The organism is Bacillus sp. GS3m_15504 (assembly GCF_055825275.1).
On sequence record NZ_JBVVNL010000002.1, the window covers coordinates 173,015 to 230,685 of the forward strand.

Below are 57,671 nucleotides of genomic sequence, written 5' to 3' on the forward strand. Positions count from 1 at the left end.
AGGGACCGAGAAAAAAAAGATTTCTCGCTACTCGAACAAATTCAGGATATGGTGATAAAACTGCTGTTTCAGAGCTTGCTTCTAAAGAGGTTGCGGTTGTTATGCTTGGAGCAGGGTGGGACAGTTGTACAGTCATTCATTCTGTTGAAGAAAGACAAAATGTGCCGTATCGTATTTACACGAATTGGAATTATCCAGTGGACTTTGGTAATGGGCTAGAAAATCACAATTTTCAAGCTTTTGTAAGAGACCGTAACTATAATACGGAGTTAAATTTTAAAAGAATACGTGAAGTGCTTATAAAAGAAAAAAAGCTTCGTCAATCTAGGCTGAATCATATAACTTTGGAGGCAGCTAATGGTCAGGTGATTAGTGAATTAGCTAGTCAGATGATAAAGGAAGACCCTTATTATTTTGTATCATTTAACTAACACTTCCACCTTCTAAAGTGTCAGACTAACTAAAGTTAAGTATAGATTTTCTCGTATCAAAAAATCTGTAATGATAGGTTAATTTAAAATTTTGTGAGGGTAATATTTTTAAAATTTCAATTTTACAGAATTAATATAAATAAGGGGAGTCGTTATATGAAACAGGCAGTTTTATTATGTGCTGGTAGAGGGAGTAGAATGGGGTCTCTTACTGATGAAAGACCTAAACCACTTATATCTATAAATGGTACTTCAATCATAGAGAATACCGTGCAACAATTAATTAGCGCAAACTATACATCAATTGTGATAGTTGTAGGGTATAAAGCGGATATGATTAAACAAACATTAAGACGTTTTGAAGAAGAAATTCAAATTATATATATATTTAATGAGCAGTGGGAGTCTACAAATAATATTTATTCTTTATGGTTAACTAAAGAGCATTTAAAAGGGGAGTTTACATTATTAGAAGCAGATATATATTTTAATAGCTCGGTTTTACAAGCACTTTCAGAGCTTCCTGCTGAAAATAATTATGTATTAGTTTCACCATTAAACTCGTTAATGGAGGGTACTTTTGTAGAAGTTAATGAAAGCGGTATTATATGTAAGTTTAATAGTACAAAGTCTCCTAAGTTTTATCATTCAGAAAATCAATTAAAGACACTTAATATTTACAGATTTAATTCGGATTTTGCTAATCTGTTAACGAATATGTTGGAAGAAGAAATTGAAATAGGTAATACACAAATTTATTATGAAGAAATCTTTAAAAAATTAGTAACTCATGAAAATGTTACATACCATTCAGTAGTAGTTCCAGCTGATACATGGTATGAAATGGATAATAGATATGATTTAAGTATAGGTGAGTTTCAATTTTCTGAAAAAAGGCATGATCTTCTAAAGAAACAACATGGTGGTTATTGGAGATATCCAATAACGGATTATGCGCTGATTTATAATTTTCATTTTCCTCCTCAAGAATTAAAAAGAAGAATGCAACAAAGGTTTGATGATCTTTTATTAAACTATCCATCATGTTCAAGTTATATAGAAAACCATTTAGCGGAATTTTTGCAATTTCCATCAGAAAGATTGGTTTTAGCGAATGGTGTTTCTGAAATAATAAAAATTCTTCCACAAATTATTAGTGGGCCTATAGTTTTAATAGAACCATCATTTAATGAATATGCGAACTGTTTTGAATCTAGAGCTAAGAAGTTTTTAGTTAGAGAGGAAGAGGACTTTGAAATTAACTTCCAACGTTTAATAGAGTTTGTTCATGAACAAAAAGCTGAAGCAATTGTAATTGTTTCACCTGACAATCCAACAGGGAAATTGCATAGCAAAAGAGACTTATTAAAGTTATATAAAGAAACGGAAGAGTTGCAATTAAACATTATTATTGATGAATCATTTATTGATTTTTCTAGCAAAGCAGAAGAAGAAAGCTTTCTTCATAATTTAATAAATTATCCAAGGTTGACGGTTTTAAAAAGCATGAGTAAAACTTTTGGAATAGGTGGATTGCGTTTAGGCTATGCAGCTAGCTATAATACGGATTTCTTAAATGATTTAAGTAATGCAATTCCAATATGGAATATAAATGGCTTTGCAGAAGAATTTATACTTAATTTACCTGCTTACAATGAGAGTTATAAAGAGAGTTGTTTAAAGGTTAGAGAAGATACTGATGAACTTTTTAATCAATTATCAAAGATAAATGGATTAAAAGTATTTACTACAGAGTCCAACTTCATTTTATGTAAAATTTTAGATAGTAATTTGACTGCAGATCAATTGGCAAGTTGGTTATTAGAAAAGTTCAACATTTATATTAAAGAATGTTCAGGGAAAACAATGTATCAATCAGAACTATACTTTCGAGTTAGCTCTCGTACACAACAGGAAAATAAATATTTAGTAAATGCTATCTCCACTTGTTTAAGTAAAGCGTTAAAAGAACATCAGACTAAAGAATTAGTACAAATTTAGACTATAGGAGTGTAATTATGAGCTATGTAAAAACATTTGAAAGTTCAAGTTTAACTAAAGAAGAGTATCAACATGCACTTGGATACTTATGTATTGAAAGAAATTACTATTATATTTTTACTAAACACTATAACCTTAAAACATTTCCTTTGTTTTATTTAGATCGTTTTATTGGTTGGAAATTTGCAGGGGGATCACAACCTTTGCTGAGTGTATACGATGGATTTGGAGAAATGCTGGATAAGTATGTAAGACGTGAAGAAATGTTTTCGCTAGAAAATTTTAAAAATGTTTTACTAAATTTATTTCAAGATGAAAAGAAAATGTTAGTCAATTTTTGGACTAAAAATAAAATGGGTATTCCTTTTGTAACTTCATTAATGTTAGAAGGAATGGATGAAGGTGACACGGTATTTTTTACTAAGATAAATGAAGATAATAATGCAATATGTTCTCCCATAAAATATAGTGAATTAGTTGAAAATATTGATATTGAAATTCCTAATGAAATAGAGTTAACCATTATTGATAAAGCTCCTATTATTCGAGAATTAGCTAATATGAATCCTTATAATGCATTTCAATTTATATTTAAGGAGATATATGGTTATTCAATAATTAAGGGTGAATTATATAAGAGAAATGAAAAAATTAGTTTAAAAACTGATGGAGTAAAAGAACTTATCAATTACTTCAAGGGGGCATATACAGAATTAGTACAAGATGGTGCGATTTCAAAACCAAATCAGTTTAAATTAAACAAACATATCCATAATCGTTTCCAGCCTATTCAATATTATTTAGGGTATCTTTTAAAAACAGATGAGCTATCTACGAAGATGAGTAGTGGTTTAAAAGAACAAATTCAAATAGAAATTGAAAATATGGAAAAAGCACTAAATACAGTATTAAAATTTGCTAGCCTTTTTGTAATCAAACCTACAACTGCAAATTTTGATTTATATTTAAACGCACTAAATGGATTACAAGATACAATTCCTAGTTATCAAAATATTCAACTAGATATTATTAAAGAGTTAGTTACTGAGTGAAGGTCTATAAAAGAAAATAGATAAGACTTTGGAGGAATTAAAATGAAATGGATTGATACTTTATTTAAAAATTTATTACCAGCTACTACTATTGAGGAGATTAAACTAGATTTTGATTCTGTTAAAGATACTCCTCTTACTCAACTTGGCTTAGACTCTTTATCGATTATGGGATTAGTTATGCGATTAGAAGATGAATTTGACTTTAGCATTGATTATGAAACATTTGATATCAAAAGTATTGAAACGTTGTCAAAAATACAAAGTTTATTAAAATCTGCTTCTTTAAATTGAGGTGTAAGTCTTGAAGATTAATATTGAAAGAAAAATAAGTAAAAGGTTTATAAAAGAGAGTATTATAAATCAAATAAAATATTACTTTCCAGAGGTTAAAGAAATTCAGTTTAAAGATTTATTTATTGAAGTTTTCTTTAATGATAAGGTAACAGATGATATTGAGAAAAATGTAAAACAAGAAGTCGAAAAGATAATGAAAAAGCTCAGAATGGTAGAAAGACTGGGATCACAAAAAATTATATATAATTCTTCAAATACTTCAGAGAAAATCGACGTGATTTATGAAATGAAAGCGTTGAGTAGGAAATTCGTTAAAGCTTCTGAAGAGTTGTTGGAATTTTTAAGAAAAGAAAGCTTAAAAGAAAGTAGAAACTGCATTGTAGGAAACAATTCTTCTATTCAAAAAGGAATAAATGTTTATAGAAATACAAGTGCTACCATGATGGATGGATTGAATCTTTTCTTTAAACGTTATTTTGAACTAGAGTTTCAGGCGCAAGATATTAAAATACCATCAATGATTTCATCAGAAATTGTTGACAAAGCAGGATATTTTGATACAGCATGTCAGCATCTTAGCTTTGTTGCTCCATTGAATAATAGTCCTGATAAATTTAATAACTTTTTATCTTATTGGGAATCAGCAAAAGCGAGAGATAATTATAAGGGTTTACATGGGTTTTTAAAAGAACCCAAAGATGTATTGAACCCGGCACTTTGTTTACATTGTTATCCACTATTACAAGATGTAAACATTGAAAATGATGATTTGATAGCTCTTACTGTATTTGGAAGTTGTTTCCGAGATGAATCAGGTAATTTAAATAATGGCGAGCGACTAAGAGAATTTTCAATGCGAGAGGGAGTTTTCCTTGGGAATGATATGAGGCTTAAAGAGGTTCATGTTCAGTTGGTTAATTTTTATATTTGGTTTGGTAAATTATTTGATTTTAAATTTACTATTGAACATGCTCATGACATTTTCTTTAATGAGCATGCAGATAAGCAATTATTCTCACAACTAGTTTCTGATAATAAGTTAGAGTTGGTTTGTCATGATGAGAATCATAATAAAAGTTATTCAGTTGCTTCAATAAATAAACACCAGAATCATTTTTCTTCACGTTTTAACTTATGTGATTCGCAAGAAGAAGTGCTGTCTACTATGTGTATTGGATTTGGTTTTAATAGAATAATTTATGCACTGGAAACTCAATTACAACGACCATTAACTGAATTAGTAAACGAGTTAGAAGGGCGTTTGTCTATAATGAAAAAAAACATGCAGGATGGAGTGCTGATATCGTGAAGCGGAAAATTGTTTGTATTGAGAGTCCTGACTTTATGATTCTTTCTCTAAATAAGATTGCTAAAGAGAAAGGAGATGAGGTGTTTTTATTAACAAGTGATAAGACAAGGTTAAAAGACGATCATACCTTTCACGTGGATGTTCGTGAAGATCTTGAAAAAGTTTGTGAGATTATTAAAAATCAAATAGGTACACCTGACGCAATTATTACATCTCAAGAAATGTTCCTAACTCAGACGGCATTAATTGCTAATGAATTTGGTTTATTAAAAGATTCTTTAGCAGATATTGAACAATATAGAGATAAATCTTGTATGAAAGAAATTTGGATAAAGAAGGGTGTACAAACACCTATCGGTAAATTTTATAAATCATTTAAAGAAATTGAGAAAGAGATAAATAATTTTAATTATCCAGTTATAATCAAACCGTCTTCAGGATACGCTAGCTGTGGGGTTAAAAAAATAAGTTCAAGTAGCGAAATGAAGGAACAGATTAGAAAAATATTCTTAATAAATACTACGGTAGTTGCAAAAGAAAATCTGAAAAATCCCGGTATCTTAATAGAAGATTATATTGATGGGGAAGAGTATTCTATTGATACAATTTGGTACAATGGGGAACCAATTTGCTCAGGAATATTATCAAAGGGAAATGCAAAGGGGCCATATTTTCCAGACAGGCTGTATATGTATGATTCATTATTAGCTCCTGAAATAAAAGAAAAAATAGAAAATTTATCTTATAAAGCAGTAAGGGCACTAGGTCTTAAATTTGGATCTACACATACTGAAATACGATTTAAAGGCGAGGAACCTTATGTAATTGAGACAACTAGTAGACCAGGCGCAGGTGGGGTTTTCTTTGATTTGTTTCATATGGCAAAGGGAATTAACTTCTATGAAGTCTACTATGCAGCATTAATTAGTAATGATGTTAATTACTTAAATTTTGTAAAGAATCTGGATGAACCAAATAATAAAACTGCTAATTATTTTTGGTACAATATTCCTCATAAAGGCGATGGAATTATAAAACAAATACAAGGAATCGAAGAAATAAAAGCAAGAAAAGAGATTTTATCGTTATTATGCTATAAAAAAGAGGGATCATCTTTATATAAAGATGATTTGAATATGGATTACTTTTGCTCAGTTGTAGGCGTTCTTAATAATGATTCTGAAAAAACTATTAATCAATTAATGGGAGAATATGATTCATTATTAGAAGTTGTGTATCGTTAAAATCCTTGATAAGAATTTTACTAATTGTTGATAAAGTTACTTATTTTGTGTTTGATGGAGAAATATTAACAGGAATTGCGTCAATTTTTTGGCGCAATTTTAAATTCTTATGTGAGATAGATTGTGGGGGCAATTATTATGAATGTGAAAATATCACTTTTGCATACAAATGATTTACATTCAAATTTTAATGAGTGGATTAAACTAGCAAGCATAATTAAAAAGCAACGATTAGAGTTAGAGAGTAAAGGGAATAGTGTTATTCTCATTGATGGTGGGGATCATTTTGATGTAAGTGTCCCTGAATGCGCAACTACTCAAGGCAGACTGAATATACAGATGCTAAATGAGCTGAAATTTGATGTTTTAGGAGTAGGGAATAATGAACTTGCAAGGTTTTCGCCTAAACATTTGAGTGAACTTATTACAGTAAGTTATGCACCTTGGCTTTTAGCAAACGTATTACATCAAAATGGAAACCAAATTGGAAATACAAAATCGAATCATATCATTAAAACTAAAGAAGGTATAAAAATAGGCTTTATTGGAATAACAGATCAGTTGGGTACGCTATATGAAGATTCTTTTGGATATAAAAATAAAGATACCAGTAAGATAGTAAAAAACTTAAGCAATGAATTGCGTAAAGAAGGCGTTAATATAGTAATTCTTGTATCACATTGTGGTTTTGACCAAGATATTACGCTTGCGAATGAATTAAATGAATTTGTAGATGTAATCATAGGGGCACATAGCCATACCATTTTGCATCAGCCAGAGATAATAGAAGGGGTTATTATTGTTCAAGCTGGCAGCCATGGTGATTATCTTGGTGAATTAACATTAGAATACAATCCGCTAACAAAAAAGATTGTTAGTTATGATGCCATTCTACATGAAAATGAACTATTAGTACAAAAAGATAAAAACCAAGAGAAAATATTATTCAAAGGAAAAGAAGAAACTGAAGCATTTCTATATAAAGAAGTTCTTTTCTTAGAGAAAGCATTACAGCATCAAGAATTGGTATCTTGGCTTGCTAAGGTTATGAAAGATTATTATAAAGCTGAAATAGGTTTAATGATTGGGGCAGCTGCGAAAGAAGGATTACCTGTAGGTAGAATTTCTATTAGAGATATATATAATGTATGTGCTTCTTTAATTTGTACTGCGCATCTTGAAATGAAAGGAAGCCAAATAATTGGTCTTTTACAAGAACGATTAGATCCTAAAATAACTACAAGAGTCGTTGGGGGTTATGGCTTTAGACCAAGAGGAATACAAATTGGGAAAATCGAGTTTAGCGGCGTGACATGGGAAGAACTAGATGGGCGTATCTTTAATATAAAGGTGAATGGTACTAATATTGATAAAAATAGATGGTATAAGATCGGAACGGGTGAGCATTTACATATCGTAAAAGCTTGCGGATATCCTTCTTTAGTAGGGACAAGGGTAATTGAAGTTAATGATTTTTTATATGTAAGGGATGTACTAATTACTTCCTTATTGGAAAATGTAAAAGTAGTAAATTAGCATTTCTACAACTTTGTATACGTGATTTAAACTGAATATTATTTTTATTTTAAGTTTTGAATTTGCAATTTTATATTATGTAGGTTCACCACCAAAACTCGGGGTCACTATTACATGACAAACTTACCTTCAAAAAGAAATAGTATTTTTAGCATTTTAAGATTAAAAATGTAATTTTTGATGATGGAGCATACTCTACAAATAATGTCAGCCCCAGCTTATGGTGAAGAGCCATTATGTATTAAATACTTCAAAGTATTTTGTATTATGCAAATTAAATTAGTTATTTAGCCAAGACCTTAATATTTAAAGGGGATGTGTAATTGTTATGTTTGATGAAGCGCTATCTAAATTAAATTTGATTAAAACATCACAACTTAGGTATCATGAAAAAAGAGAAGAAAATAGATTAAATAAGTTAATGGATAGATTACAACAATCAAAAATTTTAAAAAACCCTCCTATCGCACTACAATTAAACAAAGAAGTATATTTAATTATTGATGGTGCTCATAGGGTCTCAGCATTAGAAAAAATGGGATGCGAGTATATTCCTGTACAAGTTGTAGATGTTGAAGATTTACAACTTGATTTATGGAATCACGAAATACCTATTGGAAAATGGTTCGATAAAATTAAGAGTAATAAAAACCTATTATTTACAGAAAATGAATTAGAAAAAAGAATGATTTGTAAAATCAATTATTCAAATGGGGAAAAACTATATGTATATTCACACTATGAAGAAGAATTTTTTTATAACTGGGATTATATTGTAAGTTGTTATACTAATGAATTTAATGTTAATCGTCTGGCTAGTTGGAATACAGAGGTTAGTAATTTAAGTAATGTTATTTTTCAATTTGAATCACTTACGCTATCTCAAATAACTCAGATTGTGATTAATGGGGGAGTTTTACCAGCAGGGGTAACTCGTTTTAATATTAAGGGGCGTCTTTTAAATTTGGAAATTCCTCTTTCATTATTATTTGATGAGCAAATAGATTCAGGTAAGTGGAGTGAATTAACGAGTGTTTGGGCAAGAAGTCTAAGGTATTATGAAAATTCAGTTTTTGTTCATGAGTAACTTAGTGAATATGATAAGACTTGTAGACAGTATAGTCTACAAGTTTTTTTCTGAATTCTTATATCTTTTCTTTAATATCCTGAATTTTAAAGAAGAGAATATTAAATGTTAATTTAGTTATAAACTAACAATTTGAATTAACATTCTAATATTGTTAGTTTTAAGAGTATTGTTAGGAATACAGTGCTGTAATTTATTAAAGGAGGTTGAAAATAAGGTGACATCATTAATTTTTGATATGGACGGAACATTATTTCAAACAGATAAAATATTAGAGTTATCTCTTGAAGATACCTTTAATTATTTAAGGGAGCTGCATTTATGGGATGCGGAGACGCCACTTCAAATGTATCGTAATATTATGGGAGCGCCATTACCTGTTGTATGGGAAACTTTATTACCTAACCAATCAGATAGTATTCGATTTTCAGCTAATGAATATTTCCATGATAGACTTATAGAAAATATTAATGCGGGTAGGGGAGCATTGTATCCAAATGTGATTGAACTTTTTAATTATTTAAAACAAAATAATTGTAATATATTTATCGCAAGTAACGGACAAATTGAGTACCTAAAATCAATTATAGATTTTTATCATTTAGATCAATGGGTTACAGAAACATTTAGTATCCAACAGATAAAATCTCAAAATAAAAGTGATTTAGTAAAAGAAATAATGAGTAAGTATGATATAAAAATAGGTGCTGTAATTGGTGATCGCTTATCAGACGTTCAAGCTGCTAAAAGTAATGGGCTTTATGCAATAGGATGTGATTTTGACTTTGCAAAACTGGAGGAGTTGGTACAAGCTGATACTATTATTAGTAATTTTGTAGAATTGGAGGAATTTCTAAATTCTTCTAGGTTAGTATGTTTTTAATAATTCACGTACAACTGGGATTTTGAATTTCCCACCACATATCCCCTTTACACGGATATGTTTGCTCATCCTCTCGAAAGGGAGAAATAACAAAAAGGCGTTGTAAAAAGCCTTATAACTAAAAGGAGGGAGTTACTTTTAAACATTTGCATTTCAAAACATACACAATTATAGTGACATATTTTAAATATGGTTAAGTTTTATTTTTCCAATGCAAAAACCTAGATTTTTTCTTGTTTGAGCTTTCCCTACGAACACATTATATTTTTTCATTTTATATACACTCGATAAGATTAGTGCCACTCCAAATCATAAAAAGGTAGTAAAGTAAGTAGCCGGTTCCGTAAAGTACAGGGAACCGGCTGAAATGTGTCCAAATTGTGTTCAAACATACTATTTTCTTAAAATGATATGTTAACCCCTACTAGGTCTATTAGCTTTAAAAAATCTTGAGAATTTTAATCTATTGTTTAAGGAGTAAAAGTTTGTTCCATAAACATGTTCACGTAATATGGTACAATAGCTCCTGCTTGTTGAGCATCTGCTGCATGGTTTGCTACTAGAGTAATATATTTAGTAGGAAAAGCTGAAGGTAGAGGATCTACTTTATCATAGTCATATGTATCATGAATTCCAATATATACTTTCCAAGAACTTTTTCCAGGTTGTTTTTCTGCCATCCAATCATATGAAAATTTACCGACTGTTAAATAAAAATCTAATCCTGAATTTCCAATACTAGTTGCAGCACTTTTACCCATACCGCCAATTACATTTCCACCCTGACTATTTGTCTTTTTAATTTGTTGAGCCATTTCTATTGAGATCTGTGTATAGATTTTTGTTAAGGAGAACGCATTAGATAAAGAACTACCTACAGGGTACTCTCTATCACTAGGGTTATCTTGTAAAGAATGCTTTAAAAAGTTACCAGCGGTTGGACAATCTAATGTTCCCATAACAATTGCTAATGCATTGAATTCAGATCGATACCATGATTTGGAATTTAATGCAGCTCGTTGTATAGGTGCCATATTAGACTGTGTGTTATTTACAGAATTTAAAGATGATTCTTGATTCATAATATTATAGTTTTCAGCAGCACTAGCTTGAGATTTTTTTAGTTTATCACCTATTGCTTTAGCTTCATCACCATATACGACTTTACTAGAACCTGTTTCTACAGGCTCAGTAACTTTAAAAGTCTGAGATTTGCCATCCCAAGGACTCTTAATAGTTGATCCTTCTGATACTACATGGTTTGTATCATTAGGTTCGGCGGCAAATGAAGTCATAGGACTGAGTGATACCGACATAAGTAAAGCAGCAATTGAAGTTGTTCTTAAAATTTTTTTCAATTATTATACACCCCTTGTTTTATGTTTAATATATACTATAAATATACTAATAAGACATTTATAGGAAATATCAACTCCTTTATATTAACATATCAAGATATTGATTTGCAAATGTTTTCTGAAATATGATAATCTTAATGCAGTTCTTAAAAATAGTAGAGAGGATAAATACTAAAAGGAGGATAGAAAATTGTGAAAAATAATTTTTTAAAATTAATTGGTAAAATAATGATAATAGTTATATTGTGTTTCGTAGTTACTTTTTCTATCGTTCAAATTATTTTCATTTGGGGTGTTGCTACAGGATTAGGAAGAGATGATGTAGTTGGATTTTCTAATAATAAATATGTTATTGGCCGCCCACCAGTAAGTTATAACCTCTATGAAAAAAATAGCGGAGAAACTATATTAGATAATGTTATAGGGTATAAAACGGGGAAAGTTAAAAGTTATATTAAAAATGATATAGAATACGTAGTAATAGATGAGAAGAAGGGGGATTATGTGAAAAATAAATTAGGAGATGCTTCTAAAGAAGACATGGAGCAGCTGAAAAAAATACAGGAATTGGAGTAAGAGAGTATCATTTAGTTATAAGCAAATAATAGCTTTTGCAAGTTTCCTGTTTTTCAGCATATTGCTTACTTGTAGATTCTCAATACCAATTACTATATAAATATTGTCTCACTGCTTATATTTTTTCTTTTAAAGAAAATTTAGGCATAAAAAACTGTACCCCCGATTCTTAGACTGTTGAAGTGAACTCTAAAAGTTAGACACGAATGCTAGGCAACTTTCTGGGCATGAGTCCGGTATTGAACGAGGGCACTGAAAAACTTGCATTTTTTATAAATAAATTCATTTTAGAGAAAAATAAGGCGCTTCTTGTTCAATTTTGAACAGGAAACGCCCTGTTTTTTTGCCTATTTATTACTCTTCTTAATTCAGAAGATTCAAGATTTTTTTAGATTGATAGGGAATATCGGCGTTGTTCCCTGAATTTGCATGCTAAATAAACCCACAGTCGATGCTTGATCGTACCCGTATTTATGTTTTCACTCACTATTTTTTTCTTGGATTTTTATGATATATCTAAAATGAAATGAGAACAAAAAAATTAAAAGAATGGTTCTCCTATATCCGGGAATACTCCTTAAGGAAGACTGACCAAAACGTTAAGGAGTTGTACACTATATGGAAAATGCAATTGGAATTGTATATGATGGGCAATTTTATCAACTTTTACTTCATAAAAAACCAACTGTTTTTAAAGAAAATATCAGACCTATGGAAGCGCGCATACCACTACCTTTGATTTTCTCAGATGATCAAAATGGACAGATTGTAAATGTAGCTTATGTTTCTAATAAGCCTGAGGTGGTAGGGAATACCGTAGCATTATCAAGTGAAATGTTAGAGATTTTATATGGAAACAGTACAGAAGAGCCATGCTCCTTCTTACCAGGTACTGTGGGTGGGTCAACCAACGTTCGTCCTTAATATAAAGAACTATTGATTAAATTAAACTGCACGAGAAGGAGGCGAAATCTACATGAAACCATTATGATTATGCAGATGTTTTTTTAGTAACGTATAATGAATTAACCAATATTATTAGATTAAGGCTGCTTTTGTACATTTAGTCGAAATCTCAAAAATCTATATGACAACAGCCTTAATTTAATATTGTTCCATTTTTTGTTTGATTAAGTAGAGTGCGTTGCAAATACGATTCAAGAGTTTATTTTTTCTCAGTTAATATGAGATAGAATAGTTTCTAAATCAATTTTCAAAATCTTATTATCAATATATTATTAAAACGTTATAAAGGGGATGGAGAATGACAATTAGTATTAAGCAAACTGGACCTACTTGTGGAATTTATGCAATGTTAATTGGTTTATACAATCTAAACAAGATTAAGAGTGTTATTAAGAAACAGACGGATGATGTAGTTTGTAATTTATCATTTTAGCCAAGAATACTCCTTCCTCAAGGAGCGTGAAGGGTCACAGCCCAGTGAGGAGGTGGTAGAGAATTAACTGCTAATAGTTATGTAGCTGGAAGTTGGGAAAGATTTGTTATTGTGTATTTCTAAATTCTGAAGTGTTTTATATGTAAATAATAATGAATGGTTTAGTTCATATACATGCTAAATAAAGAGTTAAGTACTTAATACAAGTGTATATTAAGGTGTAAAAAGGATTGCAAGTAATTGTCAGTCCTTTTTGTATATTAAATAAGTAATTACAGAGGATGTAATCAGAAGAAAAAGAACCCTATTGGGTTCTTTTTCAAGGCATATTAACAGTAAGGAGAATCATGAAATGCTACTTCAAATCTTTATTAGGGGAAAGATTTTGAAAAAGCTTAACATACATCTATTTTTACATAAATGTAAGATATAGTGAATTGATAATCTTTATACTCACTATTACTAATATTCAATTAAGATAGTTAACACTGTATGTAGAGTGTTAACTAATGTTTAGTGTAGTATACATTTAGAAATCTAGTATTAGATTACAATTATCAAATAAGCTAATCGATTTATCATTTCAAATTCTCACTAACATTTAAACGATTTTAATTGAAATGGGGTGTGTATTAACTCTTATAAGCCAATGAAAGTAAATAAAATAAACAAAGAGCCTGTAAAAAATACAGGGCCGGATACAGGGTTAAGGGAACACATAGTTTCTTAAAAACATAATAGCATATATTTTTTGTATAGCTATATGAGGATTTTGACAAAATTAAGAACAAGACAGAAAATCTTTGAGAAGGCAAATATAGTGATGGAAACATGATTTGGAAGTGAACTATTGCATGTTAATATAGATGAATACTCTTGAGAACCGTGATCAAAATGTCTTTAAATAAGAGGTGTAGGTTAGTGAAATAGTTGAAACTTCCTGAAAAAGAAAAATGTTTTTTAAATTAAAAGAAGAAAAGACACCTTTTGAGTGTCTTTTCTTTTGGGGTACAGCTCACATATTGCTGAATTAGATATGAAACCATAATTCAACTATAAAATAAACAACTTAAGAAATTTTAACATAATCTGAACTAAAAAAATATGTAATAGTGCATCTTTAGTTTTCAATTGCTGTATTGGATATAGAACAACAATATAAATAAAAAGGGCATGCAGTCGTATCTGCCGCCCCTTTAGGAGGAATTCAAGACACCGATAGGACACGTATTGGTAAAAAGGCTCAAAAATAGTATATGTAAAAAGAAAAAGTCCTATTCCAAAAGTGGGATGAGCTGTATCTTTTTTACTTATTCAAAAATCAAATACCGTTCTTTTCAAAAGTAGTACAGCAAACATTTCGGAATGGAATCAGAAAAAGTATACCTGAAAATGGCAGACAACAATTTTGTCGCCTGCCAGTGCCAATGGACAGAATGAGTTAGTCAATTACTATAAATTTACTACCCCATTACCAGAAGAGTGAAGCCGCTAGTTCAAACGGCTTAAACCTAGTTTGCCTAAGAAAGAAAAAATTATGAGTGGAAATTTTGTTTGCTCTATATGAAAAGATAATGAGATATTCATCAGACAAGGGTAATACAGCATACCTTGAATAGGGTGTAGGAACGAATTAAGGAAAAGAATGTGATTAAGGAAGGGACTGAATCAGGAGTGGGAATTTCGGACAGGATTTGGAGAGCCGTGGTTGCCTTGGGCATTGCGAGTAATATCGTTGCTTGTATAATGGCAGTATACATTCAAAAATATGAGCTAATGATAAACTACCTTACAAATATTTTATTTTTACTAATTATAGCGATAACGTATATTAAGATGAAAATTAACAAGTGGGTGGCGTTAGGATTTACGTTAGTTGTAATGGAAAAAGGTATTAAGGCAGGTTATGACTTCTATATACATGATTACTATGGTGTCAGTTGGAGTTTAGCTATCATTGTCTATTGCATATACGAGATGAAAAATTATTATGTTGAAACAAATAAATAACCGCAAAAAATAAGGGTTAGTAAGTGGAATTCTTGTTAAAGTATACAATTTTTTTAACAATGATATTACGGTCCTATTTTTTACTTCAATAGAAAAAAAGACGCCATAAGGCGCCCCAAAATTGGGTAAACGAGGTTTTAGTTTTCCAATCTAAAGAAATTATGTATCAGCTCACAATGAGAGTATATCATAATATGTAATCAAAAAAATATGTATTATTACATATATGAATTTAACAAAAGTAAGATGGGAGTAAATCAAAATAATATAAAAAAGACACTACAAGAGTGTCTTTTTTGAGAAAATACTCTATAATCAACTTTGGGGAAGGTAATGTTAGAGTATATATTTAGCATTATCTTTATATTTGATAAACCATGAAATCAAAAGATTTTGTGGTTTGTTTTTTGAACAATAGCTATTACAGTATTGGCAGTGAGCTATTGATCATTATAAGCATTAGGAGAGAAGGGATTAAAAGTCTAACATCGAATAACGGTTCCGGAATATACTGTTGCGAAATGATCTCCCATATCCCAAACGGTACTTGCTTGTATATAACCCTTAAAGCCTTCTGAAGAATATTGAACTACCCCTACTTTCACTTCGTTTAGAAGAGGGGGATTCCTAAGTAAAGAGTTCTATCGAACTCTAATTGATTAGGCTAACCCCGCAGTCCTTGCGGTTAGAAGCCTTATTGCTTCATTCTTTATATTGATACTTGCGTTAATATCCCTATCATGGTGTGTACGACAAGAAGGACAGTCCCATTTACGTAGGTTTAGATTTTTAACGTCTTTGTTTTGATATCCACAACAAGAACATAATTGGCTAGAAGCAAATGTTTTCGATACGACAATGACTTGTTTGCCATACCATTTTGCTTTATATTCCAACATGGTTCGAAACTGTGACCAAGATACTTCACTAATTGCTTTTGCTAACTTACGATTTTTTAACATATTCGATACTTGCAAATCCTCTATACCGATAACATCGTGGCTTTTGATGATTTCAGTTGAGATTTTGTCTAAGTAATCTTTTCTAGCATTTCATATGTATTCATGAATTCTAGCTACTTTTACTCGTTGTTTATTCCAACGAGAAGATCCTTTCATTCTTCTAGAAAGGATACGCTGTGCTTTCACCAACTTATCTTCTAATGATCGGAAAAACTTCGGATTTTCATAGGGTGTTCCATCTGATAAAATAGCGAAATCTTTGAGTCCTACATCTATTCCAATGTAAGAATGTGTTTTCGGAAGTTCTTGTACTTCTGTTTCAACTAATAGTGACACAAAATATCTACCAGAAGGGTTCCGTCTAACTGTAGCATTTACAATACGTCCCGTTATTTCACGACTTTTGGCAAATCGAACAAGACCTAGTTTTGGCAATTTTATTTTGTTTCCTACAACGGCAATGTTTTCATTTGTTTGTTTGGTGATATAAGATTGTACGTTATTCTTCTTGGATTTAAAACGCGGGGCACTATTTTGTTTTTAAAAAAATCGTGTATACGCATCCGCAAGGTTGCGAACAGACGATTGAATCGCAATACTATCCACTTCTTTGAGCCAAACAAACTCTTTCTTCATGGCAGGAAGTTTGGCAGAGCATGTACCATATGTTAAACCTTTTCCAGTTTCTTTATATGCGTGATCCCATAGGGATAGGAAATGATTGAATACAAAGCGAGAACAACCTATCGTTTTATTAATTAGAATTGCTTGTGCTTGATTTGGATAGATACGAAACTTAAAGGCTTTATTAATTATCATTTGATCACCTCCATATCGGTATATATCTATTATGCGTCGAACATATATTCGGTAGATAGAGAAGTAACACTTTCTGTATGTCGAACAATTAAGATGACTTCCTGCCATCCCTTGTTCGAAGACAATTCATCTCCCATCTACTCACTTCGCGTTTCTTGAGGAAGGATTCTTCTTGGCTAAAATGATAAATTTTGATATGTAAAGCCCCTCCGAATGGAGGGGCTTTACATACACTTATATTAAGTTTGTTGCGGTGCACCACCATGATCGCCAACACTATATGTGGGAGCAGGGTAATGTCCATGAGTAGCAAACTGATCCGCTTTAGAAAATTGAGATATCCCTATTGTTAGAACCCCAATACAAGCAATACCTGATAATAATAGGCTGATTTTTTTCATTATTTTAACACTCCTTTTTCAATTGATTTTCGTCTTGCTTGGTAACAAATATGGAAATAATCACTTACCTTTTGATGGTTCTCTAATTGTCTACATTTTGTGGCAAATAATTCAGCGTATTCGACAACATATTCCCATAATTCTTCTTGCTCAAAGTATAAGATTCCTTCTTGAATGATCTTTTCTAATTCTTCCAGTGGAATATTTTCATTTAATCTTTTTAAAATAGAGAAGTGGTGTGTGTATTCTTCGTTATGAATTCCTCTGCAGATCTGTAATCCCCTATCAATGAGTTTGCTAGCTGCGGATTGTTCTCCTAATTTATAATGTTCCTTAGCCTGTAGGAAGATAGCTTTGAAGTGTGTAGGGATTTTTTCTGTTGCTTCTGAAAGGTGACGAATAGCTAACGTAGACATACTTTGATCAGAATACAGCCACCCCATAGTACTTTTTACGTATAACAAGGAATCTTCTTCCTTATTCTTCTGTAGTAATTCAATTGCACAATGTAGATATTCTTCTGCTTGTTCGTACTGCTTTAAATAGATACAGCAGCCACCCAGCAAACTATTACAAAAGGCTGTTTTTACTTCATAACCTTCATACTTCGAAAAGATTGCTCTCGATTTATTTGCGTATTCGATAGCAGCGAGCATGTTATAGGTATGATGATAAAAAGTAGCAATTCTATAGTAAAATTCAGCATGTTCAATCTCATCTGGAATGTTTACTAGTATCTTTTCTGCCAGTTTATAATGTTCCTCTGCCTCAGTAAAACTTGATATAAAAGTGGAATGAATGGATTTAAAAAAGTGATAATAGAAGCGTAGAAAATGGTCTGTAGGCATATCGTAATCACTAATAGCATCAAAACTATTTTGTTGAATACCGAGGCTATCTGTTAAGACTGTGTAACGAAATTCAAGTAGTGAGTAATATAGTAACAAATTTTGATCCTGACGTTCTTGATTTGACTCAATGCTTAACTTAGTAATTTTTTCATCAATTTTCTTTTTTAGATTAGTAGCTTTTACAACCTGTTGAGATAGCATAGATTGATACCAGTCGTTCAATAGAGAGGTTAATTGTTCATTTCCCGTTACTGAAACACTCACTATATACTCCCCCATCCTATAGAAATATCTTAATCCTATATAATTGTAACTATCATAGCAAAATAGAAGAGAAAATGGAGGTATTTTACAATGTTTTTCAATAAAATTCATAAAAAATAATCAATTTGTGTCGAATATACTTAGTATTTAATACCTAAAATTAATTTAAAAAATGATTCTAAAAGCTATTTTTGCATAGAATCAGTAGTTGGTGAATTTATCACCATTGGAGAAAGTAAACCAGAGGTTCAATATATAAGCAAGAGCTTTAGTAGAGTAGCTACAAGAAGGGGATAGTTATAAAATTGTTAAAGCACAGTATAATTATTAAATTTTTCACCTTGTTTCCTTTTCAAATAGGATAAGTAGAAGAAGATAGGAAGTTTTTCTTTGAGCTAAGCTTTTTGATAGGAAAAGATATTTTCATTAAAACAAAGCATTATTCTTTCAGAACAAAGGAATCACTAGAACAATATGTGATTCCTTTGATAAATGGTATTAAATGCCAGACTAATTTCTAATGGTCCCAGTATCTTTTATTTTGATGTGTGTCTTTACATTTATTTTAGCCTCTGCTAAAACATGCAACCAATCTCCTTTTACTTTTTTCCACTCTTTATATTGAAAAGCTCTAGCATATAGGGATAATCCAATTGGATCAATTTTATTCTGCTGTACTTCATTCAATATACTTTGTAAATTATTGTTAATTTCTTTTTGGATAGCACTTTTTAAATTATTTATATTTTTTTTATTATCATAGTGGCCCTTAATTAAATTCGCATTGGTTTTTTCTATTAAAGCTACATTAGCATATATATTGAAATTGAATACAAATTTTCCGTTTTGAAAATTAACATCTACGTTTCTTTTCGCGTTCTGTATGAAGATAGAAGTGTTTGTTTTTTTGTTAAATTTTTTAGGGGGAAGCGAAAGGTGTAGTATCATTCGGCCGTTACTTTTTGGTTTATTTATAAGATTGAAAAATTTAACATCTTTTTTAGGAATATGAGTTAAATATCTCCCTCGGCGATTTAAAAATGCAATTCCTACTGTGTCGATTTCATTTTTTGTTTTTTTGATAATTGGAACAGTTTGCGTCATGCCTTCTTCATTTTGTTCTCTCATTAATTGTTGAATTGTAGAAGAGACGGATTGGTTATTTTGAATTGAGGATTCGATTACACCATTTATATAAGATGAAAGTGATGGTTTATTAGGCTTATGAATTTTAAAAATTTCTTCTGCAGGTCCATCTACAAGTACTACTTTAGCATTAATGGTAGCGTAAGGATCACGATAAGAGGAATCAAGCTCCTGCAACCAATTTGCTTCTTGCGCTAATTTTTTCCCAATTAAAATGATTTCAGCTTTGGAAGCTGTCATAAAGCCAGTTAACTTCGTATCTATTTTACTGAATCCAGTATATACAGTAGATGCTTGTGTCCAATGTTCTATAGTGCTTTTTGGCTGTTTATGATGAAAAAGTGGTATGCTTGTTCCAACTTTTATGTCTCCATTAGGGGTCCTATCCAAGCCGATTAACAGGATTAATGAAACCTTCTCAAGAGGAATTCTCTGACTACAACCAATTAAATATACACAACAAATTACAATCCATATCCATTTTCGAATCAAAGTTGTTTCCTCCTAGTAATCCAAGTAAAAAGAATACTGTAAGCGAAAAATAAGATTGGTAATAGAATAAAGAAAACGACATTTAAGATATCCATAAGAGAATATATAAACAAATATTGATCCACATCGGGATTTAGGAAAATAAATAGGCCAACTATAAATAATATAAAAGTAAGCAGCGCCCAATTGCGGGCGTTTTTTTGAAGTGAAATGGTCACAGTTTCAAAACTGAAAAATAAATACGGATATATCGTAGTGGAAAATACAATTAAATAGTAAGCGATATATATAATTTCTAATCGTTCCATAAAAGAAAAACGAACCCCTTTTAACAGATGAAATACTGGCCAGATTACGTCTTTTATCCCCTCCGGACTAAAGTATATATAAGAAAGAATAGTCACATATAGATAAAAAAACATGGTTCCAGTATTCGCAATTAGTAGTCCTTTTATGGCTTTTTGTTTTTTTTGTAAGAACGGGTATATATAATATGCAAGTTCTAAGCCAGCATAAGGAGTAATGGTTTCTTTGGTTGCCTTTAGAATAGGGTATAATCCATCTTTAAAAATAGGTAATAGGTGTAAAGGGTTGTAGTTAGTCTTTAGTGAAAAAAGAAGAAATAGTGGCATCCAAGTAGTGAAGAAGAAAACAAGCATAGAATAACTAGTAAGAGCCCTTAACCCACTCAGGGCCAAAATAATAAATGGTAATAGTAATAATATGGTGATTTGATAAGCAGGAGTGGAAGGGAATATCCACACTTTTACAATATCAGTTGCCTTTAATAAAGTATTAAAGCCAGCAAAAAATAGATAAAAGGCATATAAAAGAAAAAGAATAGTCCCTATCCATTTACCAAAGTACGTTTTTAGGATTTTTGAGAAATTTTTGTTGGGATTTTTTTGTAACATTAATACAATAAATACGCCGATTATAGAAGTAGTTATCCAACCAAGAATGATAGAAATCCAGCCATCTGTGCCAGCCGTAGTAGCAAGTGGGCTTGGCATGATTAACATACCTGATGCAAGTTGCAGTGAATGAATGAAAATAATAAATTCGAATAAAGTTATGTTTTGGAATTTAAGATTCCCCATGCGAACCACCTTCTTTTTTCTTTTTTTGTTTCGGCTGTCCTGTACTCGAGCGGGTGGTGATCATAGAAATAGGAAATCTTACAAAAGAATCTTTTAATTCTTGAAGCCGAAATGGCGCGATTGGCAATCCGTATGGTGAACCATAGGAGGTAAGTGAAACAAAATGAGCGAATAAGAGCATTAATCCACTAACGATACCTACAATCCCATAAAAGTATGCCAATAACATCATTGGAAAACGAATAAGGCGTATAGAACTTGATAAATCATAATTAGAAACAATAAATGATGCAATGGCTGTAATAGATACGATAATAACCATAACGTTACTCACAAGACCTGCTTGAACAGCCGCCTGTCCAATTACAATCCCTCCAACAATTCCTATGGTTTGTCCAATGGGTTGCGGTAAGCGAATACCAGCTTCACGTAGCATTTCTAGTGTGATTTCCATTATAAAAGCTTCTAATAAGGGAGAGAAAGGGACTTTGACTCTAGACGTTGCAATAGAAGTGTATAAATCTATAGGAATGATTTCAAAGTGAAAAGACACTATAGCGATATAAAATGCCGGTAAAAAAATAGCTATAATAAATCCTGCAAATCGTAATAAGCGAAAAAATGAAGCAATGATTGTTCCAATGAATATTATAATCATCTGGAGTTTGAAAGAATCCAATTAAATTCATTGGAACAATCATTGCACCAGGGGATCTATCCATTAACACTGCTACTTTTCCATCGAGTATATGATTTGAAATAGCATCTGGGCGTTCGCTTAAATAAGCCTGTGGAAAAGGAGTCCAATTTTGATCTTTTGTATAATTAGAAAGTTCTCCAATACTCAATACCGCATCCGTTTTAATTCTACAGATTCTAGTTTCTATTTCTTGGACTACATCTGCGTTTGCTACATCTAGAATCGGTACCTAAGGAAACATCAATCATTACATTGAAAGCGATAGTAGAAGGATGATCTTTCTCTGAAGGCTCAATAACCCATTTTAATTCTTTAGTTCCTACAGGTAAATTATCAATTTTAAAGTTTTGACTAGAACGATTTTGTTGTCCAGATAAAGGACTAGATTCGGATGGGGTTTGCGAAATTAATATCTCTTTTTCATTCGAATGTACACCATTTAATTTAATGATACTATCAATTAAACCTGGACCAGGAAAATCAGCTGCGATAATACCAGAATGTCTAATTCCACCTTGTTGTAAGAGTTCGGTCCCAAGTGTATTCATCCCACCATAATATACTTGCCCATTTCTATCGCGGGGGAAATCACTCCACGCATTAGTGTCATTCGTTTGAATTAACTTAGGGCTACTATCAGTATTTCTATTTTCTTTTCCGCTTGCAACAAACCAAGGATATACATTATTTAAAAATGAGGCTGCACCACCTGTACCACTAAAATGGTTAAGATATATTTTTCCATTATTAAAGTTAGTATTTGCACTTTGTAGATGAGTTTTTATCGCATTCCATTTTTCATATATTTCGTCTGGTCCGCTTCCAATTTCAAATTTATCTTGTATATTCAAACTATCGTAATCAATACCGTACAATTGAGAGGATGTAAAGTTTTGTAAGACTACAATTTTACCTCGGATATCTCCTAAAGTAGGGTTGTTTCTGTCTATAGCTGGTACGGAATTAGGATCCCAAAAATATGAAGCATTAACGTTTTTATATTTTAAAAATATTTCCTCAAATGATGGAGATCCAATTTCAGGTGTAGTTTCTTCTTTTAAGCGCATTAAAATTGTTTCAGTTGGATAATTTTTTAAAAATTGAATTGCATCTTTTAATACATCTTCAAACACTGCTTTTTGATTTACAATGCCATGGTACATTGCAAAAGAATCTTTTACACGTTTAACGCGCATATCTACATATCGAATTCCAGAATTTAATTGTTGGGGTAAACTCATAGTTTGATTTCTTGTCAAATTTTCATCAAGAAAACTTGCACCATGTAAAGCCATTGTGCCATGAGTTCCTGGAATAGATATTTCACTTAATTTTGTTGAATCTGCTACTTCTGACATCCACGATGAGTTTTGATAAACTAGATTGGGTTCATAGGAATAACCTGGATGACTATCAGCTAAAATAGTTGATGGTGTACCTAAACTTGCTAGTGTAAAACAAGTGAGGATGCTAATTTTAAAGGAATTTTTTATTTTGTTCATTTTATCTCTCCTGACCTTTACATAATAGCTATAATAAGATGGTTTTTGACTATATTTATTGTTTTCTATTCCTAATGTAATGAATTTTTGTAATTGAAAAAGGGGTAATGAGCTAACTTGAGATATTATAAATTTACTGTAATGAATTGTATCTAATAGCCAAACGGATTCTTAAAGAATAGTAGCATAAAAAGGTGAAAAATAAGCTTTTTGCTGTATTGTATACAAACAAAACAGAAGCCTTAAAAAGACTTCTATTTTGTGACATATTATGAATGATAAGGTGGTTAATAAATTAAGATAATGTGAGTGAGCGGTAAAAATCTATTTATAGCTGTTTCAGGAATTTCTTATAACAAGGCTATTCAGGAAAAGTGGTCCCTACAATGCTAATAAAAATTAAAACATACTATTCATTAAAACTTAGACTAACTACGGTTGCGATAGATTGGGCTGCATGTTCCCAGCTTCCATCTATAACTTTACCAATCTGCTGCCCAAGTGTATTTAAATCATTTGGATTAACTGGAATTCCATTATACGCAGCAAGAATTGATAAAAGTGGAGCAGCAAATGGTGTCCAACCACCTCTATCAATATTAAATACAGGCTTATCTACTACTTTTCCATCTTGCACAGTAAACTCATAATAAAATTGATCATCTGGACGGAAACTTAAATGATGAGAAATTTGTCCCTTAACAAATTTTTTTCCTCCACCTAGATTTACTACTTCTATTTCTTTTACATTAAATTCATGCTCAAATACTTTTATTTTTTTGACTTCTGGACCATTTAAGGCAGCATTAACAGCTGTTTCTAAATTATTTTGTGCTAATGGTTGAATAGTCATTTGTGCCTCTTTTTGTTGGATAGGAGCCTCTTTTTCTGCAGCAAACACTGATGTAGTAGGTAGTGCGCCTGTAGCTAATGTAGCTGCAAGTGCTGTTGTCATTATGATTTTTCTTTTCATCTTCATAGTTTTTCTCCCTCTCTTAAAGTTTTGATATATAATCTTTTAAAGACTGACATTGTGCAATATTTTATTTCATAATGCACAAAAAAATGGTTTAAGAATTATGTCAGAGAATTAAAATTAATTATATATGTATTTAAGATGATATATATCTACACATATTTTTTCAATTTTTAGACAAATGTAATGGTAATGACTTCTTAAGAGTCAATTTTGTACCTTGTTTATCTATAGAAATCTTATAAATAAACTAATTTTATAGTGAATGTAATATATTTGATATCAAATTTCTTACATAATGCTATAAAATTTCACAATTTTTTATTTTAAAGAATGGAGCAATAGGGATTCTAATTGCAAGGGATACGGGAATAGCCTAATCAATTAGAGTTTGAAAGAATTCTATTCTTAGGATTCCCTCACTTCTAAATGAAGTGAAAGAGGGGGTAGTTCAAGATAATGAGAAAGAATCAAAGATATGATGTATTGAAAGAAAAGAGAAAAGAGCGTAATAATTTTCCGAAAAAGGAATGATCTATATTGGGAATTGATAGTGCAATGGTTTGTGTCTTATTTATCCTAAGATTCCTAGCAATAGAGCTAGGAGTATAGTTGAATTCGTTCATTATTTTTATTATTTTCTCACGTTTTTCTGAATTTACATAAGGATGATTATTTAGAACTCTTGAAACGGTAGCATTTGATACATTACATAATTTAGCTATTTCATTAATTTAGTACCTTTACTATTTGAGGATGAAAAAGGGAATTATATGGCATTTAAACTTCACAATGATGGTACTGTGAAAGAAATGATACATTGGAACTCTGGCAGCTCAGCGGCGAAGTTAAGTGAGCCTGAGAGATTTAAAGACGTAGATGAAAATCATCCATATGCTAAGTTTATCGATCCTTTACATCAATACGAGGTATTACAAGCAAATAAGGAGGAGAATTTCACTCCAGAAACTTTTCTTACACGAGCAGAATTTGCATATTGGTTATCTCAAATTGCTTACTTTACACCACCTTCAAAAAAGAACCAGTGTTTTCTGATGTGAAAAATCATCCGTATGCACCACATATTCAAAAGTTATCTGAATTTGGTATTTTATATGAAAAAGAAGGGGAACAATTCCCTCCAGACCGTGCAATTACTAGACAGGAAGCAGCATGGATTACCTGGCAGTATTTAAGAATGTTAGGGGCGCCATCTGCAGATGTAACTTTAAAGGGAGAAACTGATGATTGGGCAATAGAATCCGTGAAAAACATTGTAGGTCATCGCTTAGTAGGGCCTGAGGTTCTATATAATGAAGATGGATTAGCAGATTATCTATCAAAACAAAGTATGAAACGACAAGATGCAGCTGCATTGTTATTTTACGTTTTGTTATCTAGTTAATTTGTATTGAGGTAAATTTAACAAAAAGAAAAAAATCTAAAGAGCTTGCAATAATACACAGAAAAAGATTAGTCTTCGACCAATGATTTATCGTAACAAACAGGGAGGGATTAGTTATAACCATACTCCAAATCTTAAGTAGAGCTGTTATTAGAAGGATTTCTTAAGTGTTTTGTAATGTAAGGATCTCCTTTCAGGGGAGCTTTTTTTATTTTATTATTAATAATTTCATGTACCGTAATTATTAATAATAAAATAAAAATCTACAACAAGGGGATTCTATCCAAGTTAGGTAAGGCTAGGTCACAGTAATACATTAGTTACCAACAAATAGGATACATAAAAAATTGTATTTAACTTTTTTCCTAGAAAAGAAAAAAGTTAATTTATATAAATGTTTACACAACAGCTCAATTATAAAAATTACCGACCGCTCACATCGTTGAGGGACTGGAAAACAACAAAGACGTTCTTAAATGTATGTAAAAACTTTAATAACAAAGATAAAAAAGAATAGGTAATCGGATATGTCGAAAGGATTAAATTGATATTAAAAATTGAAGGTGATACCATAAAATTAAACAATGTTTAAAACGTTGTTTAATTGATAAATTTTAGAGGAGGAGATAAGTTGAGGGGAAACGAAAACATATCAACGAAAGAAAAGATTTTAAATACAACATTGGAGTTAATTAAAGACGAAGGATTCGAAAGTGTAACAATAAGAAAAATTGCAGCATTGTCAGATACAAATATCGCGCTTGTAAATTACCATTTTGGCTCAAAAAAGAAGTTGATTAGCGAAACAATTAAAGTCCTATTAATTAGCTTTCAAGGCACTTTTTCTATTTTAGATGATATTAAAGTGCCAGCGAAAGAAAGATTAAAAATATTTTTACTTGATTATGTACTAGTAATTCGGCAATACCCTGAGTTAGTTAGGAAAATTATTGCAATGGGAACTACAGTACTTACATCTCAATACGAATATGGAGATTTCTTGAAGAGGCTCGGTTTTAGTAAAGTGAAGGATATTTTGAATGAAATAACAAATGAAACGAATCAGGAAATTTTAATGATGATGACCGTGCAAATCTTCGGATCCATTTTTCTTCCAGCATTAATGATGCCAATTCTTGAATCAGGGGCAGATATAAGAATACTGCCTGTAGAAAAACAAATTGATTTCCTATTTGAACGCTATTTTTATAACAATTGAGATAGTGGGTGATAGAGATGATTAGTTTTTTTAGAAAGCACTGGTGTGATGTAGGGTTAGTTATGGCTATTATTGTCGTAGGTTGTTTAGTCGCGAATTTTGGAGAAATGGGAGAAATAAAAGTACTGTTAGCATTAAGTTTTGTAGCCATTTTAGTGCATCAATTTGAAGAGTATCGTTGGCCAGGTTATTTCGCTGGTCTGTTTAATGTAGTTATATTTAAAAGTGATATACCAGATCGTTATCCATTAAATACGCAATCCGCTATGGTAATAAATATTTTGATTGCGTATGTTTTTTATTTACTTCCGGTTTTCTTTCCAAGTATTATATGGCTTGGATTGGCACCTATTTTAATGGGATTTTTTCAATTCATATGGCATGGTATTTTTGCGAATATAAAAGCTAAAACAATATACAACCCAGGATTAGGTGCGGTAGTATTACTACATGTTCCGATTGGTTATGCATATATGAGATATGTTATTTTACACAATTTAGCTACAAATTCGGATTGGATATTAGGGCTAATCTATTTTCTAGTAGCCACCTATTTTTTAATTATAAAAGGAAATATGTTACTGAAAAGTAAAGAGACAATTCATTACTTTTCTAAAAAGCAATTAGGTCCGTACAATGATGCATTAAAGTGATTCAGAAGGGATTTTGGATGCAGAAGAAAGTACAAGTAGATTACAAAAGGTGCGTAGGCGCCTTTTTTTGAAGGAGATTTTTGTATTTTGGGGTATCGCTATATCGCAATCAACTTAAAAATTAATTGTTCACCAAAACGAAAAAAATGAGCCGAATTGTATAAATAACTGTAAAAGGGTCAAATTTTCGTTTTGGGATGTCATAAAATTCTTAAGTTGATGGGCATGTGGCGGTACTCCATATACCACCATTCTAAATCAATTATTTTACTACCTTATCCATAGTTCCTTTATATTTATTAAATTCATCATCTTTCATATCATCATTCATCTGTAAAAAGGATATTCCCTCCGTACATCCAATTAGGAAGATTTAGACCAAGCATAATAAATCCAGCTACAAGATTTTTTTCATATTTTGTAAAATAAAAAGGAGAAATTCCGCTTATGTGAAGATCATTTGTCTAGTAATGAGCATTTAATAATTATGGTAAGTACAAGCATCATAAGGAGATGTGTGCATGAATAAAGAAAATGAATTTTTGATTGGAGCAGCATTTGATTCGAACTCACTGGGTCCTACATTGCCACCTATCCCGGCATTTACATTGCCAACAGGCCCCACTGGTTCGACTGGGCCTACAGGGCCTAACAGGACCAACAGGCCCAACAGGAATTGGAAGTACTGTAGCTTATGGGGCATTGTATGATAGATCTAATACACTTCGTACAGCAAATGTAGGCCAAAAAGTAGTTTTCCAGAATCTTGGTCCATCTTTGGGAACAAATCTTGATTTATTAAATAATAGTATCCAAGTATTGAGTGGTGGAATATATGAAATTAATATGGATTTAACAGCAAGAGTCTTTAATCGTGATTTAACCCCTGTAAATACAGTTTTAAAATTTAGGTTATATATTAATGACATTACACCTGTTCAAGAAAGTGAATTTGAAGGTACGACATCTATAAGTACAGATGTCCCTGCAAACGTTTTGAATGCGTATACCATCGGGAAAACAGTATTAATTAGATTAAATGCAAATGACTCATTAAGTATTATAATTGATGTTGCACAAGGTGAAGTTTCTAGTTATGGAAATCCCTCTTTAGTGGTAACAAAAATTGCAGAGTAATATCGGGCGTTAGAGAAAAAATGTTAATAAGAAGATGAATAGTAAAAAAGAGGGCTATCAAGTTCTCTTTTTTACATTTGGTGAAATTAGGAAGCGAATGTTTATTTTAAGATGATATATATCTAATTGAATATAGAATGTTCCTTTCTTGACGGTGCTGTTTCGAAAATACTCTGGTTCATCATTCTTACGATAGATTCGAGAATTTAATTTCAAACGTGATACATAGTAAGCTCTTTTATCATGAATCTTCTGTAAGCCATGTAAGTCAAATTAGTCTAAATCTCTTATATACAAGTCTTTTGATTGAATGTTTTTTAGGGTTGTTGAGCCAAAGGTTTTATCATTTTCTCTTCCTTCTCCTACACAAACGTACAGGAACTTCCTACTCAATAAGCCAAACTCTAATTGAATTTTGACGTCTGCTGTATGATGACTACTTCCACCTGAACCTTGATAATGTGAAGATAACCTATTTGGAAGCTGAAATGTTGTAGAATCTAGAATTCGAATGCGCTTAAATATCATGGTATATTGATGAATTATTTCTTGTGTTGAATCCATTCTTTGGGTTAGAAGGTTAGCTAGAACTTTTTCAAGAAACTTTACTGTGGAAGCATTAAATCGCTGGTTAAGTCCTTCAGGACTGATAAGAACACCTATAGATACTTCAAGACAGCTACATAATTGCGTGAGTGATGTACTTGCGACTTGTTGACTAAGCCATACACATAAAGTAACTAACTCCTGTGCTTGATATTTACTCTTTTGCTAGGTGTTCTAGATTATGAGGTGACATATGTCGTTATAATTCTTTAGCAATCGGTTGAAGTTCGTCAAGAATTGAAAGATCGATAAAGAAACGCCATCCTTTCCTATAATTCTACAGTGGTCTCACCAAATGGGGTCAGACCAGAATAGCGTTTTTTTGATTATATGGATGCAAATTTACCTTAGATTGATAGCGATGTATGGTAACCCCAATTAGACCAACGATTTCTCCTTGGTTGAGTTTCTCTCCCCGACTTTTCCTATGGAAACGTAGAAAAACAAATGATTAAACAATTTATATTTTGTCTTTTTGTGGCTTTGTAAAATAGATTGATCATTTATAACAAAGTTTGATAATTAATAATAAAGATTGATGAAATTGTTAATTCAAATAAGACCTGTATTTGAATTAGGGAGCTATTTTGAATTATTCGTAATCTAAAATAATTAAATTTTATTTTACAGTAACAATAAAACAAAATATTGACCACTCGGTACAAAAAGAGTATTCTATTCATGTTATCTTTAAAATGAGAGGAGGATACGATTGAATAAACGCGGCAGACCCCGAGAGTTTGATTATTCCTCAATTGTAGATGTTGCAATGAAAACATTTTGGTTAAGAGGATATGAGGGGTGTTCTACACAAGATTTATGCAGTGATACAGGACTTGGAAAAGGAAGTTTATACAATACTTTCGGTAGTAAACATGAACTGTATAAACAAGTATTAGAACGCTACCATGAAATTGGGATTAGGGAACAAAGGAAATTGTTAGCTACTCCAATTCCAGTTAAAGAACGATTAAGTAATTTTTTTGAATGGGCATTGAAAGAAGACTTTGAGAATATTAATCAAAAAGGATGTTTATTGATTAATGCCAGTATAGAACGTGCTAAAAGTGATTTAATGGTACAAGAAATTTTCTCGAAGCATGTTGAACTTCTTAAACAAGCTATTGAAGCGGTGATGGAGGAAGGATTGCAAACAGGTGAAATTTCAAAGAAGCAATCAGCTGAGGAATTAGCTAGTCTGCTTTTAAGTAGTTATTACGGATTCCGTGTTCTTAATGTATCGATGCAAAATCGGATGTTGTCTGAACAAGTTATCAAAGGAACAATGGAGTCTATTTGTGGCGCTTAGTGCGCTCTTTTTTCGCACTATTTTTGTACCAATCATTACAATAATGAATAAGGAGTGTTTTTATGCCATCGATTATTTATTAGCTTTAGCAATCTTTTGTATGACTACATCAGAATTTATGGTTGCAGGTATGATGAATGAACTTGCTCTTGCATTCCAGGTTTCTATATCATCTATTGGGTATTTAATTTCAGCTTATGCAGGAGCAATGGTAATAGGAGGTCCCATTTTAACTGCAATCCTCTTACGAATGCGCAGCAAACAAGCATTATTGTTTTTAATGTTCGTATTTTTAATTGGTCAATCGCTCGGAGCTATTGCTTGGAACTATGATATTATGATGATTTCACGTATTATAACTGGTATTGCTTCAGCTTCAGCTTTTGGAGTTGCGATTTCCTTTTCTGCAACATTGGTTCACTCTGATTCAAGGGGAAAAGCTGCATCAATTGTACTTGCAGGTTTAATGTTCGCAACTGTATTAGGTTTACCTATAACAACCGTTATTTCGCAATATTTTGGCTGGCGTATTAGTTTTGGGGCTGTTTCGGTTCTTGTGCTAGTATCAGGGATTATGATTCAACGGTTGTTACCATCATCTTCAAATAAAGAACAATTAAATTGGAAAGACGAACTTCTGCGATTTAAGAATATTCATCTTTGGGCAGCGTACGTAACAAGTATGTTCATTATTGGTGGTACGTTTGCAGCATTTAGTTATTTCACTCCTATCTTTACAAATGTCACAGGCTTTTCAAGTGCAAGTATTCCATATTTACTTGCTCTCTATGGTAGTGCGACGGTAGTTGGGAATATAGTGATTGGCAAGTTTGCTGATAAATATACAATGAAAATACTGGTGAGCGGATTGATTATATTAATAGTAGCATTGTCTTTATTTGCTTTAGGTGCAGAGAATAAATACATTGCGGTTATTTCTACGATTTTTATTGGTTTAACTGGTGTAGCATTGAATCCGTCTATGGTTGCGAGAGTAATGAAAACAGCTAGTAATGGAACAATGATAAATACCGTTCATAGTTCTTTTATTACGCTGGGTATTGTTATTGGTTCCTCACTAGGTGGTCTTGGAATCAGTAAAGGATATGGTTTTGTATCTCCGCTATGGATTGGAGCTTGTTTAGCTATCCTTGGGGTAATTTCATTATTTCCATATTTACATAAAGGAAAGGCAGATTAAGATGTTTAAAATTTCTTTATATAGGGTCACCATACATGCCCATCAACTTAAGAATTCAGAGTTACATGTTAGTACAAAATTTCGTTCTGGGATACTATAGAATTTTAGCTTAATGGGCATTGGGAGAGTTACCTCTATACATTTAATTTGCCTTTTATGCAGGGAAATAAGTATTATTTTCGAATAGATAGTTAGTAAAGTTAAGTAAATGAGGGGAATTTAAAGATCGGTTAAAGAAATATCATAAAAATCACACAGCAATGAATTATGTAGTAAAGTTATAAAAAGAAGGAAATATGACTGTACATCAAATTTGTGAAATTACAAATGTATCTAGAGCTTCATTATATAGAAAGTTATCGGGAGGGAACAAATAATCATTCCTTATTCCATTAAATGAACGAATCAATAGAACAAGAATAAATTATTTCTTCTATTGAAATATAATCCCAAAATAAAATAATCTATTAAGTAATTCTCATTTTACAAAAAAGAGGTGTGAAGAGATGTCATTAACATCAGTTTTATTAAATGTGTTATTTGAAAAGGGGGATGCTAAAAGAGATAAAGGGTTAACTACCCCAGAAAATATCGCAAGGTTTGACAACCTTGATTACTACGGGGATAAAAGTGAAGACCATTTGCTTGACGTGTATTATCCGAAAGATACGGAAAAACCTTTGCCAGTAATTATATCGATTCATGGTGGTGGCTGGGTGTACGGGAACAAGGAAGCTTATCAATTTTATTGCATGAAGTTAGCCCAGTATGGGTTTACGGTAGTAAACTTCAACTACCGCCTTGCACCAAAATATAAATTTCCAGCGGCTCTGGAAGATGTAAATTCGGTTTTTCATTGGGTGAAGAATAATTCAACAAAGTTTCATATGGAATTAAATAATTTGTTTATTGTAGGTGATTCAGCGGGGGCACAGATTGCAAGTCAGTATGCAGCAATTTTAACTAATTTAAAGTATGCAAAACTGTTTGACTTCAAAATGCCTGATATTAAAATAAAAGCAATGGGATTAAACCACGGAATGTATGATCCACTCGATAGAATAAAAAACAAAGAAACGAAAAAATGGTATAGGAATCTTTTAAATGCTTTGATGAAGGACTATCTTGGAAAAGAAATTTATAAATATGAAAAGGAAATGGATTTTCAGTCAAACATTACACCATCTTTTCCTCCGTCCTTTGTGACTTGCAGTGTTAATGATGGATTGGTTGGGATTCAACCTGCTTTCCTTAGTAAATTAGAATCCGCAGGACTTCATTATATTTATAAGGAATATGGTCATAATGACAAAGTGAGCGGTCATGTATTCCACCTTGACTTAAGAAAAGACGAAGCAACAATACTCAACAACGAACAAATAGAATTTTTCCACCAATACATATGCAAATGAGTAGATATCTAGTAAGAAAGTAATTAAAACAAGCTGAAAATGGGGTATCCCCACATCGCTATCAACCTAATAAAACAAAATACGCCTTAAAATGAAAAAATACGCCATCCTTTCTGTATATTTCTACAAAAAGAATAGCGTTTTTTTGATTATATGGATAGAAATTTACCTTAGCTTGGTAGCGATGTTTTTTCCATACACGTCAAATTAACATTGTTCGTTTGGAATAAAGTTTAATCAAAAATACCTCATAAACCCGTATTTTATGGTAAGTAAAAAGAATCTATTTTGAAAAAAGGATTGATTAAAATAGATTCTTTTCTAACATATTTAAGTTCCGGTTTTATAAAAAAGTTTGATAATTTTCTACCTTTGATCTTCAACGATAGCGCCGTATAATGGAATAACTAAAATATGGCCTTAATCCAAAAATCAATTATTTCCTTCTACAACGAGGTATGCTTCAGGAAAAACTTCTGAAATATCATAGCTTTATATAACATTGATTCAATTCTTTACAAGACTGATAGATAAGTTCAGAAAGGCAATCTAGATCCTTTAATTCCAAACAGGAAAAAGCAATCCGAAGGTCTGTCTTGGCAAGGTAGATGGTACCCACTCCGTACTGATTGAGCAAGTGGATCCTTAATGTTTCAGCATCAGAATGTTTTATGCGAAGGCATACGAAATATTCTGAGTTGAATGGATAAGGTTCAAATTCATCCGCATATTTCCCGTCAGCTAAGATCTCTTTGACTCGTCTGGCCCTGTCTTCCATTACTTTATTTCTCTCCTTGCGCTGCATTTCAAATTCAGGATCTAACAAGGCATCCAAAATGATTGTTTGGGAAAGGTGTGGACTGCATGAGATGGTACTTCGAATGGAACCCATCGTCTTTTTCTCCAACGCTTCTAAAACCAGAGGATCCTGAATTTCAAATGTGAGAAACCCAACACGAAAACCCCAAGCATACTCTTCTTTCGTTGCCCCATCAATTTTAATTGGGAGGACATTCGGGTGTAATCCTACTAAACGAGCAAATATATATCCCTTGATTAAATCTTCGTAATATAATCCAAAATAAGCATCATCCATAACAGCAACAATATTAACCCCAAGATCCGCTGCCTGCTTGATGGCATCAAGAATTCCTTCTGCCTCATTCACCGTAGGAGTATACCCGGTAGGATTATTCGGAAAATTAAGCACAAGAATCGCTTTACCATTTTTGCAGGATAAAAGGGCCTTCAGCATACCTTCTACATTAAATTTGTTTGTTTTTGTAAATAAAGGATAGGTCACGGTCCCACAGTCGTGGCGGATGTTGAAAAGTATATGATAGTTATCCCAATACTTATCTGGAAGTATAATCGAATCGCCTTTTTCCACAAACAGGTCGGATACGATACTCAAGCCATGGGTCAGCCCATTCGTCACAATCGGGGTACCAAATCCCTTTCCTTCAAGGGAAGGATTATCCTTTAGAAGCTTTTTTCTCCAAACCTCACGCAGCTCCTGTTTTCCCGCGGGTGGCGCATACGGATACAGGTCTTTCGGATTATATGAGGAAAGGTTTTTATGAATCACATCTATATACATGGGTTGTCCACCCTCTGAAGCTATCCCGATTGTTGCATTGAATCGGTCCGCTTTCCCCGATGCCTCTCCAGCTTGGCTGACAATCCCTTTGGGCTCATTAGTACCCCAGTAGAAGCTTCTAACCGACTGCACAATTGTGCTAGCGATTTCCTGACTGAGCCATACGCAAAGGGCAATGAGTTCGTTAGCTTGATATTTACTAGACCGCTGTACAAAGCCAACTTGTCTGGCGATGTCTTGTAGGACTACTGGAGATAGAAAGCATTGTAATTCTTCAGAAAGTGAGAGATCCATAAAAAAACACCATCCGTTCCTATGATTCTACAGAAAGAATAGCGTATTTTTTCATTCTAGGGGGATTTCTTTATATTAGCTTGATAGCGATGTGGTGCTACCCCTATTACCAGAGAATGAAGATGAGCACCTCACACAAACATTGGAGGACATTGCCATGAACCAAGATCCGATTTTACAAAAAGCAATGAATAATTGGGAACGTATGAGCCAAGATTCTTCTTTCCGTCAAGCATATCAAGCAAGAGAAAAGGCCTTAATGGATGAGGCTGCAAAGTTTGCTCATGCTCGTAATGAGGGAAAAAAAGAAGGAATTCAAGAAGGGGTTCAGCAAGGAAAAATACAGATGATTAAAGGTATGCATGAACTTGGTGTACCACTTGAAACAATTGCAAAAGCCAGTAAATTAGGTATAGATGAGGTTGAACATATTTTAGAAAAAAAATAATCAGCCACAAAAAAAAGAACTTATTAATTTTAAAGATATATAACTACAATTAAGTATTATAATTAAAAGCCTCTATCGAAAATCACTAAGTAACTTTCGATAGAGGCACCTTTTATCTAGGTCGTTCTATATTCGTCAAAAAAAATTGATGAAGGGAGTGAAAAGTGATGGCACAAGATTTTCAGTTGTATGAGAAAAAGTTTAAAGCACTAGCTGATCAGAAACGTTTAGAAATTATGTATGAACTTTGTCAACGAGGACAGACTTGTGTGTGTGATTTAACAGAGGTTTTTGAAATGACGCAATCTAAGTTGTCTTATCATTTGAAAATCCTATTGGATGCAGGATTAATTGTAAAGGAAACAAAAGGTACGTGGAGTTATTATGATTTAAATGATGCTGAAGTAAACAATTTATTATCAGAAGAATTATGCTGTATTTTTAGAAAAACAGGAAAAGGCAGCTGTTGTTAAATTTATGTGCTATTAATCAAAAAAATTGATTAATAGCACATAAAAAGGAGGAATTATGTATGAAATATGTTCATGTTGGTATCAATGTTACGAATTTAGAAAAGTCTATTGAGTTTTATGAAAAGTATATGGTGCATCGCCGGTTAAAGTAAAAGTTGATTATGCAAAATTCGTATTAGAAAATCCAGGTCTTAATTTCACACTTAATGTACGAGATGAGGTAAATGGGAATCAGGTGAATCATTTTGGTTTCCAAGTGGATACAGCGGAAGAAATTACATTTCATAAAGAAAGATTAGAAAAAGAAGGTTTCTTTGCAAGTGATGAGATGGATACTACTTGTTGCTATGCGGTGCAAGATAAGTTTTGGGTAACTGACCCTGATGGTAACGAGTTGGAGTTCTTTTATACAAAAGCAGATAGTGATGTTCACAAAATAGTAATTATCTATCTACGTTAATTTATGTCTTTTTTTGTTTTTACTATTATTTATACAACTAAGATTACTCCCACAGCTATCTGATGATTACAAGTGATATAATCATAGACAACACTCAAAATTTTCAATGGGAGGGTATGATATGCAAATCACGATACAAGAATATGTGGTCAATGAAATAGACTCCGGACCATATGGAATAACAGTAGGAAAAGACGGAGCATTGTGGTTTACGGAACAGAAAGGGAATCGAATTAGTAGAATAAATGCTAATGGTGAAATAAATTCTTTTCCAATTCCAACAGCAAATGCAGGAGCTATGTCAATTATCTCGGACCAGACCGGTGACTTATGGTTTACGGAATATAACTCAAACAAAATCGGTAAAATGTCGATGAACGGTCTTTTTGAAGAATATGTACTCCCCACAAGGAACGCTGCACCTTTTGGCATAACGGAAGGTCCTGATGGAGTAATATGGTTTACAGAAATGAATAGTGGTAGAATCGGAAGAATAACAAAGTCAGGTGAAATCACCGAGTTTGAATTGCCTAATTCCAAATCATTTCCTTCATTTATTACTTTGGGATCAGACGGAGCATTATGGTTTACACAGAATCAGAACAATACGATTGGGAGAATAACCACTAAAGGTGAGGTAACAGAATATCCAATCCCAACACCTAACTCCGGTCCAGTTGGAGTTACGAGCGGCCCAGATGGAGCATTATGGTTTGTACAAATCATGGGTAATAAAATTGGTAGAATTACGTTAAAAGGTGAGTTCAAAGAATTTGTTATACCCACGCCGAACGCTCGTCCTCATGCCATAATACCTGGGAAGAACGAAGATCTTTGGTTCTCGGAATGGGGAGGTAACCAAATCGGCCGAATTACAGTTGAAGGAGTTATTACGGAATATACGATACCTACAAATAATGCAGAGCCACATGGTATCACGTTTTGTCCAGATGGCGATCTTTGGTTCGCTGAAGAGTGTAATCAAATTGGACGTCTAACAATCATCACGTAATAGGGATATCACCCATCGCTATTACGTGATGAAAAGTAATTATCCCAAAACGAGAAAATTGGTATCTCCAGGTGAAAATGTACAATTTTTTCGTTTTGGGGTTTTATAAAATTCTTAAGTTGATGGATGTGTGTTGCTATCTCTATAAATTTTTAAATAATTAGTCAATCTACCTTATAGGCATTGGTAAAAAACGAGTGGAATAAATCTCAAAATGAAAAGAATACTTATATCATTGAGACGGAAAGAGAAATTTAAAAGTTATATTTTGAAATCTGTATTAAAATCATATTTAGTTGAAGGCTTAACTAAACCAAGTACAATAATAAAGGATTAAAGGAAAAATTCTATTTCGACATCACAACAAAACTTATTTAGTCTTAAGCGGTTAAAGTTAACTGTTTGGTATTAAAATGATATATATTGGATAGGTTTTGGAAACAACAATGTAATCGATATTAATGTGTATAGTTGAATATATCTGAAACTAAAAGATATTCATACTGACGACAGGGAAGTGAATGATGAATTTATAAAGAGTCAAAAAAATAAACACTTCATAACTTCGCACGAAATACCAATTTTACGAACAATAAGGTATTAAATAAAAATCTAATAACAGTACCTAGGGATTTCGAGCTTAGTTTCATGAATCTTGGTATTTTTGTGTGTACCTATATAATTCATACTTTATATAGAAATTATTAAATTTTGAGTAACCCCTTACTAATCTTTATAGTAAATTACATTTTACTTTATAAGATTTTTTCTCACGTTGACCTAATTAGATCCCCATAATTATGATTATATAAACCAATTTATATTTTTATAAAGACTTTTAAACTATATTCATGTATTGATCTTTTGTATGAATTTAAATATCAAATTTGTTTTATTTTCCATACATTTATATCTAGTTTTTGCACTAATTTTTATGGTCAAATTCAAATTTCTCGCTTAATTATCTATAATTTTTACTTGAGTAAATACATTATTCCATTCACTATTGAGTATTTTTAGTATCTCATAATTAAATTATGTAAATAAGTCTGTGTAAAAATTGAATTTAACGCGAACTTGTGTTCGATTATATTTTCTGTTATATTATATATGAGGTGATTTTTATGGACTACAGCAAGCAACGTCAAAAATCCGTACATCGTAAAAAATTATACCAAAATCTAAATGAAATGCCCTTTTACATAGAAGAATTTGTGGAGTACAAAGAATTGCATGATGCCTCTCCCTCTACCCTACTGAATTATGTATATGATTTTAGAGTCTTCTTTAATTGGTTATTATCTGAACAAATTATTGAATTAAAACCCATTAAAGACATATCCTTCTCTGATTTAGAGAATTTAAAGAAAAAAGATGTTGAGAACTTCATGAGGTTTCTAAAATTGCAACAAAACATGCAGAATTCCTCTGTTAATAGAAAAATTTCAGCCTTAAAGTCTTTATTCAAGTACCTTACTTCCCTATCAGAGAATGATGAAGGAGAATGCTATTTTTATAGAAATGTAATGGCTAAGATTGAAATACATAAAGATAAAGAAACATTAAATGCCCGTGCAAAACGTATGAGATCTAAAATATTTCATAATGATGATGATCAAGAGTTTTTAAATTACGTTAAGTATGAGCATGAAAAATCTTTAACGAAACATCAATTGTTCTATTTCCTAAGAGATAAAGATCGAGATGTGGCAATCCTCTCCCTTTTTCTTGGTAGTGGTATTCGTGTAAGTGAATTGGCCGATCTTCGTATGGAAGATATAAACTTAAAAGAAAGGCTAATTGATGTAATCCGAAAAGGAAACAAAGAAGATTCTGTATGGATTACCCCCATTGCATTGAATGATCTTGAAAAGTATATGGAAATCAGAGATAACAAATATGCTCCAGGGAAAGAATTGAAAAATGTGTTTTTATCGAAATATAAACATACTGCACAGCCTCTTTCAGTTAGAGCTATCCAAGATATAGTAGAAAAATATACTAAGGCCTATGGAAAAAGAATGTCTCCTCATAAATTAAGACATACATTGGCAAATAAATTATATATGGAAGAAAAAGATTCATTACAAGTAATGCAGCAACTTGGGCATACCAGTCAAGATACAGCTTTGTTATACACTCAACTTGGAGAAACAACTATTAAAGATAGTCTAGGAAGAATAGGAAAGAATAAATAATAAAAGTTCAGCATTTGCATTGCTGAACTTTTATTATTTATTCTTGATTTTGAAATTTATTATGTAAAAAATATAGAGTTTAATAGGATATATTAAATAACAGTTTTAAATTCCTAAAATTATTTGTTTACGTTAAATATGAATTTAACGAACAGTTGGATGATGGGAGTTACCTCCCCTTTTGATTATTGTTGTACAAAGACATGAAACTCTAAACTAATTAGACAAGAAAGTCTAAACTAAAATTTTTTAGATTTATATAATATCCATTAAACATAATGTTAAACCAAATTAATTTGAAAGAATATAATTTATTAAAGAAAAATCCCCAAAAATATGAATTTTTAGGGATTAGATATATTATACGTATAAACGGTTTAACACTTGTTTCATTTCTGGCTTGATATTAATGCTTGAACGGATTTCTTTTGCTTTTTGTTCAGCTTCTTCCACGTTAGATGCATGCTCTAATTCTACTAACAATCCTGTAGCAACTGTACCTGTACGATTACGTCCACCAGAACAATGGAAAAATACTTTTTTATCTTGTTCAACAGCTTCTTTGACCGCTGCAATTGCATTTCGGACTGATTCATCTTGCCCTTCTACACCTTCTACGATTGGGTAAGCATGACGTTTAGTTCCAGCTGGAAACCCTTCTGGTTCTTCTCCTCCAGCACGCAAATCAAACACCTCTGTAATCCCGTGCTTGTTTACTGCATCTTGTATAGCGTCTACTCCACCAATATATACTTTTCCTTTTACTAGTTCGTGATAGTTAGTCATGTTTGTTAGTCTCCTTCAATTATTAATTAGCAGCAGTTAGATTCGCCACTGATAACAAGTCCTGCGCCTTGTTGGTCTTCTACATAGTCTAATGTTAAAGTATTAACGATTTCTGCTACCTTTGGATCCATTGCGACTTGAATACCGTTTACTGTTTCTGTGACATCATTTTCTTGTGCTTCGCCTAAATTAATACCGTAGCTAGGACCACAGCAGCCAGCACCATCAAATGTAAAACGTAATGTTGTAACACCATTTTCTTTCATAGCTGTTTCAATAAACTCTTTTGCTTTATCTGTAATATTCATTTTCATTTCTCCCCTTCATAGTAACTAATTAAAAATGTTTTATTTCACTAAAGCTTTAAGCTTCTCATATCCCACAATATCATCCGATTGCCAAGGGATGATAACACAGTTATTTTGTGATTCCTTTTGAACCGCTTGAATCCATTGTATTTCAGACTGCGCTCTTCCTCTTAACACGGAATCACTTGTATGTGTTACGTAAAAACTTTGATTGATAACCCACCATTTTGGATTAATACCTGCACGTTTTAAGTCTTCTTGTAGACGGCTTGCTTCATGTACTGGCGTAGCCTCCGCTAATGTTACGATGACAACACTGGTTTCCTCTGGATTACGAAGACGCGGTAATAAGTTCTTCACAGACTGTGGTACTTCACCCGTAGAACGTGCAATTTCCTTATGATACGTTTGTGCTGCATCTAGTAATAATAATGTATGACCTGTTGGTGCTGTATCGATTACTACAATTTCATCATTAGCTCTTTCAACAATATCGGCCAAAGCACGAAAGACTGCAATCTCTTCCGTACAAGGAGAACGTAAGTCTTCTTCAAGATACGCTAAACCTTCTTCATCAACTGTATCTTTTGCTTGCTCTATGACTTCCTTACGATAGTTTTCAACTTCTACTTTTGGATCAATTCGACTTATCGTAATGTTTCCTTGTTCTCCATGCATGACATAATCAATATGTGCTGCGGGATCAGTTGTAGTTAGGTGTACATGGTGTCCTTTTTCCGCCAGACCCACTGCAATTGCTGAAGCTACCGTAGTCTTTCCGACACCACCTTTTCCCATTGTAAAAATTACTCGTTTTCCTGATTCTGAAAGATTAGTAATTAACGTCTGAAGTGAAGGAATAGAAACGGTATTTGTTTCTTCAGCCGAAATCGAGAGATTTTCCATTGGTTGAACCAGTTTTCTCATATTCTCTATCCCAGTAACATTAAACGGTACTAATGGAACTTCATACATAGGAAGATTCTTTAATTCTTCTGCCATATTTTCTAACGCACTTGATTGTCTCTTAAACAGCGCATTTGAGACATCATCATTTTGTACGTAGTCTTTCAAGATACCATTTACAAGTAGAAATTGATTACTAACACCAATTTCTTTTAATTCATGAGCTGCACGTTCCGCTTCTTGTAATGGAGAACTATCTGGTCGTGTGACTAGCAAGAGCATTGTTTGGTTCGGATTGGATAGTGCCTGAACCGTTTGATTATATAACTCCTTTTTATCTCCAAGACCTGCTAAAGGTCCCAAACAAGAAGCTCCATGCGTACTTTCTTCTAGAAAACCACTCCAAGCCGTAGGAAGTTGAAGAAGACGTAACGTATGACCTGTTGGCGCTGTATCAAATATAATGTGATCGAATTTCGATGTTAATTCTTTATTTGTAAGTAACGTAGAGAATTCATCAAATGCGGCCATTTCTACTGTACAAGCCCCAGATAATTGCTCTTCCATCGTTGCAATAACAGCATCAGGGAGCTTTCCACGGTATGGACCAACAACACGTTCTTTATATTCATGTGCTGCTGTTTCAGGATCTAAGTTTGCTACTTGTAGATTTGGAACACTTGGTATTTCTTTTGGTTTATTCGTAAGTTTTATTTCGAACACATCTTGTAAATTAGAAGCTGGGTCAGTACTTATTAATAAAACTTGTTTCCCCATATCAGCTAACGTAATAGCTGTTGCACATGCAGTAGATGTTTTTCCTACTCCGCCTTTACCAGTAAAGAACAAAAATGGTGTGAATGCTATTGTGTTTGGGTTATATAAGTTTGTCATTGCCTTTCACTTCTTTCTCTATTTTTTCACGTTTAACTTTAAACGTACGACTGGCTTTTGACTCAACTCTTCTACTGTTATATCTGTTAATTGTGTAAGTTCTTCATTTGTCAGGTGACTTTTTTCTTTTACTACTTTTCCATCTACCAAAGTTACAGGCAACACGTCTGGTCCTTTATCTGTTAACAGTTGACTGATAACAACATTATTGGCAAATACATCTGGTTCACTTGCCAAATTATAACGAGTCACATCAATTCCTTTATTCTTCAAGTTGTTAACAGCAACTGAAATACGAATTAACTCTGGATCAACACTTGGACCGCAAACTCCAGTAGAACAACACATTGCAGGATCAAAAATTTCAATTTTTTTCATCTCTGATTTCTCCCCTTCTTTATAAAAAAGCCGAGAAGAATTCTCGGCCTATTTTGTTTTCAATTATTCTCCTGTTTCAGCATACTTTTTAATGCGTGCGCCAATTTCATCACGAACTCTTTGGAATACAGACCATTCTTGACCCGCTGGATCATCAAATCCCCAGTGAACTCGTTTTACATGTGGTGGTGTTGTCGGACATACATCATTTGCGTGACCACAAAGTGTTACAACTAAATCTGCTTTGTCTAAAATATCACGGTCAATGATATCAGATGTTTGGTCCGTAATATCGATGTCTACTTCTTTCATTGCTTTAATTGCATTCGGATTTACTCCGTGTGCCTCAATGCCAGCAGAAAGTACATTCCATTTGTCACCTAAATATTTTTTACCCCAAGCTTCTGCCATTTGGCTACGACATGAGTTACCTGTGCATAAAAAGTAAATTGTTTTCTTGTTTTCCATGATGATTCCACCTTTATTATGAATGTTTATTTTTATTGTGTTTGAAAGTATTTACGCTGGAACCAAAGTGCTACATTTACAAGTGCTATCATAACTGGAACTTCGACTAAAGGCCCGATAACTGCTGCAAAGGCTGCACCTGACTGAATTCCAAATACACCTACAGCTACCGCAATCGCTAATTCAAAGTTATTACTTCCAGCTGTAAATGCTAATGTTGTTGATACCCCATAACTTGCACCGATTTTTTTGCCCATAAAGAAAGAGACAAAGAACATGATTACAAAATAAATGAGTAATGGAATTGCAATACGTACAACATCAAATGGTACGCTAACAATCACTTCTCCTTTAAGAGAGAACATCACAATGATTGTAAATAGTAAAGCAATTAAAGTAACTGGACTAATCTTTGGAATGAATACTTTTTCATACCATTCTCGTCCTTTCGTTTTTACAAAGATCAAGCGTGTTAGCATTCCTGCGATAAATGGAATTCCTAAATATATAAACACTGATTTTGCAACCTCAGCCATTGTTATATCTACAACAGCACCTTCAATTCCTAACCATTCTGGAATAACTGTTACAAACACATAAGCATATACTGAGAAAAATAACATTTGGAATACAGAATTAAATGCCACTAATCCTGCCGCATATTCTGTATCACCTTTCGCTAAGTCATTCCATACGATAACCATCGCAATACAACGAGCTAAACCTATCATGATTAAGCCCACCATATATTCTGGCTTATCTGGTAAGAATATAACAGCCAAAGCAAACATCAAAACAGGACCAATAATCCAGTTTTGCACCAGTGACAATACTAGTACTTTTACATCTTTAAAAACGCGCCCCATCTCTTCATAACGAACTTTTGCAAGCGGTGGGTACATCATTAAAATTAGGCCAATCGCAAGTGGAATAGACGTTGTTCCTACCTGTAAACTATTCATTCCATCAACGAATCCAGGCGATAGATATCCAACTCCAATTCCTACTGCCATCGCAAGAAAAATCCATAGGGTTAGATATCGATCTAGGAAAGACAGACGTTTTTTCCCCGTGTTGCTCATCCTTCTCACTTCCCTTTCTAACTATATATTAACAACCACACCGGAGTGTAGGATTGCTCTTCACAATTTGTTTAATTTTCTCTGTTTGGTCTGGTACATGTGCTAAAATATCTTCTAAAAGTGTGTATAAATCACTTGCTTGATTTAAAGAGTAATAAATCCACTGACCTCTACGCTCTTCCTGTACTAAACCTAAATCCTTTAACTTTCGAAGATGCTGACTGATAGAAGGTTGACTCATATCAAATACTTCAAGAAGTTCACAAACACAGCATTCACGTTGTTTAAGGATTGATACAATTGTTAATCTTGTTTTATCTCCTAATAGTTTCAATAATTGGGATGCTCTCGTTACTTCTACAACTGTTTTTTCCATATCTACACCTACCTCGTTATAATTACATAAGCATATGCTTATATGTTGTGTAAAAATAAAACGTATTATTCCTTCAAATTAACTTATTCTTACTTTCAAAATAAGTATATAGCTATTTGCTTATATGTTCAACTGAAAGCTCTCACCTTTACAGAATCTTTACATTCTATTTCCTTTTTTAAAATTTGTGCTCTTTTTCTTATCCCAAAAAGATATACATGATAAATCCTATAGGTCCTGTTAAAAAAATAAATATTAGCCATATTAGAAAGTGCCGCTTACTAATTTTATTTTTCTGATATTCAAGCGTAACATATGAACACATGTAAATTATTAAAAGATATATACTTACAATGAGCAATTGATCTAACAATCCTATCCCCCCATTTTTTAATAGATAATTCTTAGGTGTTTCTTAAAATCATATCATAAGTAAATAATTATATGTCTATATAAAGGATGATAAAATTTATAAATCTCCTACTAATTCCAATAAGGATTTCCTTATTGGAACTATACTTAAAGATTCGAGGTATATGTAAATAATTACGTTATAAAGGTATTCACATACCCTTCAAATGTGTAAATACCTTTACCATTTAAATTTCAGCTACAACTTTATTTATTCTGCAGATAACATTTTTTCCATGATCATCACATCTACATGCTCGCCGTCCATTATTCCCTGCTTTTCAAACACTCCTACTTCACGATAACCCATTTTACGATATAGCCCTTGCCCTAGATTATTAAAAGAAAAGGTAAATAAAACAAATTTATAGAATTCATTTTGCTGTGCGGTCTTTTCTAAAGCTAAAAGCAACTTCTGTCCCAAACCTTTTCCACGATATTCTCTCTTTATGTAAATAGATAGTTCACCTACCCCCCGATAAGCATATCTATGGCTATATGGATTAATAGAGGCCCAACCGACAACATGTGAATTCTCTTCCATAACAATTACCGAATATCTATATTCTCTTTGAAACAGCCATTCTATCACATATTTTTCTGTTTTTATTTCAGTCTCTAAAGTTGCAATACGATCCTCGATACCCTCATTATAAATAGTCATAATTTCTTTTACATCTTGTTCGGCTGCTCTCCTAATCTCCATACATATCTCCCCCTAATATTTCTTATTTATCTCATAAATGTCTTATAAAATTTATTAATTTAATAAGGCTGTTTCAATTCTTGATAAGCTTCAAGGAAACTCTGATAAGTTTTCTTTCCTAAACTGTTTTTTTCGAGTCTAAACATATTTTGAAAAAACATAATCTTTTGCATTTTCAACATTACATTGGTGGGCATTCATTATTAATCTTATATAGGATACAAAATAGTCTTTTTTTAAATTACCCGCATGATTAATAACCATTTTATTGAGTTCCCCCTTTCAAACTTAATTATTCTGTAAGGAGGCGTAATTTATATTACGCCTCTTTACAGTTATTCTCCTTAACAACAGGATTCTGTACCACAACATGAATCATCAACTTTATTAGAATTTAAATTCACACTACAAACACCAGTCTCTGGCAAATCAAGTTCTACTTTTTCAGCTGCCTCATAATCCCCAGTAAGGTAAGCAACTATAGATCTAACTTGTTCATAGCCTGTCGTCATAAGGAATGTAGGCGCTCTTCCATAACTTTTTGAACCTACAATATAAAAATCTTTCTCTGGGTGTCGAAGCTCTTTTTCACCATGGGGGCGAACAGTACCACAACTATGAAGGTTAGGATCAATTAGTGGCGCTAACGCCTCTACACTTTCGGTAGCAGTATCAATTGAAGTACGTATTTCACTTATCATAGATAAGTTAGGGCGATTCCCTGTATTTACAATCATCTCATGGATATCAGTAATTTTAATTTCTTGTTCCTCTTGATGACCTACAATGTTCATTCCGTTTTTTGTTCTAGCTACGTATTGAATTTTATATGGTGTCATTACTTCTACGTTTCCCTCATCAACCAATTGATGAATGCGGCTACCTAAAGTCCCACGTGCTTCAAGTGCATCTTTTTCCTCTCCCCCGTACGCTTCTTCCACACGTCGCTTTCTCATAATCCATACAATCTTAGTTTCTGGATAGGATTCCTTTAGCTTTGCCAATTCCAACAAAGCATTAATTGCAGAATGACCACTTCCAATAACAGCTACATGCTTATCGGCATATCGCTTTTGTTCGTTTCCCAATATATCTGGAATACCATAAAAAATATGCTTGTTAAGGGATTGCTCTTCTTTTAACCAAATACCATTAGAATTTGCCGGATTTGGATTTCCCCACGTACCTGAAGCATCTATCACTGCTCTAGCTTCATAAACTTGAAGTACACCTTCTTTTTCTGCATAGATCATGAATGGCATTTTTTCACGATTCGCTGTTTTCATTTTATCTGTATCTTTCCTACCTATTGATTGTACCTTGGTATTCAAGTGTATAAATGGTTTGATTTTTGGAAGGTTCGCAAGTGGCTGTAAGTATTGTTCTACAATTTCTTTTCCTGTTGGCAATACATTTATGTCTGGTGATTCCCAACCATGCTGTTCAAGAAGAGCCAGAGCTGCTTTATCTATGTTATATTGCCAAGGTGAAAATAACCGCACATGGCCCCATGTAAGAATGTTTGATCCTATTTTTTCTCCAGCCTCTAATAAGATAAATGATTCACCATGCTTTGCTAAGTGTGCTGCCGCTGCCACCCCTACAGGTCCGCCCCCAATAATGGCTATTGGTAACTGTTTTAATCTCTGCATATTAGTATTGTTTTGTAATGTTTGATTTTCTGTTCCACAACACTCTTTTACTTTGAATGAAAGTTGAATAGGTTTCATGAAAAAATCCTCCTTATTTTATCTAAATTTGTAAGTATAGTTTTTTAATTGGATTCTTTAAATCAATAAAAATTGATTTAAAGAACAGAATGATTGTTCAAGTTTAATCACTTATCAAAAAGTTTTATTAATCAAAAAAAATTGATTTAATATATATTAAAATGCTATCTCGTCCCAACCAAATTTATGACATAGGACGAAATATACAGCATAATTGCTCAGATAATAGTGCATCTACTTCTTCTTTATTAATATTATAGTAACTCCATGTTCCTTTTGTTTCTTTTGTAATAAGATTTGCATCAAGTAAAAGTTTTAAATGATATGAAAGCTTTGATTGTGGTAAACCAAGAATACCTGTTAAATCACATACACAAGTTTCTCCACGTTGGCACAATTCATACAAGATGTGTAGCCTTCTATGATCTGCCAATGCCTTGAACTTCTTTTCGTACGTTTCAAATGATTGGTTAGTTAATTGATTATACAATGTTAGTTCTTCCATGTTTCTACTCCTTAAATCAATTTTTTTTGATGCTTTTATTATATGCCGATGTTTATGATTTTACAATTATTAAATCAAAAAAAATTGATTTAATAATTGTAAAATAAAACTGATTATACGGGTGACAAACGCTAATTTTATGAAAATAGAATGGTATTATGCTCCTATAGTTATATAAAAAAGATCCTGTAAAACAGGAACTAAACAAAATTTAGAACATAGCAACATTACTTTTATTTATAAAGAAAAGACATCCTAAGATGCCTTTCTACTCTGTAACATATTTAAATACATAGTACATAAAAAATAGACAAGATAGAGATGCTAGTCTGCCAGCAATCGATTCTCTCATAAATTTCATAAGTATGACTTTGACAAGCAATGCTAAGAATAACGGTATAAACAGTACCATAGCAAGTTTGATCGCTAGGTCATTTATTGTTGGATTAAATGGTTCAAAATTAATTATAGTATTCACTTACCCTTCTATAATTACTTTATTCATATAATATAATTATATGAATAAAATCACTAAAAAGATACAATAAGGTTCCTTTCTCCAACTGAACCATCTTAATTTTAACCTGTTCTGTTGCAAATATAGGACACATTACAAGAAACAATCGGGAATTCCTACCGAAATTGTTCTTTTTTATCATATGCATGACTTCTACTCCTATATGATATTACCCAATATAACAAAAAAGCACCGCTACGGATGCTTTAGCCTACATATTCTTCTATTTTACTAAAGATACGATTAATAGCAGGTACTACGCATGCAGATGCTACAATTGCAGAAATAAGTTTAACAAAAAACAAGCTTACAGTCATATTAACACCCCCTGCTCTAATAATAAGCAGGAAACATCACATAAATTTTAAAATCATATTATATTATATTAATGTTAATTTTTGTTTATCTTTGTTACAAAGATAAACAAAAATTAAAGAGCTTGTTTTAATACAGAAACTAATTCATTTATACTTTTCATTTCTTCAATGAAGTCTTCATGTCATGAATATAGCCAAGATGTGTTCTTATCTTCTTCTGAAATAACTTCTTTAAGTTCGCGTTCTAATCTTTAGTACATTGCAAAAAAAGTCCTCGAACTTTACTGGATAAGTAGTTTAGAGTTTCTTGTCCTATGTTCAAAAAGTTTAGACTTTCATGTCCCGTTATTGAGACATGAAAGTGCCTACAAAATTTATGATAATGGCTATTTATCAGCGATTGCTCATGAGATTTTAGTTTAGACTTTTATGTCTTTCTACAATTATTGTTGTACAAAAACATGAAACTCCTGTTGATTTGAAATAAAGTCGTACCGTTTAAAATAAAGTTGCACCGTTTTAACCCTTTGGATTATGTTGTGTCCAAAGGGTTTATTTATCGAAAAACAGTATTCCACAAACGGGCCATTTAATCCCGGGCGCCGGATGTCTTTTAATTACTGGCGACGAGATTTACCGTATATACTACCTCGATTTTGTGGCCCTCGGTAGTGTTATAGAGCGTAGGGAATGTTTGGAACCCAGCGATATCGTCAAATGGTACCTTTTTGCTGTACGGGCCAAAATATCTCAACTCTTCAGCGTTCCCGGAGACAACATAGTGTTGCGTCAGGTCGTACTGAAAGACCAACATTTGGTTAAGATGCCCTTCGCTCTCCTCGCCGAAGTAATGTACTGTAAGTCGCTTATTTACGCCGATAGTCCGACTCTGTCCTGGCGGAATGTCCATTGGCCCATCGTATAGGGTCTCTGACTGAAATATCTGATCGTCGTCTACAGCGCGGACAATCCTGCCCCAAATAAAGCCATCTGGCGAGACGTGCTTAGATCCATAGTTTCTTATAGTCGCGATTGTGGAGCAATATAGATAGGAAATGATCAAACTTTTTTATAAAAGAATGAGTCAATTGAAAATATTAAGAGCGTGTTTTGATCAAACTTTTTTCAAAACACGCTCTTTTCTATGAACGTTTATCAAGGTTATTAGTATTAATTTGATCAAACTTTATTTTAAAGCAACAACTCCAAACTATTTAGACAAGAAAATATAAACTTTCGCTTTTAGATATTAGTTGGGACAAAAATTTCTAAATAAAATTTTATACTTTTATATTCTTTCATAAAATTATGAATTCAATTCTTGTTATAAAAAACAAAACTGTTACTATTCCACCTTCCAACCACCAAAATACCGAGTAGGATATACTCGGTATTTTTTACTATTGTTCTTTCGGAAGTGTAATTCCTTTATATAATTATAAAAGTGAGGATTTATTAAACTATTTATTTATCACACTTGCATCAACTTTTACAATCAGTTTTCCTTTTTCAACAATTCCTGAAACCTTTTTAATTTTTAATGAAGCATTTCTTGGTAATATTAATTCTGCATATTCATTTCCCATATATACAGCATGTGTTCCTTTTGGAACTTCAATATCCATACGAATTGTTTTTGCCTTTTCTCCTAGATATTTATCAAGAATAGCTAGAGACGTACTTGTAAAACCTTTGTCTTTAACAGTTTTTCCTTCATATTTCTTCTTGAACTTTTCAATTGATTCTTTATTAACTATTGTTTCTTTTGGGTTTTTTGGATCTTTTGGAAAAAATGTCCCCGATGCAATTCCAAACTGTTGTTCATCAGTATATCTATATACCATAATTGTATCTGGTACACTGGCAGCGTTCTGTTTAAATACTTTATCCATCTCTGCAGCGTATTCTTTTGCTACTTTTACATACTCTTTAGGATATCCATCTACTTTCCCTTCTCTTAAAGCTTGATTAATCCTTGTTCCATTTTGCTCATAGTTATTAAAAGCTTCTTTTGCTTTTGGTGTTACTACAATTTTATCTCTATGATTAGGAAGGTTCTTTCCATAATTTTTTGCTTCTTTTTCTTTGTCTTTAAAATCTATCAATTTATCTAAAAATTTATCCGCTTTTTTTGTAGATTCAACAGAAGAAATAGGGTAATCAAGAGTTGAACTTTGCTCCATTGCAGATGCTACATTAGCTGTTCCACTCAAAAGAACTATAGTCGCTAGACCAAAAGAAGCAACTTTTTTACTTAACATGTGAATTTTCCCCTTTCAATGTCTTTAATATTTTTTAATATAAAGAGTTGGTATTTTTTATTACTTTTCAATCGAAATGAAAGACATAATAATTTTCGCAGCACCCTTAACTACAAAATCAGGAACGACACCTGGTACAACTGATTTTAGGGATTTATATACTAATTCTTCAACAGTTTTTGAATTTCCGTAGTATTTATCTAACGCTTTTAAAACAGTTTCAAGTTTAACATTTTTTTTTATAACATTAGGAACTTTGTTCCATGCTTTTTTCACACCTGCTTTAACTTTTGCAAGACTAACTTTAACTTTTGCAACTTTTTGAGATTCTTGAACTAAAGAATGAGATTGTTGGTTATTATCCAATGGTAATGCCCCAACTGCTTCAGCTATTGCTATATCAACAGGTGATAATTCATATCCTTTCATTGAATCTACTAACTCTTGACTAGAGTCATATGTAGAAGCTGAAGCAGTGTTAGTAATCATTGCTCCGCTACTAAATAACATTCCCCCAGCAAGTAACGCAGGAACTGCTTTCTTTTTTAAATATTTCATTATACTCCCTCCTTTTTTTATGATTAATTTCCTTCACTTTTTATCATAGTATTATTTTCCTTAAAATGTAATATTTTGCTGCTTTATAAAATTAAATCAGAATTTTATAATTTTATTGTAGAAATGAAAATATCCCGATAACTTGACCTCACTATACATGCCCATCAGGCTAAATTTAGCTAAGTTTAAACTCATCAAAATTTTTTCTTTCTTGTACAATGGTATAAAACTCTAAACTATTTCGAAAAGAATCTCTAAATTGAAATTTTATAGATTTCCCGAAATAAACCCATTTAATCTTGTATAAGATGTACCCATTCTTATCTAAGGCCTATATATTTTTAAAGTCCATCAAAAGGTTATTCCGAATCTTTGACACATTGATTTTTATAGAAATATATCTGCTTCCAAAGGTGTACCTTTTGATATACAATGAAATAAAAATAATATAATGCTAATGTATATAACAAAAAAGCACCCGCTATGGATGCTTTATCCTACATAATCTTCAATTTTACTAAAGATACCATTAATAGCAGGTACTACGCATGTACACGCTACAATTGCAGAAATAAGTTTAACAAAAAATATGCTTACAGTCATATTAACACCTCCTACTTTAATAATAAGCAGAAAGCATTACATGCATTTTGAAATCATATTATACTAATATTAATTTTTATTACAAAGATAAACACGTTCATTGAAAAGCTTGTTTTAATACAGCAACAAATTCATTTATACTTTTCATTTCTTCAATGAAGTCTTCATGCCTTGAAAATACCAAGATGTGTTTTTATCCTCTTGCATCATAGATTTTTATATTCCTCTCGTTTATTTCTCTCACAATTGCTTTCTTATCTATCCATTCAGCTTTAATATACTCATTAAATATTTTGTAATTTTGACGATCACGATCATTCTCTTCTTTTGCATCATTTTCTAACTGCTGCTCAATATCTAGCACATTAATTTCTACTGGATTTTCATCTTCATACTCAGCTTGTTCCAATGCAATCTTTTCATCATGTTCATGCGCTTTTAAATCTCTTCCTTCGTAATCAAGATGAAGAATTTTACCGTTTCCTTTAATTGGTTCCCCGTTATATATTTCTCCTGTAAAATCTTTAACTTTGTATGAAATATCATAGTTTGTTGTTATTCCACTCCAAGGTTTTGCTTTCTTACCAGTAAAAGAGCTACGATCATTGACTATTTTAAATTCGCCTTCAAATATAATGTTGTTATTTAAATACTCATATCCTTTGTGGATATAATCTTCTTTCCAAATACCTTTATATTCTATTTCTCCTTTATGGTTATATGAGGTTCCTTCACCTTCCCTGAAATGATTTTTTGTTCTACCTTGATATATAATGTTATGATTTATATTAAATAAGGTTGTAATACCATCATAAATTTTATTGTTTTTATAATGACCATCATAAAATATTCATTCTTTCCATCGTTATTTGGTTGATATACTTTAACATGTTCCAATTCATCAGGTGCTAGTTCTTTTGAATACTTAACGTAGTAAAACTCATATCCCGGAGAATAATATCCATAAATTTGGCCCCTAAAGAATTTTTTCTCTTTAAATTCCCCTGAGCATTTTACTTCTTTATTAGTATTATAAAGAGTTCCGTTTCCTTCAAATAGATTCTCATTATCTCCTGTGAAGAAAAGATTTCCGTCTAATGTTGTCTCATAAAGTCCAGTTGTTTTATTTTTCTTTGTTACCCTTTTTGATGAGGAAAATGTTAAACTGTATATTTTTTTCAAAATAACATATAAATCAATATTTACTATTTCATTTGCCGAGGAAACATAATGCTTTTTAAGTACTCCGAGAGGTATAAAATTAGCAAAAACCTCTTCAGTTAATATTTTAAGTTGTGTTTTTAGTTCTTCGTCATTTGTATAAGATTTATGTTTTTCTAATAAACTTTGTAAAGCGTGAAACTGTTCATATAATTTGTATACTTTATTTAATTCTTGTTCTGTAAGCTGATCTCTCAGATTTGCTACATTTTTAATCCAGTCTGTACTGAAATAAATTTTACTTGGTTTAGCTTCCATTCCGTTTAGGGGTAGCACCAACAAAACGCGAATTTCGTACGCTAAGCAAATTCCAATAAAAAAGTCAATTTCTTTTAAAGTAAAAGAAATTGACTTTTTTGTTTCATTAACACGAAAATTCTATACTAAAAGCTCTATTAAACTACTGATACTTTTTGGAAACCAAAAATTCAATAAAAGGAAAGGTTATCATTGATAATCTTAATAAGGGGTCACCACATCAAAAAATAGTTGAAACAGATTTAATCTGTTTCAACTATTTTTCTCTATTGTCCATATGCAATATGTAACATTGTATATTATAAGTATGTAAATGTTTTATTGCGTATTGCTTGCATATACTATTTATGATTACGCCAATCATATGTCTCTTGCTTTGAAATATCTAAAGTTTGATCCCCAATTTTAACCCTATTCTTATCTAACCATTCAATGGTTGGATCTTTATCGGGATAATTCCAATATATATTTTTAGTGGAATTGTTTCTAAGGTCAATTAATTCTCCTCTAACAGCATCTCTACTTAAGGATCCTCCATCATGAATATACGTTTTAATAATGTATTTTTCATCTGGCGATTTAACCGTTCTAATTAATTCCCCATGTGGTATGCCTTGCAAACTAAAAAACTTCCAATAGATAAATACAATTATAATTATTGGTATAGCAAGCAATACCAATAATACTTTCTTCTTTGTTTTTTTTATTTCTTTATCAATTTGTTCTTGTTTCATCTTTAATCTCCTTTCATTTTAAAAAAAAAAGAGATTGAAATATTATTTATTTTCTTTACTATCTTCATATATTCGTTTTATATCCTCTTTAATTGTAGTTTTTTCACTTGTGGTTAGTTTTTTTACTGCTTCCTGGTATAACACATCCTGATTAAATTTAGGTTGAGAGTTTGTTATTGTAAAACTAGTTGGTAGTGATTTGTTATCCCATAATTGAATTCCATAATTAATCCAAGCTTGATCATTAGGGTCGTCAAAATAGGTAGAAATCCACTCAAGTTTATAAGTTCCTGATTTTATTTGATATAGGCCTGCTGCAGTTTTTAATAAGTCCGGAGTAAATCCGCCAGCTCTCCCTACGTAGCCATAATGCATATTTCCTAAATCTTCACCTGTACAATTTCGGCCTTGATAAATATATTTACCAGCATATTGCCATTTATAATCCCAAGGACCTTTAGTCCTAACTTTTTCTATAAAATAGGTTACAGCAGTTTCTGGTGCATTTAACTGTTTAGCTTCGTATGCAGCATATGCCATTAGTAGTGAATTTCTTTTCATAAGGCTAGAAAATTGTGAAGTTATTTCTTGATAACCTGAACTTGAACTATATGCAATTTATGGATTATGCCAAAGCAATAATCAAATTTATAAAAAATTAATTTCATAGTCCCCAAAATAAAAACACAGGGTTTTATCTCTGTGTTTCTTCAAATTTCCGTTTTTGAATATATGCTTGAGCATGAATAAGTTCTTCCTGAAGCTCTTTTAATTCTTTTGTAGATTCGGATTCAATAGCCATGTAAGTAGTAACTAAACTAATCATCATATCCATCTTCTCTACTATATTTTGAATGACTTGTTCAGATTGCTCTTTTTGAGGATGTTGTATTGCTATTAATACATTTTCTATATAATTGTTCTTTCTTTGCTGGATATCATAAATAAACTGTTTTGTGTTTGAGTTCATTTGTTTTCCCTCCGTTTTGGATATATCTTCATTCTATCATATTTGAATAGAAAATATTGAATGGGCCGTTCTTACTTGCAACATTCATCGGTTAAAGGGATTATCACAAATGTTTTGGTGAAGAACTCAATTATAAAATGGTATCAAGTTAAGAGATAGGTGAAAAGAGTATCCTAAACCGTTTCACTCTTTTGTTGTATGATTTTTAAATCTTAATAAGTTAAATGTATTGTAAAGAAAAATAAAGTGATAGTGAACGCAATAATTTTTTACCGTTTTGTTTAGGAGGTGTTACTGTGAAAACTATAGAAATTGAAATAGTTAGATCCGGGAGTCGTAAGGATTTAAAAATGAAATTAGATAAAATTGTAAAAAAGTTTCGTTCAAAGGGTTTAGAGGTTGTAGTACAATATCGAACACAAGCAATTGTAAATGGAATTGAATATTCAGCTTCAATCGTGGGGGGTAATTCAGAATGATTGAAGCTGCACGAGGAAAAGAAGGATTAGAAGAGAGTAAAAAACGGGAAATAGAATAGGGAGACCAAACCTAGAAAAAGAAAAACTTTTAATTGCACTACGTATATATGATAGTGACCAATATTCCATCAAAGAAATCATAGAAAAAACCGGAATATCACTGGACTCTCTTTATCGAGCTATTAATAAACGAAAACTTGAAGAAACAAAGAAGTAAAAATACTTTGTGTTTCTTCAAATTATACTATTTTATGGAAGGGATTTTATTAGCTAATCTTATTTACAAATTTCTTTCAAAAATAATAACAGATTCCTTAACGTACAGGGAATCTGTTATTTTGTGTCCGAAATGTGTTTAAACGTACAATTTTCTTTTTTTGATATCGTGACCCCACGGCTATCAAGTTAAAAATCATATTCTTCCCCAAAACAAAAAAGTCATTCTTTATTCATGGTGAAATACAATTGTTTGCAAAGAGATTCTCCCGATATTTGGTATCATATACCTTAGATAAATTAGATAGAAAAATAGGGTCTTTTCAACAGGAAAAGAATTTATAGTGGAAAGAATATATTTATATTGATTATAAGAATGTGTTTTGAATTGTACCTTTAAGGAGGCGTTGTCGATGAGAAAATATTTCTATTTGATTGGGCAAAAAAACAAGAGGATAACGTATCACTAGCCCATAAACTACGTGCTTCCTCTTCAATATTGGAAGGAGAGTATCAGATTGAATAAGATTTATTTAAAGGCAATTGACAAAAGTAATTGGGAAGAAGCGATTAAACTTTCTGTTGCAGAAGAACAACAAACATTTATTGCATCCAACCTTTATTCTATCGCAGAAGTTCAATTTTTAGATAATTTCTATGCAAAAGGTATTTATCTTGATGAAAAAATGATTGGATTTACTATGTTTGGGATAGATTCTGATGATAATAATTATTGGATTTATAGACTTATGATTGATAAAAAATTTCAAGGGAAAGGAATAGGTAAACAAGCTATACATCTAGTTATTGATGAGATAAGAAGAAATAATAACGCAAACATTTCTATAATAATGATTGGATATGCTACTGAAAACCTTACAGCTAAATTTGTATATAAAAAAGCAGGATTTATTGAAACTGAATTATCCTCTTGGGGTGAACAGTTAGCTAAGTATTCCTTATAAACACTTGAATTCTGCACATTAACTTTTAGACTTATTAAAGAAAAGAGTCTAATAGTATAGTAATGCAGATAGGAAACGAATCAACTTTTTTATAAAAGGATAAACCAACTGAAAATATTAAGAGCGTGTTTTGATTTACCTTTTTCAAAACACGCTCTTTTCTATAATTGTTTATCAAGTTTATTTAGTATTAATTTGA

The 57,671-nt window shown here is 32.0% G+C and carries 52 protein-coding genes and 12 pseudogenes (1 of these 64 cut by a window edge); 31 read left to right on the plus strand and 33 right to left on the minus strand.

Features of this window, described 5'->3' with window-relative positions; translation table 11 throughout:
- From AC0L0O_RS20285 to AC0L0O_RS20325, 9 genes are all read left to right on the plus strand, one after another.
- Positions 1-431 carry the 3' portion of an AAC(3) family N-acetyltransferase gene (locus tag AC0L0O_RS20285; RefSeq protein WP_473785987.1) on the plus strand. It extends 358 nt beyond the left edge of the window, so only the last 431 of its 789 coding nucleotides appear in the window; the start codon falls outside the window, past its left edge; its stop codon occupies positions 429-431.
- A 156-nt stretch (positions 432-587) separates the two neighbouring features.
- Positions 588-2,432 carry an aminotransferase class I/II-fold pyridoxal phosphate-dependent enzyme gene (locus tag AC0L0O_RS20290; protein WP_000806449.1) on the plus strand — a complete coding sequence of 615 codons (1,845 nt, stop codon included), beginning with the start codon at positions 588-590 and terminating at the stop codon, positions 2,430-2,432.
- 17 nt (positions 2,433-2,449) lie between these two features.
- On the plus strand, positions 2,450-3,484 hold the full coding sequence (locus AC0L0O_RS20295) for a hypothetical protein (RefSeq protein WP_000122810.1): 1,035 nt from the start codon (positions 2,450-2,452) through the stop codon (positions 3,482-3,484).
- A gap of 42 nt (positions 3,485-3,526) precedes the next feature.
- Positions 3,527-3,778, plus strand: a complete 252-nt coding sequence (locus AC0L0O_RS20300; RefSeq protein ID WP_000871113.1) for an acyl carrier protein — start codon at positions 3,527-3,529, stop codon at positions 3,776-3,778.
- A 10-nt stretch (positions 3,779-3,788) separates the two neighbouring features.
- Positions 3,789-5,090: an aminoacyl--tRNA ligase-related protein gene (locus tag AC0L0O_RS20305; RefSeq protein ID WP_473785988.1), complete on the plus strand. Its 1,302-nt coding sequence runs from the start codon at positions 3,789-3,791 to the stop codon at positions 5,088-5,090.
- A complete protein-coding gene (locus tag AC0L0O_RS20310; RefSeq protein ID WP_000823386.1) occupies positions 5,087-6,334 on the plus strand; it encodes an ATP-grasp domain-containing protein in 1,248 nt (415 codons plus the stop codon). Before AC0L0O_RS20305 ends, AC0L0O_RS20310 begins: the two co-directional genes overlap by 4 nt.
- 138 nt (positions 6,335-6,472) lie before the next feature.
- On the plus strand, positions 6,473-7,870 hold the full coding sequence (locus AC0L0O_RS20315; RefSeq protein ID WP_473785989.1) for a bifunctional metallophosphatase/5'-nucleotidase: 1,398 nt from the start codon (positions 6,473-6,475) through the stop codon (positions 7,868-7,870).
- A gap of 328 nt (positions 7,871-8,198) precedes the next feature.
- A complete protein-coding gene (locus AC0L0O_RS20320) occupies positions 8,199-8,957 on the plus strand; it encodes a ParB N-terminal domain-containing protein (RefSeq protein WP_000459097.1) in 759 nt (252 codons plus the stop codon).
- A 217-nt stretch (positions 8,958-9,174) separates the two neighbouring features.
- A complete protein-coding gene (locus AC0L0O_RS20325) occupies positions 9,175-9,840 on the plus strand; it encodes an HAD hydrolase-like protein (RefSeq protein WP_000202387.1) in 666 nt (221 codons plus the stop codon).
- A 470-nt stretch (positions 9,841-10,310) separates the two neighbouring features.
- Here the strand turns inward: AC0L0O_RS20325 and AC0L0O_RS20330 are convergent, their stop codons facing one another.
- A complete protein-coding gene (locus tag AC0L0O_RS20330) occupies positions 10,311-11,198 on the minus strand; it encodes a hypothetical protein (protein WP_264459918.1) in 888 nt (295 codons plus the stop codon).
- A 228-nt stretch (positions 11,199-11,426) separates the two neighbouring features.
- On the opposite strand from AC0L0O_RS20330, the gene AC0L0O_RS20335 reads away from it, so the two are divergent.
- From AC0L0O_RS20335 to AC0L0O_RS20355, 5 genes and pseudogenes are all read left to right on the plus strand, one after another.
- Positions 11,427-11,774 carry a hypothetical protein gene (locus AC0L0O_RS20335; RefSeq protein WP_050427010.1) on the plus strand — a complete coding sequence of 116 codons (348 nt, stop codon included), beginning with the start codon at positions 11,427-11,429 and terminating at the stop codon, positions 11,772-11,774.
- 618 nt (positions 11,775-12,392) lie between these two features.
- A complete protein-coding gene (locus tag AC0L0O_RS20340; protein ID WP_000426377.1) occupies positions 12,393-12,698 on the plus strand; it encodes a hypothetical protein in 306 nt (101 codons plus the stop codon).
- Positions 12,699-13,038: 340 nt separating this feature from the next.
- Positions 13,039-13,173: a hypothetical protein gene (locus tag AC0L0O_RS20345; RefSeq protein ID WP_000155823.1), complete on the plus strand. Its 135-nt coding sequence runs from the start codon at positions 13,039-13,041 to the stop codon at positions 13,171-13,173.
- 51 nt (positions 13,174-13,224) lie between these two features.
- Positions 13,225-13,296: pseudogene (locus AC0L0O_RS20350) on the plus strand (fascin domain-containing protein); the annotation flags it as partial.
- 1,551 nt (positions 13,297-14,847) lie between these two features.
- Positions 14,848-15,183 carry a hypothetical protein gene (locus tag AC0L0O_RS20355; RefSeq protein ID WP_264459919.1) on the plus strand — a complete coding sequence of 112 codons (336 nt, stop codon included), beginning with the start codon at positions 14,848-14,850 and terminating at the stop codon, positions 15,181-15,183.
- A gap of 659 nt (positions 15,184-15,842) precedes the next feature.
- Here the strand turns inward: AC0L0O_RS20355 and tnpB are convergent.
- The 10 genes and pseudogenes from tnpB to AC0L0O_RS20405 form a co-directional block, all read right to left on the minus strand.
- Positions 15,843-16,964, minus strand: a pseudogene (tnpB, locus tag AC0L0O_RS20360) (IS200/IS605 family element RNA-guided endonuclease TnpB).
- Positions 16,965-17,203: 239 nt separating this feature from the next.
- A complete protein-coding gene (locus AC0L0O_RS20365; protein ID WP_000724100.1) occupies positions 17,204-17,365 on the minus strand; it encodes a hypothetical protein in 162 nt (53 codons plus the stop codon).
- Positions 17,365-18,480, minus strand: a complete 1,116-nt coding sequence (locus tag AC0L0O_RS20370; protein ID WP_473785990.1) for a response regulator aspartate phosphatase — start codon at positions 18,478-18,480, stop codon at positions 17,365-17,367. Before AC0L0O_RS20370 ends, AC0L0O_RS20365 begins: the two co-directional genes overlap by 1 nt.
- A gap of 510 nt (positions 18,481-18,990) precedes the next feature.
- Positions 18,991-20,118, minus strand: coding sequence for a Ger(x)C family spore germination protein (locus AC0L0O_RS20375; RefSeq protein WP_473785991.1), 1,128 nt, complete (start codon positions 20,116-20,118; stop codon positions 18,991-18,993).
- On the minus strand, positions 20,115-21,218 hold the full coding sequence (locus AC0L0O_RS20380; protein ID WP_473785992.1) for a GerAB/ArcD/ProY family transporter: 1,104 nt from the start codon (positions 21,216-21,218) through the stop codon (positions 20,115-20,117). Before AC0L0O_RS20380 ends, AC0L0O_RS20375 begins: the two co-directional genes overlap by 4 nt.
- Complete coding sequence (locus AC0L0O_RS20385) at positions 21,205-21,771, minus strand: spore germination protein (RefSeq protein WP_473786121.1); 567 nt, start codon at positions 21,769-21,771, stop codon at positions 21,205-21,207. The genes AC0L0O_RS20380 and AC0L0O_RS20385 overlap by 14 nt, the downstream gene beginning before the upstream one ends.
- Entirely contained in the window at positions 21,755-22,141 is a 387-nt protein-coding gene (locus AC0L0O_RS20390) for a spore germination protein (RefSeq protein ID WP_473786122.1), read from the minus strand. Before AC0L0O_RS20390 ends, AC0L0O_RS20385 begins: the two co-directional genes overlap by 17 nt.
- Positions 22,137-23,420: pseudogene (locus AC0L0O_RS20395) on the minus strand (phosphatidylinositol-specific phospholipase C); the annotation flags it as partial. The gene AC0L0O_RS20390 and the pseudogene AC0L0O_RS20395, both read right to left, overlap by 5 nt.
- Before the next feature lie 409 nt (positions 23,421-23,829).
- Positions 23,830-24,399 (minus strand): methyltransferase, encoded by a 570-nt coding sequence (locus AC0L0O_RS20400; protein WP_336590030.1) that lies wholly within the window; start codon positions 24,397-24,399, stop codon positions 23,830-23,832.
- A 503-nt stretch (positions 24,400-24,902) separates the two neighbouring features.
- Positions 24,903-25,130, minus strand: a pseudogene (locus AC0L0O_RS20405) (LacI family DNA-binding transcriptional regulator); the annotation flags it as partial.
- A 6-nt stretch (positions 25,131-25,136) separates the two neighbouring features.
- On the opposite strand from AC0L0O_RS20405, the pseudogene AC0L0O_RS20410 reads away from it, so the two are divergent.
- The 5 genes and pseudogenes from AC0L0O_RS20410 to AC0L0O_RS20430 all read left to right on the plus strand — a co-directional run.
- Positions 25,137-25,801 (plus strand): annotated as a pseudogene (locus AC0L0O_RS20410) (S-layer homology domain-containing protein); the annotation flags it as partial.
- Positions 25,802-26,432: 631 nt separating this feature from the next.
- Positions 26,433-27,020 (plus strand): TetR/AcrR family transcriptional regulator, encoded by a 588-nt coding sequence (locus AC0L0O_RS20415; protein ID WP_048530307.1) that lies wholly within the window; start codon positions 26,433-26,435, stop codon positions 27,018-27,020.
- Between the two features lie 17 nt (positions 27,021-27,037).
- Positions 27,038-27,673, plus strand: coding sequence for an HXXEE domain-containing protein (locus tag AC0L0O_RS20420; protein ID WP_240676341.1), 636 nt, complete (start codon positions 27,038-27,040; stop codon positions 27,671-27,673).
- 521 nt (positions 27,674-28,194) lie between these two features.
- Positions 28,195-28,383, plus strand: coding sequence for an exosporium leader peptide-containing protein (locus AC0L0O_RS20425; RefSeq protein WP_473785993.1), 189 nt, complete (start codon positions 28,195-28,197; stop codon positions 28,381-28,383).
- Positions 28,376-28,810, plus strand: a complete 435-nt coding sequence (locus AC0L0O_RS20430) for a hypothetical protein (RefSeq protein WP_473785994.1) — start codon at positions 28,376-28,378, stop codon at positions 28,808-28,810. Before AC0L0O_RS20425 ends, AC0L0O_RS20430 begins: the two co-directional genes overlap by 8 nt.
- A gap of 117 nt (positions 28,811-28,927) precedes the next feature.
- Here the strand turns inward: AC0L0O_RS20430 and AC0L0O_RS20435 are convergent.
- A pseudogene (locus tag AC0L0O_RS20435) lies at positions 28,928-29,581 on the minus strand (IS4 family transposase); the annotation flags it as partial.
- Positions 29,582-30,128: 547 nt separating this feature from the next.
- Between AC0L0O_RS20435 and AC0L0O_RS20440 the strand changes: the two are divergent.
- The 4 genes and pseudogenes from AC0L0O_RS20440 (at position 30,129) to AC0L0O_RS20455 (ending at position 33,338) form a co-directional block, all read left to right on the plus strand.
- Complete coding sequence (locus AC0L0O_RS20440; RefSeq protein ID WP_473785995.1) at positions 30,129-30,725, plus strand: TetR/AcrR family transcriptional regulator; 597 nt, start codon at positions 30,129-30,131, stop codon at positions 30,723-30,725.
- A 43-nt stretch (positions 30,726-30,768) separates the two neighbouring features.
- The gene (locus AC0L0O_RS20445) at positions 30,769-31,926 is read left to right on the plus strand and encodes an MFS transporter (protein ID WP_473786123.1); all 1,158 of its coding nucleotides are present in this window, start codon (positions 30,769-30,771) and stop codon (positions 31,924-31,926) included.
- Positions 31,927-32,138: 212 nt separating this feature from the next.
- A pseudogene (locus AC0L0O_RS20450) lies at positions 32,139-32,303 on the plus strand (helix-turn-helix domain-containing protein); the annotation flags it as partial.
- A gap of 129 nt (positions 32,304-32,432) precedes the next feature.
- A complete protein-coding gene (locus AC0L0O_RS20455; RefSeq protein WP_473785996.1) occupies positions 32,433-33,338 on the plus strand; it encodes an alpha/beta hydrolase in 906 nt (301 codons plus the stop codon).
- Between the two features lie 484 nt (positions 33,339-33,822).
- On the opposite strand, the gene AC0L0O_RS20460 is transcribed toward AC0L0O_RS20455, so the two are convergent.
- The gene (locus tag AC0L0O_RS20460) at positions 33,823-35,070 is read right to left on the minus strand and encodes an aminotransferase class I/II-fold pyridoxal phosphate-dependent enzyme (protein WP_473785997.1); all 1,248 of its coding nucleotides are present in this window, start codon (positions 35,068-35,070) and stop codon (positions 33,823-33,825) included.
- Positions 35,010-35,232, minus strand: a pseudogene (locus AC0L0O_RS20465) (IS4 family transposase); the annotation flags it as partial. The gene AC0L0O_RS20460 and the pseudogene AC0L0O_RS20465, both read right to left, overlap by 61 nt.
- Before the next feature lie 97 nt (positions 35,233-35,329).
- Between AC0L0O_RS20465 and AC0L0O_RS20470 the strand changes: the two are divergent.
- The 5 genes and pseudogenes from AC0L0O_RS20470 to xerS form a co-directional block, all read left to right on the plus strand.
- A pseudogene (locus tag AC0L0O_RS20470) lies at positions 35,330-35,680 on the plus strand (Rpn family recombination-promoting nuclease/putative transposase); the annotation flags it as partial.
- A 167-nt stretch (positions 35,681-35,847) separates the two neighbouring features.
- Complete coding sequence (gene arsR / locus AC0L0O_RS20475) at positions 35,848-36,153, plus strand: arsenical resistance operon transcriptional regulator ArsR (RefSeq protein ID WP_000046018.1); 306 nt, start codon at positions 35,848-35,850, stop codon at positions 36,151-36,153.
- 59 nt (positions 36,154-36,212) lie between these two features.
- Positions 36,213-36,613: pseudogene (locus AC0L0O_RS20480) on the plus strand (ArsI/CadI family heavy metal resistance metalloenzyme).
- Positions 36,614-36,734: 121 nt separating this feature from the next.
- Positions 36,735-37,625: a Vgb family protein gene (locus tag AC0L0O_RS20485; protein WP_473785998.1), complete on the plus strand. Its 891-nt coding sequence runs from the start codon at positions 36,735-36,737 to the stop codon at positions 37,623-37,625.
- A 1,124-nt stretch (positions 37,626-38,749) separates the two neighbouring features.
- On the plus strand, positions 38,750-39,823 hold the full coding sequence (gene xerS, locus AC0L0O_RS20490; RefSeq protein ID WP_473785999.1) for a tyrosine recombinase XerS: 1,074 nt from the start codon (positions 38,750-38,752) through the stop codon (positions 39,821-39,823).
- A 360-nt stretch (positions 39,824-40,183) separates the two neighbouring features.
- On the opposite strand, the gene AC0L0O_RS20495 is transcribed toward xerS, so the two are convergent.
- The 19 genes and pseudogenes from AC0L0O_RS20495 to AC0L0O_RS20585 all read right to left on the minus strand — a co-directional run bounded on the left by AC0L0O_RS20495 (position 40,184) and on the right by AC0L0O_RS20585 (position 55,812).
- On the minus strand, positions 40,184-40,609 hold the full coding sequence (locus tag AC0L0O_RS20495) for a protein-tyrosine phosphatase family protein (protein WP_324656959.1): 426 nt from the start codon (positions 40,607-40,609) through the stop codon (positions 40,184-40,186).
- A 26-nt stretch (positions 40,610-40,635) separates the two neighbouring features.
- Entirely contained in the window at positions 40,636-40,917 is a 282-nt protein-coding gene (locus tag AC0L0O_RS20500; protein ID WP_326042281.1) for a HesB/IscA family protein, read from the minus strand.
- Between the two features lie 39 nt (positions 40,918-40,956).
- The gene (gene arsA / locus AC0L0O_RS20505; RefSeq protein WP_473786000.1) at positions 40,957-42,717 is read right to left on the minus strand and encodes an arsenical pump-driving ATPase; all 1,761 of its coding nucleotides are present in this window, start codon (positions 42,715-42,717) and stop codon (positions 40,957-40,959) included.
- 18 nt (positions 42,718-42,735) lie between these two features.
- Positions 42,736-43,095, minus strand: a complete 360-nt coding sequence (arsD, locus tag AC0L0O_RS20510) for an arsenite efflux transporter metallochaperone ArsD (protein ID WP_322471300.1) — start codon at positions 43,093-43,095, stop codon at positions 42,736-42,738.
- Positions 43,096-43,158: 63 nt separating this feature from the next.
- Entirely contained in the window at positions 43,159-43,563 is a 405-nt protein-coding gene (gene arsC / locus AC0L0O_RS20515) for an arsenate reductase (thioredoxin) (RefSeq protein WP_000428327.1), read from the minus strand.
- A 32-nt stretch (positions 43,564-43,595) separates the two neighbouring features.
- The gene (arsB, locus tag AC0L0O_RS20520) at positions 43,596-44,645 is read right to left on the minus strand and encodes an ACR3 family arsenite efflux transporter (protein WP_324656955.1); all 1,050 of its coding nucleotides are present in this window, start codon (positions 44,643-44,645) and stop codon (positions 43,596-43,598) included.
- Between the two features lie 28 nt (positions 44,646-44,673).
- Positions 44,674-45,021, minus strand: a complete 348-nt coding sequence (locus AC0L0O_RS20525; RefSeq protein ID WP_000416313.1) for an ArsR/SmtB family transcription factor — start codon at positions 45,019-45,021, stop codon at positions 44,674-44,676.
- Between the two features lie 622 nt (positions 45,022-45,643).
- Positions 45,644-46,138: an arsinothricin resistance N-acetyltransferase ArsN1 family A gene (locus AC0L0O_RS20530; protein ID WP_326042279.1), complete on the minus strand. Its 495-nt coding sequence runs from the start codon at positions 46,136-46,138 to the stop codon at positions 45,644-45,646.
- Between the two features lie 59 nt (positions 46,139-46,197).
- Positions 46,198-46,402: pseudogene (locus AC0L0O_RS20535) on the minus strand (hypothetical protein).
- A gap of 80 nt (positions 46,403-46,482) precedes the next feature.
- Positions 46,483-47,868 carry an FAD-dependent oxidoreductase gene (locus AC0L0O_RS20540; RefSeq protein WP_473786001.1) on the minus strand — a complete coding sequence of 462 codons (1,386 nt, stop codon included), beginning with the start codon at positions 47,866-47,868 and terminating at the stop codon, positions 46,483-46,485.
- Between the two features lie 184 nt (positions 47,869-48,052).
- The gene (locus tag AC0L0O_RS20545) at positions 48,053-48,373 is read right to left on the minus strand and encodes an ArsR/SmtB family transcription factor (protein ID WP_000391989.1); all 321 of its coding nucleotides are present in this window, start codon (positions 48,371-48,373) and stop codon (positions 48,053-48,055) included.
- Positions 48,374-48,641: 268 nt separating this feature from the next.
- Positions 48,642-48,851 (minus strand): hypothetical protein, encoded by a 210-nt coding sequence (locus tag AC0L0O_RS20550; RefSeq protein WP_080015052.1) that lies wholly within the window; start codon positions 48,849-48,851, stop codon positions 48,642-48,644.
- Positions 48,852-50,667: 1,816 nt separating this feature from the next.
- Positions 50,668-51,468 carry an ADP-ribosyltransferase gene (locus AC0L0O_RS20555; protein WP_473786002.1) on the minus strand — a complete coding sequence of 267 codons (801 nt, stop codon included), beginning with the start codon at positions 51,466-51,468 and terminating at the stop codon, positions 50,668-50,670.
- 60 nt (positions 51,469-51,528) lie between these two features.
- Positions 51,529-52,026 (minus strand): hypothetical protein, encoded by a 498-nt coding sequence (locus AC0L0O_RS20560; RefSeq protein WP_473786003.1) that lies wholly within the window; start codon positions 52,024-52,026, stop codon positions 51,529-51,531.
- A 796-nt stretch (positions 52,027-52,822) separates the two neighbouring features.
- Positions 52,823-53,038 (minus strand): hypothetical protein, encoded by a 216-nt coding sequence (locus AC0L0O_RS20565; protein WP_473786004.1) that lies wholly within the window; start codon positions 53,036-53,038, stop codon positions 52,823-52,825.
- A 374-nt stretch (positions 53,039-53,412) separates the two neighbouring features.
- Positions 53,413-54,108 carry a hypothetical protein gene (locus AC0L0O_RS20570; RefSeq protein WP_473786005.1) on the minus strand — a complete coding sequence of 232 codons (696 nt, stop codon included), beginning with the start codon at positions 54,106-54,108 and terminating at the stop codon, positions 53,413-53,415.
- A gap of 341 nt (positions 54,109-54,449) precedes the next feature.
- Positions 54,450-54,842, minus strand: coding sequence for a DUF5412 family protein (locus AC0L0O_RS20575; protein WP_473786006.1), 393 nt, complete (start codon positions 54,840-54,842; stop codon positions 54,450-54,452).
- 42 nt (positions 54,843-54,884) lie between these two features.
- Positions 54,885-55,382: a polymorphic toxin type 44 domain-containing protein gene (locus AC0L0O_RS20580; protein WP_473786007.1), complete on the minus strand. Its 498-nt coding sequence runs from the start codon at positions 55,380-55,382 to the stop codon at positions 54,885-54,887.
- Positions 55,383-55,536: 154 nt separating this feature from the next.
- Positions 55,537-55,812, minus strand: a complete 276-nt coding sequence (locus AC0L0O_RS20585) for a hypothetical protein (RefSeq protein WP_001087724.1) — start codon at positions 55,810-55,812, stop codon at positions 55,537-55,539.
- Positions 55,813-56,108: 296 nt separating this feature from the next.
- On the opposite strand from AC0L0O_RS20585, the gene AC0L0O_RS20590 reads away from it, so the two are divergent.
- From AC0L0O_RS20590 to AC0L0O_RS20600, 3 genes and pseudogenes are all read left to right on the plus strand, one after another.
- The gene (locus tag AC0L0O_RS20590; protein WP_473786008.1) at positions 56,109-56,291 is read left to right on the plus strand and encodes a hypothetical protein; all 183 of its coding nucleotides are present in this window, start codon (positions 56,109-56,111) and stop codon (positions 56,289-56,291) included.
- Between the two features lie 5 nt (positions 56,292-56,296).
- Positions 56,297-56,508, plus strand: a pseudogene (locus tag AC0L0O_RS20595) (recombinase family protein); the annotation flags it as partial.
- Positions 56,509-57,025: 517 nt separating this feature from the next.
- Positions 57,026-57,472: a GNAT family N-acetyltransferase gene (locus AC0L0O_RS20600; RefSeq protein ID WP_264459942.1), complete on the plus strand. Its 447-nt coding sequence runs from the start codon at positions 57,026-57,028 to the stop codon at positions 57,470-57,472.
- Positions 57,473-57,671: the final 199 nt, after the last annotated feature.

What these genes read in the sequence shown, in the direction of transcription:
- AC0L0O_RS20290 (WP_000806449.1), top strand. Translation starts at nt 588, where the DNA reads ATGAAACAGGCAGTTTTATTATGTGCTGGTAGAGGGAGTAGAATGGGG.
- AC0L0O_RS20295 (WP_000122810.1), top strand. Translation starts at nt 2,450, where the DNA reads ATGAGCTATGTAAAAACATTTGAAAGTTCAAGTTTAACTAAAGAAGAG.
- AC0L0O_RS20300 (WP_000871113.1), top strand. Translation starts at nt 3,527, where the DNA reads ATGAAATGGATTGATACTTTATTTAAAAATTTATTACCAGCTACTACT.
- AC0L0O_RS20315 (WP_473785989.1), top strand. Translation starts at nt 6,473, where the DNA reads ATGAATGTGAAAATATCACTTTTGCATACAAATGATTTACATTCAAAT.
- AC0L0O_RS20320 (WP_000459097.1), top strand. Translation starts at nt 8,199, where the DNA reads ATGTTTGATGAAGCGCTATCTAAATTAAATTTGATTAAAACATCACAA.
- AC0L0O_RS20335 (WP_050427010.1), top strand. Translation starts at nt 11,427, where the DNA reads ATGATAATAGTTATATTGTGTTTCGTAGTTACTTTTTCTATCGTTCAA.
- AC0L0O_RS20340 (WP_000426377.1), top strand. Translation starts at nt 12,393, where the DNA reads ATGGAAAATGCAATTGGAATTGTATATGATGGGCAATTTTATCAACTT.
- AC0L0O_RS20345 (WP_000155823.1), top strand. Translation starts at nt 13,039, where the DNA reads ATGACAATTAGTATTAAGCAAACTGGACCTACTTGTGGAATTTATGCA.
- AC0L0O_RS20365 (WP_000724100.1), bottom strand. Translation starts at nt 17,365, where the DNA reads ATGAAAAAAATCAGCCTATTATTATCAGGTATTGCTTGTATTGGGGTT.
- AC0L0O_RS20380 (WP_473785992.1), bottom strand. Translation starts at nt 21,218, where the DNA reads ATGGGGAATCTTAAATTCCAAAACATAACTTTATTCGAATTTATTATT.
- AC0L0O_RS20400 (WP_336590030.1), bottom strand. Translation starts at nt 24,399, where the DNA reads ATGAAGATGAAAAGAAAAATCATAATGACAACAGCACTTGCAGCTACA.
- AC0L0O_RS20420 (WP_240676341.1), top strand. Translation starts at nt 27,038, where the DNA reads ATGATTAGTTTTTTTAGAAAGCACTGGTGTGATGTAGGGTTAGTTATG.
- AC0L0O_RS20425 (WP_473785993.1), top strand. Translation starts at nt 28,195, where the DNA reads ATGAATAAAGAAAATGAATTTTTGATTGGAGCAGCATTTGATTCGAAC.
- AC0L0O_RS20445 (WP_473786123.1), top strand. Translation starts at nt 30,769, where the DNA reads ATGAATAAGGAGTGTTTTTATGCCATCGATTATTTATTAGCTTTAGCA.
- AC0L0O_RS20455 (WP_473785996.1), top strand. Translation starts at nt 32,433, where the DNA reads ATGTCATTAACATCAGTTTTATTAAATGTGTTATTTGAAAAGGGGGAT.
- arsR (WP_000046018.1), top strand. Translation starts at nt 35,848, where the DNA reads ATGGCACAAGATTTTCAGTTGTATGAGAAAAAGTTTAAAGCACTAGCT.
- AC0L0O_RS20485 (WP_473785998.1), top strand. Translation starts at nt 36,735, where the DNA reads ATGCAAATCACGATACAAGAATATGTGGTCAATGAAATAGACTCCGGA.
- xerS (WP_473785999.1), top strand. Translation starts at nt 38,750, where the DNA reads ATGGACTACAGCAAGCAACGTCAAAAATCCGTACATCGTAAAAAATTA.
- AC0L0O_RS20495 (WP_324656959.1), bottom strand. Translation starts at nt 40,609, where the DNA reads ATGACTAACTATCACGAACTAGTAAAAGGAAAAGTATATATTGGTGGA.
- AC0L0O_RS20500 (WP_326042281.1), bottom strand. Translation starts at nt 40,917, where the DNA reads ATGAATATTACAGATAAAGCAAAAGAGTTTATTGAAACAGCTATGAAA.
- arsA (WP_473786000.1), bottom strand. Translation starts at nt 42,717, where the DNA reads ATGACAAACTTATATAACCCAAACACAATAGCATTCACACCATTTTTG.
- arsD (WP_322471300.1), bottom strand. Translation starts at nt 43,095, where the DNA reads ATGAAAAAAATTGAAATTTTTGATCCTGCAATGTGTTGTTCTACTGGA.
- arsC (WP_000428327.1), bottom strand. Translation starts at nt 43,563, where the DNA reads ATGGAAAACAAGAAAACAATTTACTTTTTATGCACAGGTAACTCATGT.
- arsB (WP_324656955.1), bottom strand. Translation starts at nt 44,645, where the DNA reads ATGAGCAACACGGGGAAAAAACGTCTGTCTTTCCTAGATCGATATCTA.
- AC0L0O_RS20525 (WP_000416313.1), bottom strand. Translation starts at nt 45,021, where the DNA reads ATGGAAAAAACAGTTGTAGAAGTAACGAGAGCATCCCAATTATTGAAA.
- AC0L0O_RS20530 (WP_326042279.1), bottom strand. Translation starts at nt 46,138, where the DNA reads ATGGAGATTAGGAGAGCAGCCGAACAAGATGTAAAAGAAATTATGACT.
- AC0L0O_RS20540 (WP_473786001.1), bottom strand. Translation starts at nt 47,868, where the DNA reads ATGAAACCTATTCAACTTTCATTCAAAGTAAAAGAGTGTTGTGGAACA.
- AC0L0O_RS20545 (WP_000391989.1), bottom strand. Translation starts at nt 48,373, where the DNA reads ATGGAAGAACTAACATTGTATAATCAATTAACTAACCAATCATTTGAA.
- AC0L0O_RS20555 (WP_473786002.1), bottom strand. Translation starts at nt 51,468, where the DNA reads ATGTTAAGTAAAAAAGTTGCTTCTTTTGGTCTAGCGACTATAGTTCTT.
- AC0L0O_RS20560 (WP_473786003.1), bottom strand. Translation starts at nt 52,026, where the DNA reads ATGAAATATTTAAAAAAGAAAGCAGTTCCTGCGTTACTTGCTGGGGGA.
- AC0L0O_RS20570 (WP_473786005.1), bottom strand. Translation starts at nt 54,108, where the DNA reads ATGGAAGCTAAACCAAGTAAAATTTATTTCAGTACAGACTGGATTAAA.
- AC0L0O_RS20575 (WP_473786006.1), bottom strand. Translation starts at nt 54,842, where the DNA reads ATGAAACAAGAACAAATTGATAAAGAAATAAAAAAAACAAAGAAGAAA.
- AC0L0O_RS20580 (WP_473786007.1), bottom strand. Translation starts at nt 55,382, where the DNA reads ATGGCATATGCTGCATACGAAGCTAAACAGTTAAATGCACCAGAAACT.
- AC0L0O_RS20585 (WP_001087724.1), bottom strand. Translation starts at nt 55,812, where the DNA reads ATGAACTCAAACACAAAACAGTTTATTTATGATATCCAGCAAAGAAAG.